This window comes from Brevibacillus sp. IT-7CA2, assembly GCF_949767855.1.
In the GTDB taxonomy this organism is placed as follows: Bacteria; Bacillota; Bacilli; order Brevibacillales; family Brevibacillaceae; genus Brevibacillus.
This window is the reverse complement of sequence record NZ_CATKQT010000011.1, coordinates 804,632-862,302: the sequence shown is the minus strand read 5'-3', so window position 1 is coordinate 862,302 and position 57,671 is coordinate 804,632. Positions and strand designations below refer to the sequence as shown.

Here is a 57,671-nt window from a genome sequence, read left to right as displayed (position 1 = left end):
GGAAGTAAACAGAGTCGGCTGAAAATGCCGTTCAGCCATGGTGTTTTTGTAAAAGGAAAGCCGCAAATGAACATCATGGATTTTGTTCCCAACGTAAACATCATGCCATTCGGAAAGTGCAGCAACTTGAAAAATCCCGTAGTCGCCTCCACCACAGCAGCCAATAACGGTGTACTTACACCGATGCCGTGTACACCACTGACGACAATGCCATGGATAGATGGGAAAGCGGACAAAATGGTCGGTGGCCATCCAGCACTACTGAATAAATCGACAAATATGTGTTTCCATTGTGGACTGATCAAGATTGAAGACGACGGGCAGGATTTGGCTGGTGTGACGGTAGGAATTCAGTCGTCAACAAATACCGGGCCGTCTGCTGCTGGTTATGGACAAGGACCAGCTTGTGAAAAGCCGCAGGAAAAGCCTAGCATGTGGGATAATTTCGTCAAAGGAATCTCGATGCTGGGTGATGTGCCTGCTGCGATGCAGAAAGCGGCAAGTGAGTTGCCAAGCGCTTTGGAGAAAGCCGCAAATAACTTGCCAAAAGGTTTGAAGAAGGCAGCAGAGGACTTACCAAAGGGTATTGAAGTGTTTGCGAGGGAAGGCTATATCGAACCAATGCAAGAAGATTTAAATACATTGCGGGATGGTAAAGTTGACCTTGCGGATGGAATTGCAATTGGTGGACTTGCCTTGGGTGTACTTACGCTGGGGAGAAGTAAAAACGTAAAAAATTTAGTGGATGCGGCAAGAAAAGGAAAGAAAACGACAGCTAATATTGATTATATTGAAGAAAATGGCCGCCTTGGTGGAAAAATCTATAGTGAAAAAGATGTTAAGCTGTTAGGGAAATATCTTGAAAAAAGAGGAGTGACTCTAAAAGTTGGAGATGAGTTTCTAGGAGCAGGAAAAGGCGGGGCTTTTGATGCAACAAATGGAGCACTTTATCTAAGAAGTAATCCAACACAATATGAAGTTTGGCATGAATTATCTCATTACATTCAATTTCGAAAGATAGGTAAGGAAGGCTATTTAAAACTGCCTCGTACTCAAGGTCAAGTACCAATGGAAGATTTATCAAAATTTAATGCCCCTGAGCAATTTGTATTTGATATGCTTTCACATCCTAAAAGGTGGAACATGTTGAATGAGGCTGAGCAAAGACATGCTAACTGGTACATCGACAATTTTGGAGGTATCCGATAAATGAGTGATTTAAGAAGAGAAGTAACAGAAAATGAAGTAAGAAAGATAGCCATGGAACATATTGCTAAAAACCCTTCTAACACATTTAAATTTACCTTGGTAAATATTAATAATAATCCAAACAGATATCCATGTTGGTCAGTTATCTTTGAGATGCGAACCAATAATGGAGATTTAGTAGATGGTCCTTTGATACTAGGTATTGATGAGTATGGAGATATTATTTTTGTAGGATAGCAATATAATTAGTCTTTGCGAACAAAATCTCTTCTACTAGTGAGAAAAACATGCTCACTATGCTTTTGAAGGGTTTACAAACCTGACACATCTGACGCTTTTGACGATTTTTGCAAGCAAGTCGATTTACGCTCTAACTAAGGCTACGCACGATGAATAAACCGCTCGGGTAAATAACCGGGCGGTTTTTGTTTTGGGTTCACTAATTTGGAAGGAGTAAGAGCGTTGAGCCAATCGGATGATTGCGTGACCTAATCTTTCACTTACCACTTAAGGATTGACACCTTCAATAAGAAGAAGCGCAGCATGATAATGTCTTAGGTATTGAAAACGTATTTTCGGAATGTCTATGGTCTCTAAAATGTCAAAATTGGTAAATTCAAGCAGGAATCTGTCGTTTTTAGTAGAATATAACCCTCAATAAGTAATTGAGGTGAAAAAGTTCCATGCTGTTTGTCCTATTTTCAACATTAGAATACCTCGCAATATTTGCTCTTATGACTACACTATTTAGGTTTGGTTTTTTGGTGCATATCAACCGGATTCTCTTTGTGAGTTTGGTACTAATGCTTTTCTCGTTTGGGCTACGACAATTTACGCCATATGAAGACTATGCAACCATAGCCCAAGTCGTCATAATCTTTGGGGCATTAATCCTGGTATGGAACGTTAATTGGGGACATGCTGCCTTAATGACTATTATCACATCAGGAATCTACTTGGGAATTCAGATGATGGAAGTGTTTTTCCTGACCGTCATAGGAACCCTAGAGACAATTGAATCGTTAGGGGATCGAAGCATCAACACAGGGTTCATATTCCAGACAATCTCCGCATTCCTTACCTTTGCAATATGCTATGGACTTAGGAAATGTAGACTGCAATTTACATTTGTCAGAGACGGAGCGCCTTTCTTTATTTACCATAGAATCAACATGGTTATTTTGTCACTGATCATTGTAACAGGTGTATTGATAACGGTCTTGTTTAAATTAGCAAGTACATATGGAATTGCTTCCTTAGTGTGGATTTTCTTTGGGATGGCAATCGGAATCACGATACTGGCATGGCTGGCTATAAAAAGGGATGGGGAATATGATTGAATCTCTCGCTGAAAGAATAGCCATACAACTAAAGTCGATCAATCCACATGAAACGAAGTCAGTCCCTACAATGAAATTTGGGTTAATCCTTATTATCAACATGCTGCTCATCATTACGATCAGCCTTACCATTTCACTCATGATAGGGACATTTCAAGGAACATTAATCACATTGGGCGGATTTCTGGTACTACGCCAATTTTCAGGAGGATTTCACTACTCATCGTCCGTCTACTGCACCATGACAAGTATAGTGGGAGCTGTATTAATCCCTCTAGTTCCCCTTCCTAATGATTTTGTCACCCCGATTATTATCATCACATTAGTCCTAGTAGCACTTTTTGCACCGCAAGAAATGGAAATGCAATCACGACTATTCAAACAAAATCAGACTTTGCTCCTCAAGACCATCTCAATTATCATCGTCAGTTTATTATTTTTCATAGAAAGCGAGACACTTGTTAAGACCTTCTTTGTGCAATCACTTACGCTAATTCCACTGAAAGGAGGTGGAAAAGATGAAAAATAAAGCGATGATGTTCGTAGCGAAACATGTTTCTGCAATTGCTTCATTTGTTGCGGTACTGGCGGTAACTACAGCATCCTTTGGTTTCGTGGGGAAACCTGAGATTCCAGAGGAATTAAAGAAATAAGGAGCAATGAACGACACAGACCATTTCTCATTCGACTTAACATCGAACGGGGAAAACTGGTTGCCCCATTGCGCTTTTGTAAATCCTACCTTTATAAACAGAACATCCGTGTATGATTGTATTGTACTTATAGACTGCTTCTTTCAGAGCGTTACAAATTATCTCAACCCCTTGGTAGACAAGGGGTTTTCTTGTTTTTTTGCGCCTGGTTCATTGGCGTCAACAACGTTAATTTTTGAATCGGTAATGAAAGGGACTGTCTTTTAGTCGGAAAATCGACTTTTTGAGACAGCCCCTTTCTCTTAACGTTTAATGAGACTTGGAAAGAGCGAATTTAGCTGAAAAATTCATTTTTTTCATATAGGAAGAATTCGCTCCGGCTTGAAATTGTACAGAAATATTGCCGTCTTTTTCTGCTTGGAAGACGCGTCCGTATGGTGAATTAGCTTGGTATGTACCAATCACTTGATTATCCGCATCAAAGACTGTATAAGAAATCGGGAATCCTGAATTGGTTACAAATATCGTAAGCTCTTCTCCCTTTTTAAGCGAAAAAGATTCTTTTTGCGTCACTTCGTATGAACTCAGAGAATAGTATTTCGTAACCTCTTGCATGTCTAAAGCCGTTGTTGCTGCGCTAGCTTTTGAGACTTCCAATCCTGGCAAAGATACACCCGAAAGTAGTGCAATTCCTAATGCCCCTGCTAAAATGGCTTTTTTCATAATCGTAATGCCTCCTTTTTTGCTCATCCATGAGCGAAAGTAAATATTTGGAAATTACAATCATTATAATCTCGTTGAAAATGGTTATCAATAAGTTTTTTTGTTAGATTTGTTAGATTACCTCGTACGGGGTGATAAACAAGGCATAAAAAAAGAGAGTGATTCAATTGAATCAACATCCCCCTAAAAACGGCACACACATCCCTGTATCCGGACAAAACCCCTCATTCGTCGCACACAACCTCTCCGTAAACCCAGGCTCCTCCTGCGCCAGAAACTTAAAATAACAAACGATTTCATGATTCCTTACAGCTAAACTATTCAACTGAAAATCCAACAAATACTTCCGATCCACATGCTGATAGTACAAGCCTTTCTTCGTAAACGGAGGCGGATACACCTTGGACGGCAAAGTCGGAATAATATCATGAACATTCACGATCCGAACACTGTTCTTTACAGTCTCATTAAACCGCGAAGCAAAAACAGGATTTCCGACACGAGGACTCCCATACGTATACACAAAAGGTCGCGTAAACTTCGTATTCACCGCAATATCCAAACCAGCAAGTGCGGCCAACCCTCCCCCTAAACTGTGCCCCGCAACAAATAGTCTTTTCGATCTTGATAGTTTGCTCAACTCCCGAATCAATTCATCTCTCGCTGATTGATAAATACAAGTAAACCCGCGATGGGTTTTTCCTGCCTTTCTGACAAAACGATAGGGGACTTGATATAAATCTTGATCAGACTCATTGTCGTTAAACGTGCGTGTTCCCCGAAAAGCAACAATGATACTGTCGGGTGACTCAGCTACAAAACCAAATATCTCCTGCTCCGGAGTCTCAACACCAGCCAATGCTCGAATAGTAGAGCGCTGACGATACCCTTTTGGCAAGACAAGTGAATCTGTTTCAAAAAGCTGATAGGCCTGATGGATCATGGAGGCAAGTAAAATCGCATCTTCGCTGTTATATATTCGATCGATCATTCATGTGTCTCCCTTTCTGAGTTTCCAGGCTGTAAAAGCTAGCATTTGCCTTGAAACGGAATACACGTAGAGGTATCGGGACAAAAGCCCGGATTTTCCACACAGAGCGTTTGGGCATAATCAGGGTCAAGCTGAGTGAGGCTATGAAAATAGCAGGCGATACTATCGTTGCGAGGCGTATTATTCAGTTGAAACGAGAGAGGAAACTTGTTTTTTACATGTTGATAACAGATACCTTCCTGGGTAAAAGGAGGCGGATACTTTTGATCCGGGAATGTAGGAAAAGAGTCGTGAACATTTACAATGCGTAGACTATTTGCGACGACTTTATTGAAGCGTGAAGCGAAGTGGGGGTCACCAATACGCGGACTGCCATAGGTATAAACGATGGGTTGCCTAAAATGCGTGTTTACCGCAATATCTAAAGCTGCCAGCACAGCTAGAGCGCCGCCATAGTTGTGTCCGGTAATAAACAGCTTTTTAGATGCTGAAAACTGATTTATTTTTCTGATTAACCGATCCCGTGTTGATTGATACAGGCATGTAAATCCACGTGAGGTTTTCCCTGCATCTGTAGCAAAAGGATAGGGGACTTGTAGGATGTCATAGGCTGCCAAAAGGTCTGCTGGATATGCTGCGTACCCTCTGAAGGCAATGATGATTTCATCTTTTGACTCTGCCACAAAACCATACATATGTTCAGTTGGATTCTCTACGTCAGCAAAAGCCCGAATAGTAAATCGAAGCTGAAAACCTTTGGGTAAGATAAGCTCCCCTTCAAAAAATAGGAGATAAGTCTGATAGCTCATGGCTGCAAGGAAAATGGCAGCCTGACTAGTAAACATGTTGTCTTCGTCCCAGAAAACCATGTAGACAAATTCCTTTCCGAACAAGAATAGATCGAACTCTTGTCTGCTTCTCCAAAATGAATGTAGGGCAATCCTATTCGAATGATACTTACCATGAGCCTATGTTGTTACGGTGGAATACGTGCTTGTTATGAAGAAAATAGAAAAGGGGCGCGTACGCAACGCTCCCCATTTACAAAGGTTTTGAGAGGATTTCAATTCCCACATCAATTGTTTTCTCTACTCCCATGAAGGTTAGAAATATTTTAGCCCTGTTTTTGTGCTTGTCCACTTTTTTGATAATACCTTCCAGTCCTTTTAGGGGACCAGATTCTACGATTACCTTTGAATTTTCCAGATAGACTTTTGAATAATCGACAACCTCACTGTTCCCCATGAGTTGGAGTATCGGGGTGATTTCTTTTTCGTCAATGCTCGAATAATAAGCGCCCTCATCTTGCGAATAGTAACTACCATTATTGACCAAACGCAAGCTTCTAGGAATTTTTTTGATTTTATGGAACATATCGTTAGTCATTTCCGTCTTAATAAGTACATATCCAGGAAAAATATTCTTCATGACATTATACACAATGCCTGACTTTTTCTCAGGAACCAATCTCTTCGGCACAAGGGACATTAAAGACTGCTCATTAAAATAGAGTTTGAGGTACTTTTGAACGACTTCTTCTTTACCAGATTCTACAAAGATGGCATACCATTTCAAGGTGAGCAATCCTTTCATTGTGAGGTGGATTCGTAAGTATCTGGAGTGCTTACTGCTTTCCAAAAAATAGGAATGATTGAGTAGATGAATTCTCAAAATTTGTGGTATTATACTAAATATATCCAATTCTTTCGTGTTATGCAATAAATGCGGTTGTTGTAACATTCTGTATAAATATAAAGAGTTAGCTATATAAGCTTTTTATTGAAAGTAAAATCCCTTAGCGAATTTAATCGATGTTTCGGCACGTTAAAGGAACGTAGGGAGGTCATACGGAGAAACGGTAGTGTGTATATTTACCCACGAACTGGGGAAGCTCTGCCCTTTGGCATAGTAGGAGAACGGAAGGCGGAGATTGGATTGCATGCGTTTCCACAGATTTCTATGAAAGAATTCGTTATAAAAGGTACGGATAGAGAGTTTCGTGCCAGTTTGTGCATGGGCTACTTTTCTGTTCCCGCTGATTTTTTAAAAATGGTAAGATTTCTTCACCCAAAAGAATTCGAGTACTATTTTCGTCTGGAGTTTGAGCGGAGAGTAAAGAGTTACCTGACAGGGAGATATGTCGCCAAAAAAGCCGTTTCGGTTTTGACTGGAGAAGACAGCTTAGATCGAATATGTATTGAACAGGGCATTTTTCATCACCCTGTCGTGAACTTACCGAATTCAACCCATGTCCAAGTGAGTATCACCCACTGTGACGATCTTGCAGCCGCCATTGCTTTTTCGGAAGAACTACCGTTGGGGATTGATATGGAGAGAATTAGCGTTGATAGAAATAAAGTTCTGGAGACGCAAATGACTGTGAAAGAGAGCAATTTATTTTCATGCTTGCCTTATTCCTATGAAACGACTCTCACTCTTTTCTGGACAGTCAAGGAAGCGTTATCCAAAATTTTGAAAACAGGCTTAACAACCTCTTTTCATATCTATGAAATAAGCCAAGTGGAGGCAAGAGACGGGGTTGTTTATAGTCTTTTTGAAAACTTTCCTCAATACCGTACGGCATCCTTTATCCTTGGTGACTATGTGTGCTCGATCACCTACCCGAAAAAGACAGAGTGGAGTGTTGCTGTCGTAAAGGATGTAATTCAGGAGATAGAACCATCCATGACAAATCGCTTATGAATTCCCCACAAGCGGTCAATTGACCAGGCTGTGGGGAGTTTTCTTTATAAAAACCTTTATGAAAACAAGGGGTGCATCATACATGGAAAAGCCTGTTGTGTTTATGTTTTCTGGACAGGGGTCTCAGTACTATCAGATGGGGAAAGACCTTTTTGATCAGAATCCGGTATTTCGCAAATGGATGCTGAGGCTAGATGAAAAGGTACATTCCCTGATCGGGGAGTCTGTCCTGGCCCAGTTATATGATGACACGAAGCGTCGAGACGACATATTTGATCGCACCCTTTATACGCATCCCGCCATTTTTATGGTGGAATACGCTCTGGCCCAGGTTCTCATGGAAAGCGGAATTAAGCCCGACTATTGTCTGGGCAGCAGTTTGGGGGAGTTTGCGGCGGCGGCTGTGTCTGGGATCATGCCCGTGGAAGAATTGCTGCAACTCGTGGTTGAACAAGCCACCCTTTACGAAACGTATTGTCAGAAAGGGAGTATGCTAGCGATTCTCCACAATCCCGATCTTTATTATCAAGAGCCGCTTTTGCATCGAAATAGTGAGTTGGTAGCGGTGAATTTTCATTCGCATTTTGTCATTGCCGGGAGCAGTCATCAGCTACAACGCATGGAGGATTATGTGAAAGGCAAGGGGATTATTTGTCAACGCCTACCCGTATCATATGCTTTTCACTCCGCTTACATCGATCCGGCAGAACCACATTATCGGGAGGTATTGAAACATAAATCGTTTGGAATTCCCCAGATTCCCTTTGTATCGTGTGTTCATGGCGAAATCATGAAGGAGCTGCCAACTGATTATTTTTGGCAAGTGGTAAGAAAACCAATGCAGCTTCCAAAAGCTGTCCAAGAGCTGGAGAAACAGCAAAGCTACATCTATTTGGATTTGGGACCAGCAGGAAATTTGAGTAATTTTACAAAGCGAAATCTGCGGCAAGATTCACAGTCAGAATGCTACTCGATCATCACTCCTTTTAAAAAGGATGGCGAAAATGTAGAGCGCATCAAGCAGCTATTCTCAAATAAAAGTTTGAATACAAACAGAAAGGAAGGCAGAAAAATGACCACATATGTTTTCCCAGGGCAGGGCTCCCAAATTAAAGGAATGGGGGGCTCTCTTTTTGATGAGTTTCCAGAAATAACGGCCAAAGCTGATCAGATATTAGGTTATTCCATCAAAGAACTATGTCTGCATGATCCAGACAAACAATTAAGTAAAACGCAATTTACCCAGCCTGCTCTGTATGTGGTAAATGCGCTTAGCTATCTAAAAAAAGTAAAGGAAATCGGGAAAAAACCTGATTATGTAGCAGGACACAGCTTGGGTGAGTACAACGCGCTTTTTGCATCAGGGGCGTTTGATTTTGAGACAGGGCTGCATTTGGTGAAAAAAAGAGGCGAGTTGATGAGTCTGGCCGTCGGTGGAGGGATGGCGGCTGTGATCGGGTTTACTTTGGAGCAAGTGGAACGGGTATTACATGAAAATAATTTGACCAGTATCGATATTGCCAATCACAATTCTCCCGCTCAATTTGTGATTGCAGGTCGGAAAGAAGATATTGACCGTGCCAACCCTGTTTTTCAGGAAGCGGGCGTAAAAGTATACATACCGCTAAAGGTCAGCGGAGCATTCCATTCTCGTTACATGAGCGATGCGAAGCAACGCTTTGAGGACTATTTGAATCAGTTTGCGTTTTCCAGTATGACCATCCCTGTGATTTCCAATGTTCAAGCAAGACCCTATAAACAGAGCGATGTGAAACGAAATTTGGTTGAACAAATTACACACCCAGTGAAATGGAATGATACCATTCGATATCTCCTGGCCTTGGGGGAAAACGAAATAGAAGAAGTCGGCCCTGGTACTGTGTTGACCAAATTAGTTACTACGATCCGAAATGAAGCAGAGCCGCTGATCATAGAAGTGGAAGAAGAGAAAGAAAACATGGAGCAAGAGGCAAAGCCGGTTGCTATCACTGTACAGGCGGAAGAGATTACGAACAGCATGGAGCAGCCAAAAGGAATTACTGCTTCTTCGCTAGGAAATCAGCAATTTAAACAGGACTACAAACTGAAATATCCCTACCTGGCAGGAGCGATGTACAAGGGGATCTCATCGGAAAAGCTAGTCATTAAAATGGGGAAAGCCGGGATGATGGGCTTTTTCGGAAGCGGTGGCTTACAGCTGGATAGAATCGAGCGTGCCATCCAACAGATCCAACGTGAACTACAGCAAGGCGAGCCGTATGGTATGAATTTGTTGCATCATCCAAGCGACCCGTCAATGGAAGAAAAAACCGTCGAGCTGTATCTTGCTTATCAAGTGAGGGTGATTGAAGCATCTGCGTTTATGGCGATTACCCCTGCGTTGATTATCTATCGAGCCAAGGGATTAAAGCGGGAGATGAACGGGCAAGTGGAGGCGGCTAACAAAATTTTTGCCAAGGTATCACAGCCTGAGGTAGCGGAAGCCTTTTTAAGTCCGGCACCTGAGTACCTGATAGAAAAATTGCTGCAAGAACAAAAGCTTACAAGGGAAGAAGCGAGTCTGTTACGAGAAGTTCCGATGGCGGATGAGTTAACGGTGGAGGCCGATTCTGGAGGAAACACCGATCACGGTGTAGCTTCTGCTTTGATGCCAGCGATGATCAGGCTACGAGATAACATGATGCATAAGTATGGATACGGTAACCCGATCAGAATCGGGGCAGCGGGCGGGATCGGAACTCCTGAAGCTGCTGCGGTCGCTTTCATGCTTGGGGCGGATTATATTGTTACAGGTTCGATTAACCAGTGCACAGTGGAGGCGGCGACCAGCGAGTCGGTGAAGGATTCGTTGCAGTTGGCCAATGTTCAAGACACAGAGTATGCTCCAGCCGGTGAAATGTTTGAAATGGGAGCCAAAATTCAGGTGTTGAAAAAAGGCTTATTCTTTCCAGCGAGAGCGAACAAATTGCACGACCTCTATCGTCAATACAACTCGCTTGATGAAATCGATGAGAAAACCAAGAAGCAGCTCCAGGAAAAGTATTTTAAACGCAGCTTTGAAGAAGTGTATGAGCAGATGAAAACCACTTGCCCACCTCAGGAACTGAAAAGAGCGGAACGAACGCCTAAATACAAGATGGCGTTACTTTTCAAATGGTATTTTAACCGCTGTTTTGACTGGGCTTTGGATGGAGCCGAAAGCTATAAAGTGGATTATCAGATTTACTGCGGTCCTGCGCTAGGTTCTTTTAATCAATGGGTGAAGGGAACGGCTCTTGAAAACTGGAGAGACCGTCATGTTGATCAAATCGGTGAAATGCTGATCAAGGAGACAGCCAGCCTTTTGAATCAGCGTATCTACGCCTTAACAGGTTCAAGCAAGTAAAGAAGGAAAGACTCTCAAATAAGAAAGGAACGGCGAAAATGAATTTGGAACTAGTAGAATACCACCCTGAAGGCGTTTCAAGCGAAGCGCCTCTTCTTTTTGTGCATGGAGCATGTCACGGAGCATGGTGTTGGGAAAAAAACTTCCTTCCTTATTTTGCTGACAAAGGCTTTTCTTCCTATGCAGTGAGCCTTCGTGGACACGGTGAAAGTGACGGCTTTGAAAACCTTCATTCCTACACACTACAAGATTACGCGGATGATGTTCTTGAAGTGATCGGGCGTCTAAAAAACAAGCCAGTGCTGATCGGACACTCCATGGGCGGAGGCATTGTGCAGAAGATTTTGCACCAGCATCCAGATATAATCTCGGGTACCGTTCTCGTTGCCTCGATTCCTCCGCATGGCGGGATGCACGACTTATTTCGACTGATGTTCAGAAATTTTAAAGAAGCTATGCAACTATTTACATATAACGAAAAAAGAGATGCCTCACTGCTTGCCAATGTCTTTTTTTCCAAGGAGCTGCCGATTGAAAAAAAGGACGAGTGGGTGAAGCTCCTGCAGCCTGAATCACTGAAAGCAAGAACCGAGATGAATGGAAAAATTGTCCCAAAAACCATCAGCGGGAAAGCGCCGATGCTGGTTCTCGGCTCCAAGCAGGATCGGATGATTTCTGAGAAAACAACTCGCCGAATTGGCAAAACATACGGAATCGAACCCGTTCTGTTCCAAAATATCAGTCATGATATGATGCTTGATCCTGAATGGGAAGCTGTTGCTGGCCACATTTTGACTTTTTTGAGCGAATCTATATCTGAATTGCGGAGGTAGGGAGTAACATGGAAGGTTCTTATCAAATCGCAAACATTGCAACGAATGTTGAGGTAGAAATAGAACGTTTGAAATCTCAGGTGGAGTTGTTTTGGGATAAAGAGCTGAAGCATTATATCGAGTTTGGTCTGACAGATGGGATGTCGGTCATAGAGCTAGGCTCGGGGCCAGGATTCGTAATGGAAAAGGTCATGCAGGCGTTTCCAAATGGCAGAATGACGGGATTGGAGATTGATCCTCTTCTCGTTGATTATTCCAGAAACTATTTGACACAAAAGCAATCTGATCGATTTGAGATTGTCGAGGGATCGATTATGGAAACTGGTTTACCTAGCGATTCCTATGATTTTGCCATTACGCGACTCGTATTGGAACATTTACCCGACCCAGTCGGTGCGGTTCGTGAAGTGGCGAGGTTATTAAAACCAGGTGGCAAAGCGGTATTTATCGACAATGATTTCGAGATGCACATCATGACCACCCCGCATGTACCAGAATTGCGAGAGCTGTATGATGCCTACTGTGCGGCACGCTATGCGGAAGGCGGCAACCCGAAAATCGGTCGTGAACTGCCAACGGTCCTCAAGCAAGGCGGACTTGGAAATATAGATTTCGAAGTCATTTGCGCTCACAGTGAGCTTCTCGGGTACGAAATGTTTCTAAAGTCGGAGGGTGTAGGCATTCCTGTGCAGTTGGTGCGTGATGGTTATTTATCCAGCAAGGCACTGGGCAAGCTATCTGTTGCATGGCGAAACATGCTGAATACGGAAGGTCATTCTATTCTCAGACAGCTATATATGGCTGTTGGTGAGAAATCGGTGTAGAAGAAAGGGGGGAGTCGAGTATGAAGGTACTTTTTCATTCATTTCATGATGTGGAAACCATAGTGAAAGAAGTAATGACCGACTTATTAAAAGATACGACGAATCCCTTGGATTTCGATAAAAGCTTTGTGGAACTAGGTATCAGCTCGGTTTTGTCTGTAGAAATGGTAGAGATGATGAATGAAAAGCTAGGCATTGACTTGGGGATTGAGGTCGTTTTTGATCATGAGAATACCAAGCAACTAGCCACGCACATTTTCGAAAAATATCAGGAAATCGCTCCAACAACAGATCGTACCCAAGCCGATAACGGTTCATCAAAGATTGCGAGCAAGATAGGTAAAATCATTGCTCAGCTATTGGATACACCTGTGGAAACCTTGAATTTCGATAAAAGTTTCATCGAGCTGGGCATTAATTCTGTGTTGGCGGTCGAATTAATAGAAGCAATCAATGCTGACTTGGGGATTCATCTTGGCGTAGAAGTGATTTTTGACTATACAGAGGTGGAGGAGCTGGCTGCATATATCTCTCTGCAATTTGCAACAGAGATGGCAGTAGAAGACAGCCAAATCCTGCCTACTGTTTTAGAAAATGAACGGAATCATTCGAATCATATTAGAAACGAAATTCGCCACTCCGATATCGCAATCATCGGAATAGCAGGCAGATTTGCTGGCTCGGATTCAGTGGAAGAGTTCTGGGGACATCTTGCGTCTGGCGATAGTTGTATCGAGGAAATATCGCGCAGTGGTTGGGCAGCGGATCAATATTACGGCGGGCTTCTCAAGGACATTGATCAATTTGATGCATCCTTTTTCAATATTTCCTCTGATGAAGCAAAAAGTATGGACCCTCAACAACGGTTGTTCCTGCAAGAATCCTATAAAGCTTTTGAAGATAGCGGATACTCTGGTGAACAGTTATCCGGGAGAAAAGTAGGTGTGTTTGTTGGGGGGCGCCATTCAGACTACAAAGAGAAATCCATGTTGGCCGAAGGTGTCTCTTCACAAACGATGCTAGGTAATGAAATGTCAATGCTAGGGGCAAGACTCTCCTATTTTTTAAATCTCAAGGGACCAAGTCTTGCTGTAGATACAGCTTGTTCCTCTGCTTTGGTAGCCATTCATTTAGCCTGCGACAGTCTTCGCAGGGGAGAAACCGAAATGGCTCTTGCAGGCGGAGTGGCGATTCACAGCTCCCCCGAATTTTTTGTGATGTCCTCCAAAATGGGAGTGGTCTCACCCAACGGGACATGCAACACTTTTGACAATGATGCAAATGGCATGGTGTTTGGAGAAGGAGTTGGAGCGGTCGTACTGAAGCCAGTTGCGCAAGCATTGGAAGATGGCGACCATATTTATGCCATCATCAAGGGCTCGACCGTGAATCAGACAGGAAAGTCAAACGGGATTACAGCACCGAGCATGCTTGCCCAAAAAGAATGGATTGTGGATGCCTACGAAATTGCAGGGGTTGATCCGGAGACGATCAGTTATATCGAAACGCATGGGACAGGAACGCAACTGGGTGACCCTATTGAAGTGAAGGCATTGATTGAAGCATTTCGTTCGTTTACGGATAAAGCACAATTTTGCGCGATTGGCTCACATAAGCCCAACATCGGTCATACCACGATGACATCGGGATTGGCAAGTTTGTTTAAAGTTGTCATGGCGATGAAACATAAGAAGATCGCGCCGACGATCAGCGTCAAGGAAGTCAATAAGCATATCAAATTGAACGGAAGTCCCTTTTTCATCAATACCGAGCTCATAGAATGGAATACCAGTGAGGCGACTCCGCGAAGAGCGGGTGTGAGCGCTTTAGGATCGAACGGAACCAATTGTCATCTGATTATGGAAGAAGCTCCGACGGTACAACCGCAATCAAGCAATCAGCAAGTAGGAGCGTATTACTTGTTCCCGTTTTCAGCCAAGAGCGAGTCAGCTCTCACGCAAAAACTGGATGAAATGTCCCAATGGTTAGCAAAAGAAGCGGGACGTTTTCACGAACAAGATATTTCCTATACCTTGTTCACAGGAAGAAGTCATTTTTCGCACCGTTGCATGTTTATTGCCAAAGACGTAAATGAATTGCGGCAAAAAATCGCGGAAGTAAAAGAAACGGGAACATCTGCTGATTATTTTGTCCAGTATGAAATCGATTCCGTGCGGCTAGAAAAGAGCTTGAAAGAGTTCGGAGAAAAATTAATTGCAGAACTAGTAGCAGAGAACAGATTGCTACCCACCCACGCAAGGAAAGAAAAGCTGTCCACGCTTGCCGATTTATTTGTAAAAGGATACAAGCTGGATTGGAGTTCCTTATATAAAAACGGTAGATACACCCGAGTGTCTCTGCCAGCCTATCCATTTAGAGGGGAACGCTATTGGCTGCCCAAAACAGAGAGACAGGGTCGCTTGCCCAATACCCACCCCGAATTGTGGAAGGAGATGGACGAGCTTCTCTGCAAGCTGTTATGGGGGCAACTGCAGTCCATCGGTTGGTTTACTGACAAGAGTGTGAATGTCGCCGACCTCAAGGTAAAAACAGGCTTCCAGCACCGTTATGAAAAATGGATGGAAGAAAGTATGGCGATGTTAACTCGTCATGGCTATCTCGATGGCTATGATGGAGAGCAATGCTTGGTGGTTGATCCGACTTTGATCGAGGTAGAAGATGTATGGGAAGAATGGGATCGACGTAAGGTGGCATGGCGTGAGGATGCCAATCTGGAAGTGCGGATAAAATTGTTGGAAGCTACGATGAAATCTCTGCCGCACATTGTAACAGGTAAGAAACTTGCTACGGATGTCATGTTTCCAGGCTCTTCTATGGAATTGGTGCAACATATTTATAAAAATAACCCGGTGGCAGATCACTACAATGAAGTGCTCGCAGAAACAGTCGCAAGCTATGTGGAAGAACGCTTGAAAAAAGATCCTTCTGCAAAAATTCGCATCATAGAGATTGGTGCGGGGACGGGCGGAACGAGCACGTTTGTCTTTGAAAAGCTGAAGCCTTATCAGCAGTTTATAGAAGAATATTGCTATACCGACATCTCCAAAGCATTTTTGATGTTCGCGAAAAAGGAATATGGATCGCACGTTCCGTATCTGACCTATCAAATTTTTAATGTGGAAGCGCCTTTTGCTGAGCAAGGAGTTCGAGAGGGCTATTACGATCTGGTGATTGCGGCTAATGTGTTGCATGCCACCAAAGATATTCGCAAGACCTTGCGCCATACCAAAGCTGTTTTGCGAGAAAACGGTTTGGTTCTTTTAAATGAGATTAGTAGTAATTCCTTGTTCCTTCATCTGACCTTTGGTCTTTTGGAGGGCTGGTGGCTGTCTGAAGATACGGATGTACGTATTCCTGGTTCTCCTGCCATAACTCCGGCATGCTGGCAAACGGTACTGGAAAATGAAGGATTCCACTCGATCTCTTTTCCAGCTCGGGAAGCTCATGATCTGGGACAGCAGATTGTCCTTGGAAAAAGCGATGGTGTCCTTCACCCTGATGTTCGCGTCGGTACGACTGTTTCACCTATCGCACGCGAGACGGTTCAGCAGGCAAAAGCAGAAGGGAAAGTATCTTCGCAGCCAGCATCCCAAAACATCCCAAGCCAGTCTGTGGTGACCGAGCAGACGGTGACGGATTATGTGAAGGATATGATTATTGAAAAGCTGGTCACTGCATTGGAAGTCGATGTCGATTCGATCGATGTAGACGAGCCTTTTAGAGATTATGGATTGGATTCGATTCTTGGCGTTAGATTGGTTCAAGAGATCAATCAAGCGTTGGTGATTGAAATTGAGACGACAATTCTTTTTGATTACAGTACAGTAAATCAACTTACAAGCTATATTTTGTCTGAGTACAAAGCGGTTATTGCTCAAGCGTTAGGGCAGAAGATCAGTCTATCCATGCAGAGGGAAGATTCCGTCTCTGCTATTCAGCCCGAGCCATTCATTCAAGCAGCTCCTAGGATTTCAGAGCAAAAAGGGAGCGTGTCAGAAAAAGCTTCGTTCCTCACTGAACCTATTGCGATTATTGGAATGAGCGGTACGTTTGCCTCATCTGGCAACGCTGACGACTTGTGGGATCACTTGGTGAACGGTTCGGATTTACTTACGAAAGTGACACGCTGGGATTTATCAGCGTACGGCTTGGACGAGGTAGAGGGTTATCAATACGGCGGGCTTGTAGAAAATATTGACTTGTTTGATCCGCTTTTTTTCAACATCTCCGGTCTGGAAGCTGACTATATGGACCCGCAGCAACGCTTCTTTTTGGAGGAATCCTGGAAGGCGTTGGAGGATGCTGGCTATGCGGGTCAAGGCGTGCAAGGAATCCAATGCGGTGTCTACGCAGGATGTGCAAAAGGTGATTACGATCGTCTCGTGGGTGAGAATCCTCCAGCCCAAGCCTTCTGGGGAAATATGGAGTCCATTGTGCCTGCTCGGGTTGCTTATCATCTGGACTTGCAGGGACCTGCTGTCACGATTGATACTGCCTGCTCCAGTTCCTTGGTGGCGATTCATATGGCGTGCCAAGCCTTGCGGACAGGTGAGGTCGACATGGCATTGGCAGGTGGTGTCTTCATTCAATCTACGCCGGGCTTTTATTTGTCTGCCAAGCGTGCAGGTATGCTGTCACCGACAGGACGCTGCCATACGTTTGATGAGCGTGCAGATGGCTTTGCGACGGGGGAAGGCGCTGGTGTCGTTGTACTGAAACGTCTCTCGGAAGCGATCGCTTGCGGTGACCATATTTATGGTGTCATTCGAGGCTCGGGAATCAATCAGGATGGGACGACGAATGGGATTACTGCGCCGAGTGCAAAATCTCAGGAGCGCTTGGAACGTAAAGTCTACGATACATTCGACATCAATCCTGAGCAAATTACGATGGTGGAGGCTCATGGAACAGGAACCAAGCTGGGAGATCCGATTGAGTATCAAGCGCTCACTCGCGCTTTTCGGGCCTATACGGATAAAAAAGAATTTTGTGCGATTGGATCGATCAAGACGAATATTGGTCATACCCAGATCGCAGCAGGCGTTGCAGGGGTCATCAAAATTCTTTTGTCATTGAAACACAAACAAATAGCGCCATCCCTGCATTTTGAAGAAGGGAACGCCAACATTAAGTTTGCAGATAGCCCTTTTTATGTCAATACAAGCTTGAAGGAATGGTCAGTGGAGCCGCGAGCCAAACGTTGTGCGGCGATCAGTTCCTTTGGAGCCAGCGGTACAAATGCGCATATGGTAATCGAAGAGGCGCCTCAGATAGAGCGGAATCATGCGAAAAAGCCGGGCTATTTGATTGTGTTGACGGCGCGCACGTTTGAACAGCTACGCCAGCAGGCTGCCCAATTGCTTTCGTTTTGTGAACAAGCACCGGAGACGGATTGTGGAAATATCAGCTATACGCTGTTAGTAGGCAGAAAGCATTTCCATCACCGCTTCTCTTGCATCGTTCAGCATACAGCTGAGCTTGTTCAGCTTTTGAAGAAGTGGCTGGAAACTGGAAAAGCATCTCAGGCTTTTGTTTCCGAGTTACATGAAAAAGATCATCGGGAACAAACCGCATTGAAACGTTACGGAAATCAAAGCATCGAGAATCTGCATATGACGAGTCAGGCGAGTGAATATTTGGAACAGTTGTCTGTGATCGCAGAATTGTTTGTGCAGGGATATGGATTAGATTATGACAAGCTGTTTGCGAACGATCAGTATTCTCGTATTTCACTTCCCACGTATCCTTTTGCCAAGGAACGCCATTGGGTACTGGAGAGTGAAACAAAAGCAAATGCAAGGGGAACGGCAAAAAACACCACAGCATCCGTGATCCATCCCATGCTGCATCAGAACACTTCTACTTTCTCCGAGCAACGGTTTAGCTCCACCTTTACGGGAGAAGAGTTTTTCTTGGCGGATCACGTAGTCAAAGGGCAGAGGGTGTTGCCGGGAGTTGCTTATCTGGAGATGGCAAGAACCGCTATGGAGCACGCTGTAGGAGAGAACGTCCACGGGGATACGGCAATTAAACTACAAAATGTCGTATGGGCTCGTCCGATCGTTGTAGGTGATCAGCCTGTTCGGGTACATACGGGTCTCGTTCTCGAAGAAGATGGTGAGGTATCCTACCAAATCTATAGCGAGGCAGAGGGCAGTGATGCCGAGATCGTGGTACACAGTCAAGGAAATGCTGTACTTACCCCGCACGCGGAGTTGAAAATGCTTGATTTGCCTGTTTTGCAAGAGCAGTGCAGCGAGCAGGTGATTTCATCCGAGGAATTCTATGAGTTCTTCAGAGCAATTCACATTGATTATGGACCCGGACATAAAGGAATAGACAAGGTATATGTCGGGCCTGGACAAGTCTTGGCAAAGCTGGTTCTACCGTTATCGGTCACCGGCTCAGAGGATCAGTATGTCTTGCATCCAAGCTTGATGGATTCCGCTTTGCAGGCCTCTGTGGAGTTGACGCTTTCTTCCCGCCGCGTGATGTCGTCGGATAGTATGGCAAAACGCAAGCCCGTGATGCCTTTTGCCCTAGAGGAGATTGAAATCATCAGCCCGTGCACCTCTGAGATGTGGGTATACGTTCGCTACAGCGACGGCAGTCAAGCAGGGGATAAGGTAGAAAGATACGATATGGATCTATGTGACGACACTGGAACGATTTGTGTACGAATGAAGGGATTCACATCTCGAGTACTGGAAAGAGAGATGCAAACAGATCGTGCAGCAACAAAAGCGGCAGTTGAGACCTCCAGTGATTCGCTGATTGGAACCATGCTGCTCAGTCCTGTATGGGAAGAGGTTGTGTTGACCCGTGGTTCGGAAATGCCACTTGCAAGTGATCAGATTCTGATTGTTTGTGCAGATGACGAGAACCGAAGCCTTGTTCAACAACGCTATCCTCGGGCAGCTGTTATGGAGATTACGCCCGCAGATAGTATGGATGAAATAGCGGTGAAGCTGGAGCAGGTTGGTTCGATTGATCATATCATCTGGATTGCGCCATGGATTGATTTAGAATACTTGGCAGAAGAGGCCCTTATCATCGAGCAGGAGCGCGGTGTATTTCATGTGTTTCGCTTGCTAAAAGCCCTGCTTAAGCTGGGCTACGATACCAAGGAGCTAGGATGGAGTCTCGTAACCTTCCAGACCCAACCGATTCATCCAATCGATGTGGTCAACCCTATTCATGCCAGTCTTTACGGATTAGTCGGTTCGATGGCAAAAGAATACACAAACTGGCGTATCCGACTTGTTGATCTGGAAGCTGGTCGTGCTTGGCCAATGGAGGAGGTTTTCACACTTCCGCCAGATGCTGAGGGGAATGCATCGGTTTACCGTGGAGGGAAATGGTATCGTCAGGAATTGATTCCATTGCGTCAACCACAATGGGAACAGGCTTCCTACAGACAGGGTGGAGTCTATGTGGTGATTGGAGGTGCTGGCGGTATTGGCGAAGTCTGGAGCGAATACATGATCAGCACGTATCAAGCGCAAGTCATCTGGATTGGCCGCCGAGAAAAGAATGCAGAGATCCAAGCCAAAGTGGACCGACTGGCTACGCTCGGACCTGCTCCTGTCTATATTGCGGCGGATGCGACGAATCGCAAGTCCTTGTATTTTGCCTATGAAGAGATCAAAAAGCGATATAAACAAGTGAACGGAGTCATTCATTCCGCGATTGTCCTGTTAGATAAAAGTCTCGCAAATATGGACGAAGAGCGCTTCCGTGCCGGACTTTCGGCAAAGGTAGATGTAAGCGTGCGGATTGCTCAAGTATTTGATCGGGAGCCATTGGATTTTGTCATGTTCTTTTCATCGATCAACTCATTTACCAAGTCGCCTGGACAAAGTAATTATGCATCAGGTTGTACGTTTAAAGATATATTCGCGCACCAGCTTTCGTTGCATAGCCTCAGTGCAGTGAAGGTGATGAATTGGGGATACTGGGCGAGCGTAGGCATTGTTGCCACCAAGGATTATCAGGAGAGGATGGCACAGGCAGGATTAGGCTCCATTGAACCTCGCGAAGCGATGGCGGCCTTGGAAAACCTGCTTGCTGGACCGATGAATCAGGTCGCGTTGGTGAAAACAACGAAATCACAGGCCATGCTTACGATAAATCCGGATAAATCAATTCACATCTATCCAGAAAAACTGGTATCGCACATCGAACGTGTAAAGAATGATATGCCCAAACTAGAGTTTTCGTCTCAACGCAGACAATCTGAAATGGAGGCTTATAAATGAATATAATGGATAAGCTTCTCAGTGAACTACTCTATGGTCAATTACAATCAATCGGGCTGTTCACGGTAAAAAACCAGACAATAGCAGAACTCAAAGCCAAATTGCATGACAGGTACGGCAAATGGCTGGAAGAAAGCATAGCCGTTCTCGTGCAAAACCAATATCTTGCGTACGATGGAGAGTCGCTCATCGCAAACGATGTCACCCCTATCAATCTCGATACAGTATGGAAAAAATGGGAGAATGAAAAAACAGCAAGGCTCAACGAACCGAATAGTAAAGCTCAGGTGATTCTGGTAGAGGCAACCATGCGTGTACTGCCAGAGATTTTACTAGGAAAGATTCCAGCTACAGAGATCATGTTCCCTAATTCTTCGATGGAATTGGTGGAAGGGATTTATAAACACAACGAGGTTGCGGACTACTTTAACGAAGTGCTCGCCAATACAATTGTTACCTATGTGAAGCAGCGTACAGAGCAAGATGCTTCTGCACGGATTCGAATTTTGGAAATCGGGGCAGGTACAGGTGGAACCAGTGCGATCGTACTGCCAAGGCTAAAACCCTTTCAGAAGCATATCGAGGAATATTGTTATACCGATATTTCGCAAGCCTTTTTACTTCACGCCGAAAAAGAATACGGAGCCGAAAACCCTTATCTCACGTATCGGATTTTTAACGTGGAAAAGCCTCTTGAGGATCAGGATATCGCTGCGGACACCTATGATCTGGTGATTGCCACAAACGTATTGCATGCTACGAAAAATATTAGCCAAACCTTACACCACGCCAAAACAACTTTACAGAAAAATGGCTTACTGATTCTAAATGAGTTGACCAGCAATACCTTGTTTGCTCACTTGACGTTTGGCTTGCTGGATGGTTGGTGGCGCTATGATGATCCAGAATGGCGTATTCCCGGCTGTCCCCTGTTAACGGTTGAAACATGGCAAAAGGTGTTGAAGAAGGTAGGATACCGATCTGTTTTCTTGCCAGCAGAAGAGCAATTGGATTTATGCCAACAGATTATTGTTGCAGAAAGTGATGGGGTTATTCGTCGCAGCAGTCAACCAAGGCAGTCGGCGGTTACAGTTGCGTATTCGCCTGCAAAAAAGCAAGCTTCAAAGTTGAAGGCGAAGCCACTCAAAAAACAAGTGCCTGTACGCACAACACCAGCGAAAAAGTCAGGCAGAGTCACTGAGGAATTGCTTCGCGAAAAAAGTACAGCTTATATCAAAAAGTTAATTGGTGAAACGCTTAGAATTCCGACCCAACAGATTAAATCATCAGCTCCATTAGAGCAATATGGGATTGATTCGATTCTGGTTGTGCAATTGACCAATTCGCTTCGCAAAGATTTTGCGAATATGAGCAGTACGATATTTTTCGAGTATCAAACGATTGATGCCTTGGTAGAGTTTCTCATAGAGACGCAAAAGGAAGCGTTGATCAGCGTAATAGGATTAGAAGCACAAGAAGCAATTGACGAAACATACCAGAACGAGATAGAGAATGAGGATATGGCCGTCTCTGCTTCAATGGCGTACACCGATCTTCCTGTGAGAAAACCGAGACGCTTTTTATCCGTTCGGGAACAAGAGAGCAAGGAATCCATTTCGCCTTCATCTGTGGTGCGGGATGTGGCGATCATCGGTCTTTCCGGGCGTTATCCGCAGGCGAAAAATGTGGATGAATTCTGGAATCGTTTAAAAGAGGGGAAAAACTGCATTTCTGAAATCCCTAATGATCGCTGGGATTGGAAGAACTATTTTGACGAAGAAAAAGGCAAAAAGGAATCTATGTATACAAAATGGGGTGGATTTATCGATGACATGGATAAATTCGATCCCTTATTTTTTCAAATCTCTCCAAAAGAAGCCGAGGAGATGGACCCGCAAGAACGGTTATTTTTACAAGAAGCCTATGCGAGTATTGAGGACGCTGGATATACGCCTACAACTCTGTGTGAAAGCAGAAAAGTAGGCGTTTTTGTCGGCGTGATGAATGGCAATTATCCGACGGGAGCCACTTATTGGTCGATCGCGAATCGACTCTCTTATCTATTAAACTTTCAAGGTCCAAGTGTGGCGGTGGATACGGCTTGCTCCGCTTCTCTCACATCGATTCATTTCGCCTTGGAAAGTTTGTACAGCGGTACTAGCGAGTGTGCAATCGCTGGGGGAGTCAATCTCATTGTCGATCCTGTCCACTATATGAAATTGTCAGCTTTGACGATGCTCTCTCCTTCGAATCAATGCAAGTCCTTCGGCGACCAAGCGGACGGCTTTGTGGATGGAGAGGGTGTGGGCGCTATCGTCTTGAAGCCTTTGGATAAGGCGATAGCCGATGGTGACCATATTTACGGAGTCATCAAAGGAAGCATGATGAATACCGGGGGGAAAACGAATGGCTATACTGTTCCGAATCCGCAGGCGCAGGCGCAGTTGGTGGCAGATGCCTTACAACGTGCCAAGGTACATGCAAGAACGGTCAGTTATCTGGAAGCACACGGAACAGGAACGGAGCTGGGCGACCCGATCGAGGTTGCTGGACTTACTCGCGCCTTTGAAAAAGACACCCAAGACAAACAGTTCTGCGCATTGGGATCGGCCAAGTCCAATATCGGACATTGTGAGAGTGCGGCAGGGATTGCTGGCGTAACGAAAATATTATTGCAGCTGAAGCACGCGCAATTAGTACCATCCTTACATTCCAGCACGCTCAATCCCAATATTGATTTCACCAAGACTCCGTTTGTGGTTCAACAAGAGTTGGCGGAATGGAAACGACCGATCGTTGAGATTAATGGCACAACCAATGAATATCCACGAATTGCAGGGATTTCCTCGTTTGGTGCAGGGGGAAGCAATGCCCATGTGATTATTGAAGAATATATTCCGGAAGAGCAACAGCGATCCAGTAGGAAGATCACCCCCGAGAACCCGGCTATTCTTGTTTTGTCAGCAAAGAATGCGGAGAGGTTGTATGAGAAAGCACAGCAGTTGTTAGCCTTTATCCAAGAACACTCCTTGTCTGATGCGAGCTTAGTCGACATGGCGTACACGCTTCAGGTTGGACGTGTAGCCATGGAAGAGCGTCTTGCTGTCCTTGCTGGCTCTGTGAAGGAGTTGCAACAAAAACTAACAGCTTATGTAGAAGGGCAAGAGCATATTGCTGATTTGTATCGTGGTCAGGTAAACCGAAATCAGGAAATGCTGGATATTTTGACGTCCGATGATGAATGGGAAGAAACGATTGCGAGATGGATGGAACGCGGTAAATACAGCAAGCTTCTCGACCTGTGGGTGAAGGGCTTACCTATCGATTGGAACAAGCTTTATCAGGAAGAGCAACCGAGTCGTATCAGTTTGCCAACGTATCCTTTTGCCAAGGAATCTTATTGGATCGAAGCCAAGCCTGTTAGCAGTAGCGCAGGGGTGGGCTCGATTCATCCTTTATTGCACCAAAATACATCTAATTTCATGGAGCAGCGGTTTAGCTCTACGTTTACGGGACAGGAGTTTTTCCTGAATGACCATGTCATCAAGGGTCAACGTGTCTTGCCAAGTGCGGCTTATCTGGAGATGGCACGGGCAGCAATACAGTTGGCGACGGGAGGTCTTGATTCGGAGCAAGAACAGGACGGACTTCGTTTCAAAAATGTGGTCTGGACTCAACCTTTGGCTGTTGGGGCAGAAACCTTTCAGGCACATATCGAACTCTATCCTGAGACGAATGGTGAGATTGTTTTTGAAATTTACAGCGATAGCAAGGAAGATCAGAATCAAACGGCGGAGATTGTACACAGTCAGGGAAGTGCCGTGTTGTGCTCGATTCCAGATATTCCATCATTCGATCTTTCCGTATTGCAGGAACAGTGCAAGATAAGCACACTCAGCGCGGAACAATGCTATGAGGCTTTCAAAAAGATGGGAGTCGACTATGGGCCTGCACATCGTGGGATCGAGCAAATTTTGATCGGTCAGGGGCAGGTGCTGGCGAAGCTGTCGCTCCCTTCTTCTGTGGTGAAGACCCAAGGGCAATTTGGTCTGCATCCGAGTTTGCTCGATGCAGCTCTACAGGCGTCGCTTGGTTTGATGATAGCAACGAGTGATTTTTCGCTCATACTTCCCTTTGCTCTTGAAGAATTGGAGATCGTAGGTGCTTGCTCCGCTTCCATGTGGGCACTCATTCGTTACAGTGAGGGCAGTAAAGCTGGAGATAAAGTGGAGAAGTTTGATATCGACTTGTGTGACGAGAACGGGAATGTCCAAGTGCGGATGAAGGGCTTTTCTACGCGCAAGATCACAAATGAATCTGTTGGATCAGGCGTAGAAGCGCCAAAAGCTTCCGTTACTTTCGAAGCGGAGAAGGCCTTGGATTCCTCCTCACTGATGGAACAGGCAACCCATTATTTTAAAAAGCTGCTTTCCTCCGTCATCAAATTGCCAGCAACTAAAATGGAAGCGGACGCCTCGTTGGAAAAATACGGTGTCGATTCCATTGTGGCTATGCAGATGACGAAGGAGTTGGAAAAGCTATTTGGTTCGTTACCAAAAACGCTATTTTTTGAATACCAAACGATTAAAGAATTAACAGGGTATTTCCTTGAAAACTACCGTGAAAATCTGATGCGCATCCTGGGGATGGGGGAAAAGGCGGAAGCCCCCCTCACGCAAGAGCCAGAAGCAACGATTGTGGACGAAAGGACAGCACAGACAGAGCGCAGGAGCAAAAAACGCAAGTCTCAGCGATTCGCGTCCCTGCGCATGGAAACCCAGCGAGAAAAAGGAGCGTTGGACATCGCCATTATTGGTGTTTCTGGACGCTATCCGCAAGCTTGGAATATACAAGACTTTTGGAAAAATCTGCGTGACGGCAAGGATTGTATTACCGAAATCCCAAAAGACCGTTGGGATCACTGTCTGTACTTTGATGAAGCGAAGGACAAGATCGGTAAGACGTATTCCAAATGGGGCGGCTTCATAGACGGTGTCGATCAATTTGATCCGTTGTTCTTCCATATCTCCCCACGGGAAGCAGAGCTGATGGACCCGCAGGAGCGATTATTTTTACAGTGCGTCTATGAAACGATAGAGGATGCAGGGTATACGCGCGATGCTCTTGGCAAGCACGAAGGCTTGGGAGGCAATGTAGGTGTTTACGTAGGCGTTATGTACGAGGAATATCAGCTCTATGCGTCCGCTGAACAGGCGTTGGGCAGAGCGCTTACGATTGCGGGAAGTCCAGCTTCTATCGCTAATCGCGTCTCCTATTTTTGCAATTTCCACGGTCCGAGCATGGCGATCGATACGATGTGTTCTTCTTCGTTGACGGGGATTCATTTAGCGTGTCACAGCTTGCAACGCGGCGAATGTGAGGTTGCAATCGCAGGTGGTGTGAATGTTTCTATTCATCCAAACAAATATCTGTATTTGTCGCAGGGCAAGTTCGCCTCCAGTAAAGGACGATGCGAAAGCTTTGGGGAAGGTGGCGACGGATATGTACCTGGCGAAGGGGTCGGAGCGGTATTGCTCAAACCTCTGGCGAGAGCAATCGCTGATGGAGACCATATCTATGGTGTGATCAAAGGAAGCGCCATTAATCATGGTGGAAAAACGAACGGTTATACGGTTCCCAATCCTCATTCTCAATCAAGAGTGATTCGTCGAGCTTTTGAAGAAGCAGGAATTCACCCGCGAACTGTCAGCTATATAGAGGCACACGGTACAGGGACTTCTTTAGGAGACCCCATTGAAATTGCCGGATTGACGAAGACCTTTCAGGAATACACGAAGGAGAATCAGTTCTGCGCGATTGGTTCGGCCAAGTCAAATATCGGGCATGGTGAGAGTGCGGCAGGGATAGCAGGGGTGACCAAGATATTGCTGCAAATGAAATACAAGAGGCTAGTCCCGTCCCTACATTCCCGCACACTTAACCCGAACATTGATTTTAGCAAGACTCCATTTGTGGTGCAGCAAGAACTGGGAGAATGGAAGCGACCCGTCATTGAAATCAATGGAGTAACCAGAGAATATGCAAGAATCGCGGGGATATCCTCCTTTGGTGCGGGAGGGGCTAATGCTCATCTCGTCATTGAAGAATACATCCAAGAGGAACACCGACCACCAATCAGCTTCTCGGCAAAACATCCAGCTGTCATCGTATTGTCAGCGAAGAATAAAGTCCGTCTCCGGGAGCAAGTGCAGCGGTTGTTGTCTGCTATTCGGGAGCAAATGCTGACGGACAACGATCTAGCAGAGATGGCCTACACGCTCCAAGTAGGACGTGAAGCGATGGAAGAGCGGTTCGCTGTGATCGTCAAGTCGATCTCCGAGCTTGAAGCGAAGTTAACGTATTATCTGAAAGATGAGGATGATAGACAAGACCTGTTCACGGGTCAGGTAAAGCGGAATAAAGAAACGATGGATGTTTTCGCCGCAGATGAAGATTTACAACAGGCAATCGATACATGGATCACCAAAGGGAAATACGCAAAGATCTTGCAGATGTGGGTACAGGGACTGATTTTTGACTGGAACAAACTCTACGGGGATACGAAGCCTCGTCGAATCAGCTTACCTGCTTATCCTTTTGCAAGAGAGCGCTATTGGCTGCCAAAGGTGGAGTCACAAGAAACTGGTCTTATCGCAGCAGGAGCGCTGGCTACCCTTCATCCCATGCTGCATCAAAATACGTCTACACTTTCGGAACAACGGCACAGTTCGACGTTTACAGGACAGGAGTTTTTCCTTAGAGATCATGTCGTGAAGGGGCAAAAGGTCTTGCCTGGGGTAGCTTATCTCGAGATGGCACGAGTAGCTGTGGATTTGGCAGCAGGTGTTCGATCTGATAACCAGTCGGCGATTCAATTGAAAAATATCGTGTGGGTGAAACCAGTTATTGTGGAAGAGGCACCGATCCAAGTACACACGGGACTATACCCGGAAGAGAATGGTGAGATCGCTTTTGAAATCTACAGCCAGTCAAGGGAAGCTCAGGAGAATCTAGTAGTACATAGCCAGGGAAGAGCAGTACTACGATCAGCTATCGAAGCGCCAACGCTCGACCTTTCTGCCATTCAAGCACAGTGTACAGAGAGTAGTTATAGCTTTAGCCAGTGCTACGAAACGTTTCATGGGATAGGACTGGCATACGGTCCATCGCACCAAGGGATTGAGACGCTGTTTGTAGGGCCAGACCAAGTGCTGGCGAAGCTGATCTTGCCTCCCTCTGTTACGGATACAGCAGGAAATTTTGTCCTCCATCCGAGTATCTTGGACGCCGCATTACAGGCATCGCTCGGTTTTATGATGGGCACTACCGACCTCCAGCCGTCCCTGCCTTTTGCCTTGGAGGAATTGAACATTTACAGTGCTTCTACAGCTGCTGCATGGGCGTTGATTCGATATAGTAACGGCAATGCAGTTACCCAAAAAGTACAGAAGCTCGACATTGATTTGTGTGATGAGCAAGGCAAGGTTTGTGTAAGTATGAAGGGATTCACAACAAGGGTGCTCGAAGGTGAAAAAACTGTCGGAGTTGCAAAAAGCAAAGGTATAGGGGAATCAGGCAAAGTCATTGGTACGCTTATGATGCAGCCTGATTGGATCGAAAAAGCCATTCCTAAGGAAGCCAAAGCTCCTGAATATGAACAGCATGTGGTGATGCTCTGCGAACCAGGGAAGATTTCCTGGGAAAGCATTTCCTCTCAGATAAACGGTGCGCGATTCCTTGTGTTGCAATCCGATCAGCAAGGCATAGCCGAACGATTCCAAGTGTATGCTGTTCAGGCGTTTGAAGAAATAAAAGCCCTTCTTCAAGCAAAGCCAAAGGGGAAGGTGCTGATTCAGATTGTTGTTCCTCTCGAAACGGAACAACGACTGTTTGCTGGAATAGCTGGTCTGTTGAAAACCGCACAGATCGAAAACCCGAAAGTAATCGGACAATTGATCGAAATCGATTCAACAGAAAATTCAGCGGAATTGGCGGAGAAGTTGAGAGCAAACAGCCTTTGTCCTACAGACAGCCAGATTCGCTATCAATTAGGGAAAAGATTTATTGCGGGATGGAGTGAAGTTGCGGCCGCACAGCATGAAGTAAGTATACCGTGGAAAGACAACGGGATTTATTTGATTACAGGCGGAGCGGGTGGTTTGGGACTTATTTTTGCCGAAGAAATGGCGGAGAAAGCCCGTGGCATCACCTTGATTCTGACGGGTCGCTCTGCGCTGACAGAGGAGAAGCAAGCAAAACTTCGTAAGCTTGCGAACAACGGGACAAGAATCGAATATCGCCAAGTGGATGTTACGCAGAAAAAGGCCGTAGAGGATTTGATCCATAGTATTCAAGCAGAGTTTGGCGATCTTCACGGGATCATTCACGGGGCGGGCGTGACTCGCGACAACTTTATCTTGAAGAAAACTAAAGAAGAAGTACAAGCAGTTCTCGCGCCAAAAGTTGCGGGACTCATTCATTTAGACGAAGCGACTCAGGGGCTGAATCTGGATTTCTTTGTGCTCTTTTCTTCAGCGGCTGGAAGCTTGGGCAATATGGGCCAAGCAGATTATGCAACGGCCAACGCCTTTATGGATAACTACTCCGCTTACCGCAACGAACAGATCGCGCTAGGCGAACGGCAGGGGCAGACTATCTCCATCAATTGGCCTCTGTGGAAAGAGGGCGGAATGCAGGTAGATGAAGAGATAGAAAAGAGCTTGTGGGACGAACTGGGCATGGTTGCTATGCAGACGGCTTCGGGTATCGACTGCTTGTATCGGGGGTTAGCTTCGGGACAAGATCAGTTGATGGTCATGGAAGGCGATCTTGTACGAATGAAGCAAAGGCTGATGGGGGTCTCTGTGACCTCATTGACGCAAAGCGAGGTTCAAGCATCTTTGCTGAAAATGGTCGCTGATTTGCTCAAGGTTGATAGAGAGGATATTGAAATCCACGCTGAGCTCCATGAGTATGGCTTTGACCAGATTAAGCTGACCGAATTTACAAACAAGCTGAACCAAGCCTATGAGCTTGAACTTACTTCAACTGTATTGGTAGAGTACCCGACGCTTTTTGCTGTCTCGCAACACTTGATGGATGCATACCAGAATCGGTTCATACAACAGTTCCAACCAGCAGAGAGCGCAAGTACCCCTGCAAAACTGGAGAAAGAACAGCCTGTTTCCGTTGGGCAACAAGATGTGCTTCGGGTAAAAGTAAGGGAGTATCTGAAAAAGGAAATTTCTGCTGTTATCAAGCTCCCAGCTTATAAAATCGATGAGGATGCTCCGTTGGAGAAATACGGGATCGACTCGGTCATGGCGATGCAATTGACCAATCAATTGGAGAAGGCATTCGGTTCGCTGTCGAAAACGTTACTCTATGAATACCAAAACATAGAGGATTTGACAGGCTATCTTTTGACACATCATGGAGACAAAATCATCGAAATCATGGGGGCTGGGAAAACCGTAGAGATAAGTACAGCAGAGAATGTCGCTACCGCGCTGGCCCCTACTGAATCCATAACAGACCATCGCCGTCGTTTCTCACGGTTTGTTACGCGTGAGCAGGAAATTAAACAAACAACAACTGACCTAGACATTGCCATTATTGGTGTTTCGGGTCGCTATCCACAGGCTTCCAATATACAAGAGTTCTGGAACAATTTGCGGGAAGGCCAGGATTGTATTACAGAGATTCCGCAAGAGCGCTGGGATCACAGCTTGTATTTTGCCGAGGATAAGAACAGACAAGGAAAAGCATACAGCAAATGGGGCGGCTTCATAGACGGCGTCGATCAATTTGATCCGCAGTTTTTCCATATTTCTCCGCGGGAAGCAGAAATGATGGACCCTCAAGAGCGCCTTTTCCTGGAAACCGTGTGGAATCTGCTCGAAGAGGCAGGACACACGCGAGAGGTATTACAACGTCAATATGATAATAGAGTCGGCGTCTATGTAGGGGCGATGTATCAGCCGTATCACGCATTTGATACGGATATGGAAAAGGGCGCTATCATTTCCCTCTCTTCCTACCATTCGATTGCCAACCGAGTCTCTTACTTCTTTAATCTGCAAGGTCCAAGCATGGCGATTGATACAGCGTGTTCTTCATCTGCTATTGCCATTTATCACGCCTGCGAAAGCTTGATGAAGGGAGAAAGCTCGCTTGCTATCGCTGGTGGCGTGAATGTTTCGATCCATCCTAAGAAATACCTAGGCTTAAGTCAGGCCCAAATGATTGGAAGCCACGCGGACAGTAGAAGCTTTGGAGATGGAGACGGATATTTACCAGCAGAAGGCGTAGGCGCTGTACTATTGAAGCCTTTAGCAAAAGCGATGGAAGATGGAGATTCCATCTTAGCCGTTATTAAATCAGCCGCGACCAATCATGGTGGACGTACCAATGGATTTTCTGTACCTAATCCCCAAGCACAAGCGCAATTGATAGAAGAAAATTTTGCTAGAGCGGGCATTGATCCACGGACGATCAGTTATGTGGAAGCCGCCGCTAATGGTTCGCTGTTGGGAGATCCGATTGAGTTGAAGGCGTTAGCAAATGCCTTTTCGAAGCAGACGGACGATGTTCAGTTTTGTGCAATTGGGTCGGTGAAATCGAATATCGGACACGCCGAAGCAGCTTCTGGTATTTCTCAGCTGACAAAGGTGATCTTGCAGCTACAGCATCAGGAGTTGGTTCCCTCTATAAAAGCGGAGCCATTGAACCCGCATGTCAATTTTGCAGAAACGCCTTTTTATTTGCAAAAAGATCGACAAAAGTGGGATCGACCCGTGGTGAGAATCAATGGAGAAGAACGAGAGGTTCCGCGCCGGGCGACGATCAGTTCGTTTGGAGCAGGTGGGTCAAATGCTCATTTGATCCTCGAAGAATATATTCCGCCGCAGACAGAGATGAAATCCATTTCTTCTGCCACTTCACCCCAGATCGTTGTTTTCTCGGCAAAAAATGCTGAGCGATTGCGTGCCGTTGCCGAGCAGATGCTTGCATTTGCCAAGCAGCAAGCGTTCTCCTTGGAGGATTTTGCCTATACGCTTCAAGTGAAACGAGAAGCCATGGAATGCAGATTGGCTATGGTGGTTCAAGATCGAGATGAACTGCTTCATGGATTACAGACATATTTGGAAGCGGTCGAACATGGCAGTGAGCCAACTGCATCGATTCCTATCTATACAGGAGATCTCGAAGAAGACCATGCAGGAATGAGAAATCTTCTTTCTGGCAAGGTAGGAGATACCGTATTGCAGGTTCTTTTAGCAGAAAATAATCTAGAAAAGCTTGCCCTTCATTGGACGCAGGGAGGTAAAATTCCTTGGGAATCCTTGCATCCACAAGAGCGTTGCATGCTCTCTCTGCCTACCTATCCTTTTGCCAGAGAACGCTATTGGCTTGGCGCTGAAACGGTCACTCCACCTATAGAAAAAGCGACGTTAGCGATTGCTATCAACCCGGACAGCCCAACAGAGGAAAACATCCAGCGGGATATGGCACAATTTCTCTCACGGGAATTGCACCTTTCGGAAGGGCAAATCAAGCTAAACAAATATTTCTTGGACTATGGCATGGATTCGATCATGGTTACCAAGCTGATTCGTCATTTAGAGCAGCGCTGGAACATCAAGATCAGAGGGCGAGAAGTGCTGGAGAACCCGACGATGAAGTCCTTGGCCCATCTACTTGCGATAAAAATAAAAGAGTGGAGTCATAAAGAGATCGCTTCCACTACAGATTTAGAAACAATGTCTCAGGATAGCGGTGAACGGACGGAGAATCCCGCAGTCGATATGTTGCAAAAATTCAAAGAAGGCCTGCTAAGCTTGGAAAAGATCGAACAGTTAATCGACAAAGGAGGGATGATATGATGCGACGGGAAATTCTCATGGCTTACAAAGAAGGTAAGCTGTCTGCTGCGGAAGTCAAAGAGAAGCTTCTGGAGCTGGAAAACCCATCGTTTACAAGTCCTCTGTCCGTCGGGCAGCAAGGATTGTGGATGTTGCAAAAAATGTCTCCTACGATGAGTGCTTATAATGTTCCGTTATGCTTTTGCATCCGTCAGAAATGGGACGTAGCCTTATTTAAACAGGCTTGCCACCTTGTACGAAAACAGCATCCGATTTTACAGCGTTCGATTGCGGAAAAGCAGGGTGTTCCGTATCTGCTTCAACGTCTGGAGCAATCGCTTGCCATTGAGCAGGAGGACATCTCACGCCTAACGTCCCAGGATGTATTGCCGTATCTCAGGCAAAAAGTAAAAGAACCCTTTTCATTGGAAAAGGGTTCTTTGCTTCGCATTCATCTATTGTCGCGTTCGGAAGAAGAGCATTTTGTCCTGATTACGATTCATCATATGATATTTGACGGACATTCCTCCTTGCTATTACTACAAGCATTGGTCCATACCTATATCGAGCTGGTCGAAGGAAAGCAGCCAAAAGTAACACTGAATTCAACCGATTACGCTGACTTTGTAAAGTGGGAACAGGACATGATGGCAAGCTCGGAAGGTGGGGAACATCGTTCTTACTGGCTGGAGCAATTGTCAGGGACGCTTCCACAACTGGAGCTTCCTGCCGATCGCCCGCGTTCTTCTGCACCAAGCTTTGAGGGACAAGTTTTTACGCACGTATTTTCACGAGATTTGAGTCAGCAGGTGAGGCAGCTCTCCAAGTATTACCGCATGAACCCTTCTGTTCTCTTGTTAGGAGTATTTAAAGCCTTATTGTATCGCTATACAGGACAAACAGATGTGATTGTCGGCATGCCGACAATGGGGCGTCCAGAAGAGAGATTCGATTCTCTAATCGGTTATTTTGTCAATATGATTCCCATTCGCAGTCAGGTAACAGGGAAAAAGTCTTTCTCCCAGTTCATTCGGGAATTGCAGCTTACGCTGATTGACGGGATGGATCACGCTGTATATCCTTTCCCAGCGATGGTTCGAGAGGCAAACATTCCTCGACTTCATGGAAATTCACCTGTATTCGATATCATCTTTACGTACCAAAATTTTCTGCAATCGCAAAGCTTGCAGCGATTTTATGATGAATGTCAAAACAAGCTTGCCATCGAATTGATTGAGGGTGTTCATCAAGAGGGCGAGTATGAATTTGAGTTAGAGGTTTTTGAGCAGGAAGCCGAGTTTGTATTGAATCTGAAATACAATCCACATGTATTTGATCAAGCGACGATACAGCGGATGGCAGAGCATTATCAGAATATCGTAAACGAAGTCATCAAAAATCCTGACCTCGCTTTGGATGAGATACCACTTATTTCTGCTGAAGAACGAAACATGCTGCTCGTTGAGTGGAATGCGACTGAAGCGGCATTTCCACAGGCTTTATGCATCCATGACTTGTTCGAGAAGCGAGTCCAACAAACGCCAGATGCTGTGGCTGTTGTTTATGAAAAGCAGTCGTTATCCTTCCGTGAACTGGATGAACAGATTACCAAGCTGGCGATCTATTTGCAGGCCATGGGAGCAGGTCCTGAAGCTACAGTAGGGATTTGTGTCGAACGCTCCTTGGAAATGGTCATCGGCATTTTAGGTATTCTAAAAGCTGGGGCAGCTTATGTTCCATTGGACCCAACCTATTCCACAGAGCGGTTGGCATACATGGTGGAAGACAGCAAGAGCATTTTGGTGCTTACCCAGACTCGCCTTTTGGACAAGGTATCTTCAGCCGCAGGAGAAAATACGAAATGCATCGTGTTAGACAGGGATTGGGAAGAAGTTGAGCAGACAGCCCAGCGACAAAAAACGCTCAACCGGGTAGTAAACCCAACCCATCTAGCTTATGTAATTTATACATCCGGAAGCACAGGGAAGCCCAAAGGGGTCATGGTGAGTCATGAGAGTATCATCAATACCCTCTTTTTCCTTGAATCTCGTTATCCGGTTATGGAGACCGACGTTTATCTGCTCAAAACCAACTATGTGTTTGATGTTTCGTTGTCCGAGCTGTTTGGTTGGTTCGTTGGTAAAGGACGTCTGGTCATTCTTCCGCCACATGGGGAGAAGTCTCCAGAAATGTTAGCGGAATCTATCGTGAAGCATCGGGTGACTCATGTCAATTTTGTTCCAGCGATGCTGAATGTCTTCGTCAACGGCGTTGTAGCGAATCAGCCATTTCTACAGCATTGTCCTCTAAAATATGTGATGGTTGCGGGCGAAGCCTTTCCAAAAGAGTTGGTGAAAAAGACGGTTGCCACTTTTCAAAAGGCGAAGATCGAAAATATTTACGGACCAACAGAAGCCTCTATTTATGCGGCATGGTTCTCCTGCTCTGAAAATGAACTGGTCAGCAGCAATACACCGATTGGTAAACCTGTTTCAAATACACAACTTTACATCGTTGATCGCCATATGAATCCTGTGCCAGTTGGTGTTCCAGGAGAGCTTTGTATTGCAGGAAAAGGCTTGGCTCGCGGGTATTTGAATCGCCCAAAGCTTACCGCAGAGAAGTTTGTTGATAACCCGTTTACACCGGGAACCGAGCTGTACAAAACAGGTGATTTAACACGTTGGCTCCCTGATGGAACGATTGAGTATTTAGGCCGAATCGATCATCAAGTAAAAATTCGAGGCTTTCGAATTGAATTGGGTGAGATCGAGAGCCAACTAATGGCTCATCCACAGATCCAAAGCGTTGTCGTGTTGGTGAAAGAAGAGGGAGATCATAAACGGTTGGTTGCTTATTATGTTCCAAAAGCAGGTGCGAACCATGAACGGCTTGAGCCGTCAAAATTACGGGATTATTTGAGAAAGAATTTGCCAGAGTATATGCTCCCGGCATTTTTTGTTTCCATGGATAAAATACCGTTAACCGCTAATGGAAAAGTGGATCGCACAGAGCTGCTGAATCAAAAGCTTGTGGTAACAAAGGAAAAGAAGCAGAGCCTCCCGCAATCTGATATTGAGCAAAGAACTTTGAAAATTTGGCAGGATGTCCTGAATGTAGAGGGGATCAGTACAGAAGATGGCTTTTTCGATGTGGGCGGAGACTCGATTCTCGCTACCATGGTTGTAGCCAAAATGACGGAAGAGTTTCAGTGCGATCTAAATGTGACCACTCTGTTTAAGTACGTCAATATTCGAGAAATTAGCGAATATATCGCGGCAAGGAAAGAGAATGAATCGGATGAGCAGATGGATTTTGTCAATCTGAACCAAGCAACGGCGTATAGCGAAGGACAAGTGGAGAAGACTTATCCTGAATACTATGAGGATAGCATCGCGATTATTGGAATCTCCTGCCACTTCCCAGGAGCGAAAAATCATAGAGAGTTTTGGGAGAATTTACGAAACGGCATAGAAAGTGTACGTTTCTTTGCTGATGAGGAAATAGATCAATTACACCTGCCTGATGAATACTTACAGAATCCGAATTTTATTCCGGTGCAGTCCACCATAGAAGGAAAGGATCACTTCGATCCAGGATTCTTTCACCTTTCAGCCAGAGACGCGGAATTTATGGACCCGCAGTTTCGACTGTTATTGTCCCATTCATGGAAAGCATTGGAGGATGCAGGGTATACACCGAAACAGGTTCCACAGACGGGTGTATTTATGTCGGCGAGCAATAGTTATTATCAAGCACTCTTGCCGCATTTCACCAAGGAATCACCGAATGTCATGAAAGACCCCAATGAATATGTCTCGTGGGTTTTAGCACAAGGTGGAACTATTCCAACGATGATTTCTCATAAAATGGGGCTGAAGGGGCCGAGCTTTGCCGTCCATTCCAATTGCTCTTCCTCGCTGGTTGGCTTGCATCTGGCTTATCGTAGCCTGCAATCGGGAGAATCGAAAGTGGCTTTAGTAGGGGGCGCAACTATTTTCCCTACGACTTATACAGGATATGTCTATCAAGCTGGTTTAAACTTTTCCAGTGATGGTCACTGCAAGACATTCGACGCGTCAGCAGACGGCATGGTCGGTGGAGAAGGAGTCAGCGTGGTTGTCCTCAAAAAAGCTTCCGATGCTATCAAGGACGGCGATCATATTTATGCCCTCATGAGGGGAATTCGCATCAACAATGATGGGGCAGATAAAGTCGGATTTTATGCGCCAAGTATAAAAGGTCAGGCTGAGGTGATTCAGCAAGTATTAGATGACACCAAGGTTCATCCTGAAACAATTAGCTATATCGAAGCGCATGGAACGGGTACTTATTTAGGCGATCCGATAGAATTTGCGGCGCTCAATGAAGTGTATACAAAATACACAACCAATAAACAGTACTGCGGACTTGGATCGGTGAAAACCAATATTGGACATCTCGATACAGCCGCAGGGTTAGCGGGTTGTATCAAAGTAGCACTAAGCTTATACCATAATGAAATTCCTCCATCACTAAACTATGAAAAGCCGAATCCGAATATCAATTTGGATCAGTCGCCGTTTTATGTGGTTGATACGCTCAAAAAATGGGAGGATGCGGCTGTTCCCCGCAGAGCGGCGTTAAGTTCATTTGGTCTTGGCGGGACGAATGCTCATGCCATTTTTGAACAATGGAAGGTCGGGGCAGAAGAAGCTAAGCGTGTTAGCGTGAGTGATGATAACAACCATCGCGTTTATTTCGTGCCGTTATCAGCCAAAAACGATGATCGTGTTCTAGCGTATGCCCAGCAACTCGTTGATTTCCTTAGAGATAATCAGGAACGAGTCCATATAGCAGATTTGGCCTATACTCTCCAAGTAGGAAGAGAAGCGATGGAGAGCAGGGCTATTTTTATTGTCAAAGGTACAGGGGAACTCATTCAAAAGCTGGATGAGTTTTTGAGTGGTGCCGAACAAACAGCGGGTAGCTTTAAAGGGAACGTAAGGCAAGCAAGCCACGAAGTTTCTCTATTGAAAAAGAATGGGTCTAATCGTGATTTATTCACCAAGCTGTTTGCAGAAGGCAATGGAGAAAAAGCAGTCGAGTTGTGGAGCAAGGGTCTAGATATCGAGTGGGAAGTCCTGTACAGCGATGCAAAACCGCGTCGTATCAGCCTGCCTACCTATCCATTTGCTGAGGAGTCCTATGGGGTTCCTGAGAATGTGTACAAGGAGTCGGTAGCGGCTTCTGTACAGATTTCACCAATCTCTTCAGCAACTCCAATGACAGAAACGCTTCTTCTCCAACCGTGCTGGAACGAACAGGAGATCAACCAAAAAGCTGGTTCACCTGCTTTTGCAGAGCATCTCGTGATCCTTTGTGAATGGACAGAGAAATTCCAAGAGCGTATCGAATCCGAAATGAATGGAGTGCGCTGCCTGGTTTTACAACCACAATCACAGCAGGAAAGTATCGCAGAACGGTTCCATGCCTACACCGTCCAGGTATTCACGGAAATCCAGCGAATCCTTGCCAATAAACCAAAGGGAAAAGTTCTGCTTCAGCTTGTTGTCCCTGACAAAGAGGAACAGCAATGCTTCTCTGCTCTCGCTGGTTTACTGAAAACGGCTCAATTGGAGAATCCCAAGCTGATTGGACAGCTCATTGAAGTGCATGCAGAGGACAATCCGGCGGGATTGGTCCATAAGCTGCAACAAAACAGCAACGATGAGAAAAGTAAGCACATTCGTTATCAGGATGGCAAACGATGGGTGAGCGGTTGGACAGAAATGAATTTTTCTGGGCAAGCGGAGCATGTATGGAAAGATGATGGGGTTTATCTGATTACTGGCGGTGCTGGCGGATTAGGCTTGATTTTTACCAAGGAAATCGCTCTGAGAACGAAGGGAGCGACAGTGATTATCACGGGTCGTTCTTCCTTGGATGAAGAAAAGACAGCCAAATGCAGCGAATTGAAAGCATTAGGAGCCAATATTCAATATCGCCAAGCTGATATCACACAAAAGCAGGCGGTAGAAGACTTATTCCAAACCATCAAGCAAGAGTTTGGCAGCCTCACAGGCATCATTCATGGTGCGGGTGTCATTCGTGACAGCTTTATCATTAGAAAAACAGCAGATGAACTGGAACAAGTGCTGGCGCCGAAAGTTTCTGGACTGGTGCATCTCGATGAGGCAAGCAAGGATATGGCGCTTGACTTCTTTATTCTCTTCTCCTCTGGGGTGGGGTGCTTCGGGAATGCAGGGCAAGCCGATTATGCTACTGCCAATGCCTTTATGGATCAATACGCCAAGTATCGCCGTGGTTTGGTGAAAGCAGGCGAACGCCAGGGCCAAACACTCTCCATCAATTGGCCGCTGTGGAAAGATGGCGGTATGCGTATTGATGAAGCGACAGAGAAGATCATGGAGGCCAGAGGCATGATCGCGATGCCGACTGCAAGCGGCATGCAGGCACTGTATCAAGGGGTGGCTTCCGGCTCTGTGCAGATGCTGGTTATCGAAGGCAATCTGCCTACACTCAAGGAACACTTGTTAGGTACTCCTACCGTGTCACAGTTCGATTCCACACCGATACAGGATGCGAAGCTATCGGTCGATGCAGGCGTGTTAAAAGAGAAAACGCTCTATCAGCTAAAAGTGATGTTCGGTCAAGAGACGAGACTTGGAGCAAGTAAAATCGCTGTCGATGAACCGTTCGAAACATACGGAATCGATTCGATTATGGTGATCCAGCTAAATAAAAAGCTAGGTGATGTCTTTAGCGAATTGTCCAAGACCATCCTGTATGAATACCAGACTCTTAACACCCTTGTAGATTATCTCGTCGCTGATTACATGTCAGAATGCATGATGTGGACGGGGCTTGATCGTCAGGGTGCGGTCAATCGCGGATCATCAACACCAGTGGCGCGTAGCGAACGTGAAACAGCCAGCCATGAACCGACTCGCAGTGTAGCCGTGCAATCAGGAAATGAGATAGCGCGGGAGCCGATTGCGATTATCGGCATGAGCGGACGCTATCCAAAAGCGCGATCGTTGAACGAGTACTGGGAGAATCTGAAGTCTGGAAAGGATTGCATTACAGAAATTCCGGAAGGACGCTGGTCACTGGATGGCTTTTTCGAACCTGATCCAGACAAGGCTGTGGCAGAAGGAAAAAGCTATGGCAAATGGGGCGGCTTTGTAGACGGATTCGCTGACTTTGATCCCCTCTTTTTCAATATGTCACCGTGGGAAGCGATGCATTTTGATCCACAGGAACGGTTGTTTATGGAGTCTTGCTGGGAAGTGTTGGAGGACGCAGGTTATACGAGACAACAGCTTGCAGAAAAGTACAATCGACGAGTCGGAGTGTTTGGAGGGATCACAAAAACCGGCTTCAGCCTGTATGGACCTGATTTATGGAAGCAGGGTGAATTGATTTACCCGCACACATCGTTTAGCTCACTGACGAATCGTGTTTCCTATTTCCTCAACCTCCAAGGTCCGAGTATGCCGATTGATACGATGTGCTCCGCTTCGCTCACAGCGATTCATGAAGCGTGCGAGCATCTATATAACGGGGATTGTGAACTGGCGATTGCCGGCGGAGTCAACCTGTATCTGCATCCATCCAGCTATGTCTTTTTGTCAGCGTTGCATATGCTTTCCGTAGATGGACAATGCAAAAGCTTTGGGCAAGGAGGAAACGGTTTTGTACCGGGGGAAGGCGTAGGTACAGTACTGCTCAAACCACTGTCAAAAGCCATTGCGGATGGCGACCATATCTATGGGTTGATTCGTGGAACCAGCGTGAATCACGGCGGAAAAACCAATGGCTATACCGTACCGAATCCAACTGCTCAAGGAGAGCTGATTCGCCAGGCACTGGATAAGGCAGGCGTTCATGCCAAAACCGTAAGCTATATAGAAGCGCACGGAACAGGCACGGAGCTCGGTGATCCGATTGAAATTACGGGTCTCATCCAGGCCTTCCGCAAGGATACGCAGGATACGGGATACTGTGCGATTGGTTCCGTTAAATCCAATATTGGTCACTTGGAAGCGGCGGCTGGAATAGCAGGAGTGGCAAAAATTTTGCTGCAAATGAAGCATCAACAGCTGGTCCCAAGTCTGCATGCGAAAGAGTTGAATCCGAATATTCCTTTTTCGAAAACGCCTTTTGTCGTTCAGCAGGATTTGGCTGAATGGAAGCGACCGTTAATGGAAGTGAATGGGGAAAGGAGAGAATTTCCGAGAATTGCCGGGATTTCTTCTTTCGGTGCAGGAGGGGCCAATGCACACGTCGTGATTGAGGAATACATTCCAGAGGTCAAGGAACGCCCGTCGATCACGGTCAGTCCGCAAAATCCGGCGATCATCGTCCTGTCGGCAAAAAATAAGGAGCGTCTCATCGAACAAGTGCAAAGACTGTTAGCGTCGATTGAGGAGCAATCATTTACAGATGTAAATCTGGCAGAGATTGCGTATACGCTTCAAGTGGGACGCGAGGCAATGGAAGAACGCCTGGCCCTGCTGACGAGCTCGCTTTCAGAACTTGTGGAGAAGCTGCGTAGCTTTCTTTCAGGTGATGACAGCATTGCCGACCTCTATCGCGGTCAGGTAAAACGCGGCAGAGAAACAGCAGACATCTTCGCAGGCGATGAGGAATTGCAAGAAGCGATTGAAAAATGGATACAGCGTAAAAAATTCTCTAAGCTTCTCGATTTCTGGGTGAAGGGCTTGAATTTTGACTGGAATAAGCTTTATGACGAAAACAAACCTCGTCGGATCAGCTTGCCTGCGTATCCTTTTGCCAGAGAGCATTACTGGCTGCCAAAAGCGAAGACACAGCCGTCAACTAACACACAAGGTACGCTTGGTCTGACTGCTTCCCTGCATCCTTTGTTGCACCAAAATACTTCGGATCTCAGTGAGCAAAGATTCAGCTCTACTTTTGATGGTCAGGAATTCTTTTTATCGGATCATGTTGTAAAAGGAAAAAGAATCCTGCCAGGGGTTGCTTATCTTGAGATGGCTCGAGCTGCTGCGGATCTAGCAGTGGGAGCGTTGGAAGACGAGCAATACGTGATGGAGCTGAAAAATGTTGTATGGGCGCAACCGATAGTGGTGGAAGACAAGCCTGTTCAGGTACACATCGGCATTTATCCTGAGGATAACGGCGACCTTCGCTATGAAATATACAGCGAATCGCAAGCAGAACAGGCTGAATCGGTAGTACACAGTCAAGGAAGTGTGGTGTTTGCAGCGATCACTGCTGCACCCACGCATAATCTCGATGCGATCAAAGCCCAATGCAGCTATCGCACGCTTCATGCAAGTCAGTGCTATGAAGCCTTTCAAACAATGGGACTTGTCTATGGTCCAGCCCATCAAGGAATGGAGCAAGTGTACGTGGGAGAAGGACAAGTATTGGCCAAGTTAGCCATGCCTTCCAAGGTTGCCGAGACGCAAGGAGAATTCGTCTTGCATCCGAGCATGCTAGATTCGGCCTTACAATCTTCTATCGGATTACTGCTTGGCGCAGGCGATACAGCGATTCTGAAGCCAATCCTGCCTTTTGCACTGGAAAAGCTGAGCATTTTTAGCCAGACTTCCTCCCAGATGTGGGTATGGATTCGACAGGCTGACGGCAATAGGATGGGAGACAAGGTACAGAAAGTAGATATTGATTTGTGTGACGGCCAAGGAACGGTTTGCGTGCGTATGCAGGGATTCTCCGCACGAGTGCTGGAAGGTGAAGTAGAGACGCTGGATTCCAAAGGAAAACTCGGAACACTGCTGGTTCATCCTGAGTGGAAGGAACAAGCGGTTGTGAGCAACGCCGAAGCACCTGACTATACACAGAGAGTCGTGATGATGGTTGAACCGTATCGCGTTTCTTGGAACAATCTCCAAGCCTACTTGAACGGAGTCCATTGCATTCCTTTGCGATCCGCACAAGAAGGCATTGCCGAGCGTTTCATTGATTATACGACGCAGATTTTAGAGGAAATTCAAGAGATTTTCAAGCAAAAAGTACGCGGCAAGATATTGGTTCAGATTGTCGTTCCCTTGCGAGCAGAACAGCCGTTTTTCACCGCTTTCTCTGGATTGCTGAAAACGGCGAAATTGGAGAATCCCAACCTGATTGGACAGGTAATAGAGATAGAATCAGGCGACGACGAATTCGAGATTGCTGAAAAAATTAACGAGAATGTACGCTGCCCATTGGACGTTCAGATTCGATATCAATCTGGAAAGAGATTTGTGGCTGAGTGGGTAGAACTGGATGCTCTACAAGAAGCGAGCATTCCGTGGAAAGACGGTGGGGTTTATCTCATCACTGGCGGGGCAGGCGGACTGGGTTATATTTTTGCCAACGAACTTGTACAAAAGGTTCAACATGCGAACCTGATTCTGACAGGACGTTCCCCATTGGATCAAGAGAAGCAAGGTAAACTCCGGCAATTGAAAGAATCGGGAGCAAGAGTTGAATACCGCCAAGTTGATGTGACGCAGAAACAAGAAATGGCAGATTTGATTCGCACGATTCAACAGGACTATGGACATCTTCATGGCATTATTCATAGTGCTGGCGTGCTTCGTGACAGTTATATCCTCAAGAAAAACAGGGAGGAAGTTCAAACGGTTCAGGGTCCAAAGGTTACGGGTCTCATCAATCTGGATGAAGCCAGCAAAGATGTAGAACTGGATTTCCTAGTACTGTTTTCTTCGGTGGCAGGCAGCTTGGGGAATATCGGACAAGCTGACTATGCTTGCGCCAACGCCTTTATGGACAGATTCGCCCACTATCGCAATGGATTGGTTGCATTAAAGCAACGACACGGACAGACATTGTCCATGAATTGGCCGTTGTGGAAAGAGGGCGGAATGCAGGCTGACGCAGAGGCTGGTGACATGTTGAAGCATAGCATGGGAGTAGTCGCTATGCAGACTTCAACGGGTATTGCAGCTATGTACCAAGGCTTAGCCTCCGGAAAAGCTCAGGTTATGGTGATGGAAGGCGATCTGGCTAAGCTCAAGCAAACACTGTTTTTGCAAACACCAGCCAACAGTTCTCAATCCAAGCATGTTCCTGTCCGATCGGAAGCTTCGGTAACGGTGGATGCCAGCAACTTGTTGCAAAAAGTGGAGCTTGCTTTGATGCAAACCGTGTCAGAGCTGCTTCAGGTTCCTACCACGGATATTGATGGCAAAGTAGAGCTGTCTGAACTCGGATTTAATCAGGTTCTCCTGACTGAATTCACGAACAAGCTTTGTCAGCAATATCACATCGGGCTGACTCCGACTGTATTCGTGGAGTGTCCGACGCTTCAGCAGCTTGCATCCTATTTACTGGAAGAATTTGAAGACATGCTGGTCAAACAGATGCAGCCAGTGGCATCGATCACACCAACCAAGGTAGAGCAAAATGAAAAACAAGCGACCATCTCTGTGGAACAAAATGTCCTCCACGAGAAAGCGACTCGTTTTGTTAAAAAGGAATTTGCCGAGGTTCTGCAACTGCCCGTGAATCGAATCGAAGAAGACGCCTCGATGGAGACATACGGAATTGATTCGATTCTATCCATGAAATTAACCAACCAATTAGAGAAAAGCTTTGGCTCACTGCCGAAAACGTTATTTTTTGAGTATCAAACGATTCAAGAATTGATTGGATATTTCTTGGACTCCTATCGAGACAAATTCATTGAGATCTTGGGTCTGAAGGAACAGCAGCGGCAGGAAACAGTTGTTTTCCAAGAAACAGCATCCGTTACAAAAGAAGAAAACACGTCGAAAAGGCAAAGGAACAGCCATCGCGGAAGAAGTCGCAAAGGCTCGCGGTTCATTTCGACACAGAAGGAAACCCAACCAGCTAAAGGAGCTTTGGATGTTGCGATCATTGGGGTTTCTGGACGTTATCCGAAAGCGCGGAATACGCAAGAGTTCTGGAACAATCTGCGCGATGGCAAGGATTGCATTACGGAGATCCCCAAAGAGCGCTGGAACCACAGTCTGTATTTTGATGAGGATAAGAACAAACGGGGGAAAACCTATAGCAAATGGGGCGGATTCATAGACGGTGTTGATCAATTCGATCCGCTGTTCTTCAACATCTCGCCTCTGGAAGCAGAAATCATGGACCCGCAGGAACGTTTATTCCTGGAGTGTGTGTATGAAACCTTAGAGGATGCAGGCTATACCCGTGAATCTCTCGGATCGTCCCAAGGCTTCGGACTTGGCGGTAATGTCGGTGTTTATGTGGGCATCATGTATGAAGAGTATCAACTGTATGGCGCACAAGAAACCATGATGGGCAGACCAATGGCCCTTGGCGGAAGCTTCTCATCTGTAGCGAACCGGGTTTCTTATTTCTTTGATTTCCATGGTCCTAGCGTAGCGGTTGACACCATGTGTTCCTCTTCTCTAACCGGCATCCATTTTGCCTGCCAAAGCTTGCAGCGCGGTGAATGCGAGGTTGCGATTGCGGGTGGTGTCAATGTTTCCATTCATCCGAATAAATATTTGATGCTCGGACAGGGAAAATTTGCTTCCAGCAAGGGACGATGCGAAAGCTTTGGGCTTGGCGGCGACGGCTATGTGCCTGGAGAGGGTGTCGGAGCGGTGCTGCTTAAACCCCTGGCGAAAGCAATCGCAGATGGAGATCAAATTTACGGTGTGATTAAAGGAAGTGCCATTAACCATGGCGGCAAAACAAATGGCTATACCGTACCTAACCCGAATGCACAAGCGAGCGTAATCGGTCGTGCCTTGAAGGAGGCAGGAATTGATCCACGGACGATTAGTTATTTGGAAGCGCACGGTACAGGTACTTCTTTAGGAGATCCCATAGAGATCGCGGGATTGACCAAAGCCTTCCAAGCGTACACAACAGACAAGCAGTTCTGTTCAATCGGATCAGCGAAGTCCAATATCGGGCATTGTGAGAGTGCAGCGGGAATTGCCGGAATTACGAAGATCCTGTTGCAGTTCAAACACGGACAACTAGCGCCATCCTTGCATGCGGAGGTGCTAAACCCGAATATTGATTTCAGCACGACTCCGTTTGTCGTACAGCAAGAGCTGGCGGAGTGGAAACGTCCTGTCATTGACGGTCAGGAATTTCCAAGACGCTCCGGTGTGAGTAGCTTTGGTGCGGGTGGCTCGAATGCTCATATCGTTTTGGAAGAGTACATTCCAGACGATGAGAAACATCCAGCTATCCAAGTAAGTCACGCGAATCCAGCGATCATTCTCCTGTCAGCGAAGAATGAAAGCCAGCTCCACGAACAGGCACATCGTTTGTTAGCTGCGATCAAGGATCAGACCATTTCTGACATGGACTTAGCAGCTATTGCTTACACGCTTCAAATTGGGCGAGAAGCCATGGAAGAGCGTCTGGCTGTGATGACCAGCTCCATTCAAGACCTTCAGGAAAAGCTGATGCAATTTGTAGATGGACAGGAAGGCGTCAGTGACGTATTCCGAGGACAGGTGAAAGGCAACAAAAAGACGATTGCGGTGTTTGAAGCGGATGAAGATTTGAAACAGGCAATCGATGCGTGGATAAGCAAAAGAAAATACGCCAAGTTGCTTGATCTGTGGGTAAGTGGAGGCGTGGTTGATTGGCAAAAGCTCTACGGGGTGAAGAAACCTCGTCGCATTAGCTTGCCTACGTATCCGTTTGCAAGGGAACGTTATTGGATTCCTCAGATGGAGACGCAATTCGCGAGAGAAGTTGCAGCCGCATCAGAAGGGACGCTCTTCCTTCACCCATTGCTCCAGAAAAACACGTCTGAATTGTTGGAACAGCGGTATAGTTCCACCTTTCGTGGACAGGAGTTTTTCTTGGCAGATCATGTTGTGAATGGACAGCAGCTCTTACCGGGTGTTGCCTATCTCGAAATGGCACGCGAAGCAATCGAGCAGTCAGCGGGAGCCTTGAAAGAAGGGCAAAATGGCATAACGCTCAAAAATATTGTGTGGGCCAAGCCAATTACTGTCGATGATCAGCCTGTCGATGTTCACATTGGTCTTCAGCTGGAAGACAGCGGAGAGATTGGCTATCGAATCTACAGTCAGCATTCAGGAAATGAAGCAGAAGAGATTGTGCATAGTCAGGGAAGTGCCGTATTCCATAAGGTTGCCGAGACGCCAACGCTTGATCTCGCTATGTTACAAGCCGCGTGTAGCCATAGTATCTTGAGTGGCAGCCAATGCTATGACGGTTATAAAGCAATGGGAATCCATTATGGTCCAGCGCTGCAAGGAATGGAGCAAGTGCATAAGGGCACCGAGCAGGTGTTGGCAAAGCTGTCCTTACCTTTCGCTGTTTTGGGGACAGAAGAACAGTTTGTGCTGCACCCAAGTATGATGGATTCTGCTTTACAGGCGGCGATTGGTTTATTTATGGGGGCAGATGACAGGAGCTTCACTCACCAGCTTGATTCGCTCAAACCAATCTTGCCTTTTGCCCTGGATGAGCTGGAAATCTTCAGTCCATGCACGCCGCAGATGTGGGCGTATATTCGCTACAGTGATGGCAGCAACGCTTCTGATCATGTGCAGAAGCTGGATATTGATTTATGTGACGGGCAAGGAAATGTTTGCGTCAGAATGAAGCGATTTTCGTCTCGTAAGCTGGATGGCAAAGTGGAAGACTTCGAAGCTACAGGGGCACACGAGATGCTGATGGTTCATCCTTGCTGGCAGGAACAGGCAGGTGCTCAGAAAACGGAGACACCTACCTATGCACAGCATATCGTGATGATAGCGGAAGGTTTTGAATCGTCGTTTGCAAGTCTATCAGTACAGATGAACGAAGTGCGCTTGATTCCTTTGCAATCCCACCAAGATGGCATTGCGGACAGGTTCGAGGCCTATGCTTCCCAAGTATTTTTGGAAATCCAAAGCATCTTTCAACAAAAGATACTTGGCAAGGTGTTATTGCAGGTCGTCGTTCCCGACAAATCGGAGCAATCATACGTAAGCGGACTTTCTGGTTTGCTGAAAACAGCTCAGCAGGAGAATCCAAATGTAATCGGCCAATTCATTGAATTAAACCCAGGTGAACATGCGGCTGAAATCGTTAACAAGCTGCAAGAAAATGCCTGCCATCCAATGGACGACCGAATTCGCTATCAAGCGGGTAAACGTTATGTACTGGGCTGGTGCGAAACCAAGCCAATGCATGATGAGGTCGCCATTCCGTGGAGAGATCAAGGAACCTATCTAATTACGGGTGGAGCAGGCGGCTTAGGATTGATTTTCGCAAGGGAAATCGCGAGTCAAGCGAAACAGGCAACCTTAATTCTTACAGGTCGTTCTCCTCTTCGTGAAGATAAACAAGCGATGCTTCATGATTTGCAAAGGTCAGGGGCAAGCGTTCTCTACCGTCAAGTTGATGTGACGGACAAGCAGGAGGTAAACCAGCTCATCCAAAGTATTCAACAGGAATTCGGAGGTCTTCACGGCATCATCCATAGCGCGGGTGTCGTTCGAGATAACTTCATCCTCAAGAAAACGACAGAAGAATGGAGCCAAGTGGTAGCACCAAAAGTTGCCGGCCTTACGAATTTGGATGAGGCAAGTAAAGATCAGCCTCTCGATTTCTTCGTCCTCTTTTCTTCGATAGCAGGAAGTATAGGAAATAGTGGTCAGGCAGACTATGCTTGCGCGAATGCCTTTATGGATGGCTATGCGAAATACCGGAATGAACGGGTGCAGGCAAAGCAACGTCAAGGTCAAACAGTCTCCATCAACTGGCCGCTCTGGAAAGAGGGCGGAATGCAAGTAGATGAAGCGGTTGAGGAGATGGTGAAACAAAGGGTAGGAATCATCGCTTTGCAGACCGCGACGGGTATTCGTGCTTTTTATGAAGCCGTAGCTTCTCGAAAAGATCAGGTGATGGTAATGGAAGGAGATTTACAACGCCTCCACGCAGCAGTGGTGGGAAGACCAAAGACCACAGAACAAGAAGTCAAAGCTTCTCCCGTCATACAACCATCAAGTCATCACTTGCCAAAGGAAAAAGCGATCTATTATTTCAAAAAGCTGGTCTCTTCCGTGATCAAGCTGCCAATAGACCGCATCGAAGCAGATGCCTTGTTGGAAAAGTACGGAATTGACTCGATTATGGTCATGCAATTAACAAATGAATTAGAAAAAACGTTTGGTTCGTTGTCGAAAACATTATTTTTCGAATATCAAACCATCGAAGAAATTGCGAAATACTTCCTGGCATCGCACCGGGATCAAATGATGAGTATCCTTGGTATGGAAGAGAAAGAAGTAACAACGGCATCCCCTGTTAAAAAGTCGAGCGTGGCACCGATCATCAACAACCGCAGGAGCAGAGGCAATGCGTTGAAGGAATCGACGAGAGAAACCAAACCAGCAAACGACGCCTTCGATATTGCAATCATTGGGGTCTCCGGTCGTTATCCGAAAGCGAGAAACATGAATGAGTTCTGGCGTAACCTGCGTGATGGCAAGGATTGTGTCACTGAAATTCCCGAGGAGCGTTGGGATCACAGCCTGTTTTTTGATCCAGATAAGAAAAAGCAAGGAAAAACCTACAGCAAGTGGGGAGGCTTCCTGGACGGTGTAGATCAATTCGACCCGTTATTTTTCAATATCACACCAAGAGAGGCTGAAATCATGGACCCGCAAGAGCGTTTGTTCTTGGAATGCGTCTATGAAACACTAGAGGATGCTGGGTATACTCGCGAATCTCTCGGCTCGACACCTGGCATGGGCCTAGGCGGTAATGTCGGGGTTTATGTCGGAGTCATGTACGAAGAATACCAGCTCTATGGAGCCCAAGAAACGATGCTCGGCAGACCGATGGCGCTGGCAGGAAGTCCAGCTTCCATTGCGAATCGGGTTTCTTATTTCTGCAACTTCCATGGACCTAGCATGGCGGTCGATACGATGTGTTCCTCTTCCCTGACAACTATTCATTTGGCTTGCCAAAGTCTACAGCAAGGCGAATGTGAGGCTGCTATTGCAGGTGGGGTCAATGTATCGATTCACCCTAATAAATACTTGATGCTTGGACAGGGCAAATTCGCATCTAGCAAAGGACGATGCGAAAGCTTTGGTATCGGCGGTGACGGGTATGTACCTGGCGAGGGAGTGGGAGCAGTCCTGCTCAAGCCTCTGGCGAAAGCGATTGCCGATGGAGATCAAATTTATGGCGTGATAAAAGGAACAGCGGTTAACCATGGAGGAAAAACGAATGGATACAATGTACCTAGCCCGAATGCCCAAGCTCGGGTTATTGGACGTGCTTTCCAAAAAGCCGGAATCGATCCGCGGACGATCAGCTATCTGGAAGCACACGGTACGGGGACCTCTTTAGGTGATCCGATTGAAATGACGGGCTTAACGAAGGCTTTCCAAGCGTATACAAATGACAAACAGTTTTGTGCCATTGGATCGGCGAAGTCCAACATCGGGCATTGTGAGAGTGCAGCAGGCATTGCTGGGGTGACGAAGGTCTTATTGCAGCTCAAGCATGGACAATTAGCACCATCCCTGCATGCTGAAGTGCTCAATCCGAATATTGACTTCAGCATGACACCGTTTGTTGTTCAGCAAGAGCTGGCGGAGTGGAAACGTCCTGTCATTGACGGACGGGAAGCTCCACGACGTGCCGGTGTGAGCAGTTTTGGTGCGGGCGGATCGAATGCTCATCTGGTGATTGAAGAATATATTCCCAAAATGCAAGAGCAGCCTACGGTAATGGCAAGTCCGCAAAATCCTGCTTTGATACTCTTATCAGCCAAGAATGAAGAACAGCTACATCAACGGGTACAACGATTGCTTGGAGCCATTGCGGAACAGGGATTGACCGATGCGGATTTAGATGAAATGGCGTATACCCTTCAAGTGGGACGAGAAGCGATGGAAGAACGTTTGGCTGTGATCGCGGGCTCGATGATTGAACTTGAAGAGAAATTGAAGCAATTCATAAGAAGGCAGAAGGACATTGAAGACCTATACCACGGACAGGTAAAACGTCATAAAGACACCATGACAATCTTTGCAGCAGATGATGATATGCCGCAAATGATTGATTCCTGGGTGAACAAAGGCAAATACGGAAAATTGCTGGACGTTTGGGTCAAAGGGCTGAACATTGATTGGAGCAGCTTGTATGGGGAGAGGAAGCCTCGCCGGATTAGTCTTCCAACCTATCCATTTAGCAGAGAAACTTATTGGGTGCCTGGTGGATATACGTCATTTACAGGTGCAGCATCCCTAGCCACATATGAGCAGCATCCCGTTCAGCCAGACATGCGTTTTGTGAAAAAGCAATGGAAGGCTTGCCCAGCGATGCCAACCAAGGAAGCTCATCGAACGATTTGTATTTTCACAACGGATGAAACGAAGCATTTGGCGATTCAACTTTCTAACCATTTTGCTAAGAGTGAAATCCTAGAGCTGAACGAGCTCGAATCACGATTCCATCAGGATGAGATGGCGTGGAAAAACTATGATGGCATCGTAGATTTGGTCGGTTGCGGACATCAGCAAACCGATTCGCTGGTTTGGATTCCATGGCTGCAACAACTTATTGAGAATGGTCATAAGGAAGGCTTGAAGCTATTGGGTGTGACAAAAGGCTTGGAGTCTTACCAGAATGACGCTGTCAATCTGTCGGGTGCCTCACGTGTTGGTTTGTACCGGATGCTACAAAGTGAATATAAACATCTGCAATCACGCCATGTGGATCTAGAGCCATTGGCTGATGGAGAAGAACTTGCGCAACAGATTGCAGCAGAGTTCCTCATTGATGATCAGGAAACAGAGGTTTGCTATCGATCGGGTGAGCGTTATAGCGCCTATCTTCAGGAAGAGATGGTAGCGGACAGTCAGGAGCCAGCGCTTGTTTTCCCTGAGAACCATGTTTTATTGATCACTGGCGGTACACGGGGGCTTGGTTATTTATGCGCCAAGCATTTTGTAGAGCGTTATGGTGTCAAAAAACTGGTGCTCACAGGGCGAGAAAGTCTGCCGCCGCGCGAGCAATGGAGAGCTTATCAGCAGCAAAGCACTTCCGTAGCAAAGAAAATTCAGGCGATACAAGCATTGGAAGCGCAAGGCGTACAGGTTCAAGTCTTATCTGTATCCTTAACCGATGAAGAGGCTTGGCAACAGCATTTGCACGAGTTGAAACAGACGATGGGTCCGATTGGCGGGGTGGTTCATTGCGCTGGTTTTAGCGATGATCAAAATCCTGCGTTTATTCGGAAATCGACGGATGGAATTCAGCGGGTATTACAACCGAAAGTGGCTGGGCTGCATACGCTATACCAAAGCTGCAAGGACGAGCCTTTACAGTTCTTCGTTCTCTTTTCATCTGTTTCGGCAATCATTCCATCCTTGGCTTCGGGCCAGAGTGATTATGCGTTAGCCAATGCCTATATGGATTATTTTGCTTCTGCACATGCTGATTCTTGCCCGATCATGAGCATTCAGTGGCCAAGTTGGAAGGAGACCGGAATCGGGGCAGTTACGACCAAAGCCTATGAACAATCAGGACTGGTACACATCACTGACGAGCAAGGACTGCGATTACTGGATCATATTCTTTTGAAAAAGATGGGTCCCGTTATTTTCCCGGCAGCAATCAACCAAGAGCTGTGGGAACCCCATCAATTGATGCGACACAAAAAGCAAGAAGTTTCTGCTGCGAACCTGTCGTCTCATCGTCCAACAGCAGGCAAGCCGAAGCAAAGCTTAGTGGATCTTGTGAAGACAGCACAAACAAGACTGATTGAGCTGTTTGCGAAGGAGTTGAAAATAGATCCTGCCAGATTGGAGATAGACAAAGAGTTTCCTGACTATGGGATCGATTCGGTGTTACTGGCTCAAGTCATGAATGAGATCAGTAAATGGTTGGGCAAGGACTTGGACCCGACGATTTTATATGAATATCCCACCATCGAAACGCTTGCAGAATGGCTGACCAGCAATCACGGCGATTCCATCGCTGACGATCTGACGCTGACTTCTCCTGAAATGAATGACGATCCGAAGAGTCAGCCCATCCGTAGTGAGACTGTGAAAAGCCGGATGGTGAGTAATCAGGCTACTCCATATAGGGAGGCAAATCCATCTGACATTGCAGTAGTGGGGCTCTCTTGCCGTTTTCCGGGTGCTCGTAACGTGGAAGAATATTGGAAGTTGTTAGCGGAGGGCCGTTCAGCTATTGGTGCTGTACCCAGGGAACGCTGGGGGTATGAAAATTCCTATCATGCAGGACTTCTGGACAACATTACTGCTTTTGATCCTTCATATTTTCTGATAGCAAAAGAAGATGCGAAGGCCATGGACCCGCAAGCCTTATTGGTATTGGAGGAAAGTCTTCATCTATGGCATCAGGCTGGATACACACCGAAGGACATCAAGGGAAAATCGGTAGGCGTCTACATCGGGGCAAGAAGTAATCACCGCCCAAGTGAAGAGCGTCTTCATCAAACACAAAACCCGATTATGACCGTGGGACAAAACTATTTGGCTACAAATATTTCCCAGTACTTCGATCTTAGAGGTCCCAGCATGGTCATCGATACCGCATGCTCTTCGGCGCTGGTCGGGATGAATATGGCGATTCATTCTCTGCGTAATGGCGAGATTGAGGCTGCTATCATCGGTGGGGTTAACGTGTTAAGTGGTGATGAAGCGCATCGGATGTTCCACCAAAGAGGAATTTTAAGCGAAGAGCCAGCCTTCCATATTTTTGACAGGCGTGCGGGCGGCCTCGTATTGGGAGAAGGCGTAGGAATGGTTCTATTAAAGACCGTGGGGCAAGCACTGGCAGATGGTGATGAAATACATGCCGTCATCAAGGGAGTAGCGGTCAACAATGATGGACGAACGGCAGGTCCTGCCACCCCGAATTTGCAAGCCCAAAAAGAGGTTATGCAGTCGGCACTGGCTAAAGCTGGCGTGAAGCCGGAACAAATCAGCTATATTGAAGCGAATGGCTCGGGTTCAGAGGTTACAGATTTACTTGAGCTCAAAGCCATTCAGTCTGTCTATCGCTCATCTCATACGGCCGCTTGCGGATTAGGATCGATCAAGCCAAACATCGGTCATCCATTATGTGCAGAAGGGATTGCCAGTTTGATAAAAGTCGTGCTGATGCTCAAAAACCAACAAGTGGTTCCGTTCCTGTCAGGGCAAGAGCCGATGACCCATTTCCATATGGAGTCAACGCCTTTTTATTTTCAGCGACAGCTTTCTGAATGGATCGATTTGCCCAGAATAGCAGCGATTAATTGTTTTGCAGATGGGGGAACCAACGCCAACGTCGTTTTACAATCCTGGGAGGAGGCAGTCTCACGTCCGAACAAACGACATTCGATTGCACCTCCGACGTTAAACCGATTTGACGTCTACCGTGAAGAGGCAGGTCGTTCAACAGTAACACTGACATATCTGAGTCAGAAACCCAACCATACGACCAGTATTTGGAAGCGACAAATAGTGGAGGGATAAAAGTGCATGATCAGTTTCTCATAACGATCAACCATCCAATCCTCAAAAATCATAAAGCGCACGGTCAGGAACTGTTGCCCGGATTAGCCCATATTGATCTGTTGTATCAAATGTTTCGAGAAAATGGTCATGATTACAGCGAGCTTGAGCTTCGTAATCTAACGATCTATCATCCGATCATGGTGGGACAAGATTATGATGTCATGCTGAGCATTCAGTGCACGCAAGGCAAAGCAGGACAGTGGCAGATTCGGATGGAGGGTCAGACACAGCGCAATGCCATTTTAGACTCGGAGAAAAAGCTGTATGTCACTGCTGAAATGCATCAAAGTGCCTCTACGCAGTTCGATGAAACGCTGGATCTTCCCATGATAGAGCGAGCGGCAAACAAAAAGGTCAATCTGCAAGACGTGTATGAACAATGCCGCCGCCAGAAATTGGTGCATACAGGTTTTATGAAGGCAGAAGGAACGATTTACGAAACAGATTCAGCGGCGGTAATGGATATTTCACTCGGTAAACATGCCCTTCCCAGTGCGGAAGGGTTCATGTTTCACCCGACATTGATCGATGGGTCCGCGATCGGCTCGATGGTAATGTTCACCTCGGTAGTCCAAGAAGAACAGCGGCTATTTTTGCCGCTTTTTTATGAATCTTTTCGGGCCTCCGCTCTTTTACAGCAACATTGCTTTGCCAGAGTACAAACTTCATCCATCCAGCGAAAAAATGAACTGATGTATATGACGATGGAGTTCTTTGATAGATCAGGTAGAAAAATAGCGCATTTGCAAAATTTTGTGGGCAAGCTAGTTCGTGATCCTGGTCTGATCAATCCCAATAAAAAAGAAGTACCTCAGCTTCGAGAGGAGATTCAACCATCGAAGCAGACGGTATCTCTGTCGAAAGGACCTGTTCATGAGGCGAATGAATCGCAATCTGCCTTCGTGAGTAAAGCACAAACTTTTTTACAACAACTGCTGGCAAATCGATTACAAGTTCCAGTCGCGTTGATTGATACGCAGATTGGTTACTATGAAATGGGGCTGAACTCACCGGGCTTGTTGGAAGTGGTGAAGGCTGTCGAAGCGAAAGTAGGAACGCCGCTGTCTCCTACTTTATTGTTTGAGTATACGAATATCGCTGAGCTGGCCGCCTATCTTGCCGAGAATCATGCTTCCGTATTCAGCGGGCTTGATTTGATGAAACAGGAAGGTAGCCAAGAGTTTCCGCAACCTGCCAGGGTAGTAGATTCATCAGCAATCTCTAAGAGTCATGCAGCGAATGCCAATGAAGAAATTGCGATCATCGGGATGGCAGGGCGTTATCCAGAGGCAAGAAATCTCCAAGAATTCTGGATGAATTTAAAAGAGGGCAAAGACTGCATCAAAGAAGTCCCGAAATCTCGCTGGGATTGGCAGCAGTTTGGGGAACTCAAATCCCCTTCAGGAAAGCAGATGTCCAAATGGGGAGGGTTTATCGAAGACCCTGATTGTTTTGATTCTCCATTTTTCAGAATATCGCCGCGGGAAGCAGAAACGATGGACCCCCAGGAGCGTTTGTTTTTGGAAACGTGCTGGGAAGCGATAGAAGATGCGGGTTATACGCCGAAGACGATTGTTCCGGCTCGGGGGAGCAGTAACAGACGGCAGGTTGGTGTCTTTGTTGGCGTGATGCACAAGGATTATGCCCTCATCGGAGCGGAAGCGATGTCTCGGGGAGAAATGTTTCCGTTATCCTTGAACTATGCACCGATTGCCAATCGCGTTTCTTATTTCTGTAATTTTCATGGTCCGAGCATGGCGATTGACACCGTATGCTCATCCTCTCTGACGGCTGTTCATTTGGCGCTGGAGAGCATCAAGCGCGGAGAATGTGAGGTTGCATTGGCGGGCGGGGTCAATTTATCCTTGCATCCTGGCAAATATTTGTCATATGGCATGATGGATATGCACGCTAGTGATGGCTATTGTCATACCTTTGGCAAGGATGGCGATGGGTATGTTTCTGGAGAAGGCGTCGGTACCGTCGTGTTAAAGCCATTGCGCAAAGCGATTGAGGATGGAGATCATATTTATGCCGTGGTAAAAGGAAGCAGTGTGAACCACGTCGGATCGGTGAGCGGGCCTTCCGTACCAAGCCCTGTTGCTCAGGCAGAGGTGATTACAGCATGCCTAGAAAAGAGCGGTGTGGACGCGAGAACGATTCGTTATGTGGAAGCGCACGGGACCGGAACTTCTTTAGGCGATCCGATTGAAATTCAAGGATTGGTGAAAGCGTTTCGTCAATATACAGAGGATCAGCAGTTTTGTTCCATAGGCTCGGTGAAATCAAATATCGGACATGCAGAATCTGCTGCGGGTATCAGCGGTCTGCAAAAAGCTGTTCTTCAGCTTCACCATAAAACGCTCGTTGCTTCCTTACATGCAAAGGAAGTGAATCCGTTTATTGATTTTTCGCAATCTCCTTTTTATGTACAGCAACGGACAGAAGAATGGAAATCGTTGATCATGGAAAACGGTCAAGAAGTCACCGTTCCGAGACGAGCAGGGGTAAGTTCGTTTGGAGCTTCGGGGTCTAATGCCCATATCATTTTGGAAGAATACATCCCAGCTGAAACAAAGCCGAAAGCGCAAGCAATTGGCCATAATACTATCCCAGTGATAATTCCGCTATCTGCCAAGAATAAGGAAAGATTGCAAGCCTATGCGCAAAAAGTAGCGGAGTTTCTAAAAGGGGCATCATCTGACAATCAGCTTCAAGAAATGCTGGAGAAGAAGCTCCGCAAGATTTTATCCAGTATTATTCATGTGGGAGAAAACAGCATTGAGATCGAACAAGAGTGGCATGAATACGGAGTAGACCTCGTTCAAATCACACAGCTAAAGCAAAAACTGCAAGAGGAGTTGCATATTCAGCTAGATATCAAGGAGTTCGATCAAAGCAGCTCCATTGCTTCCGTCATCGCTTCTCTCATGGTTAACCATCGAGACGATATAGAGGGAGAAGTTCAGTCTTTTGCTGATTTAGAAACGCAAATCGATCTGGAAAATGTGGCGTATACCTTGCAAGTTGGACGAGAAGCGATGAAAGAACGAGTAGCCTTTGTCGTCGAGGCTATACCTGAGCTGATCGGAAAATTGGAAGCTTATTCGAAAGGCGAGAATACGATCGATACTTGTTGGGAAGGGAGCTTGAAGCCGAACAACGAGTCATTCGGATTATTAAGCGATGACCAGGACTCTCAACAGCTTATCCAAAGCTGGATTGCAGAGGGCAACATCAGAAAAATCGCAGAATTATGGGTGACAGGCTATGAAATGGATTGGGAACAGCTTTACCTGAATAACAAACCTAGACGTGTTCCCTT

General features: G+C 46.2%; 17 protein-coding genes and 2 pseudogenes (2 of these 19 running past the window's edge). 14 read left to right on the top strand and 5 right to left on the bottom strand.

Annotation, left to right across the window (positions count from 1 at the left end; translation table 11 throughout):
* The 6 genes and pseudogenes from ACM6JA_RS10445 to ACM6JA_RS10420 all read left to right on the top strand — a co-directional run.
* Positions 1–327: pseudogene (locus tag ACM6JA_RS10445) on the top strand (DUF4280 domain-containing protein); its annotated part reaches 90 nt to the left of the window's first position; the annotation flags it as partial.
* Between the two features lie 105 nt (positions 328–432).
* Positions 433–1,209, top strand: coding sequence for a zincin-like metallopeptidase toxin domain-containing protein (locus tag ACM6JA_RS10440; RefSeq protein WP_414852253.1), 777 nt, complete (start codon positions 433–435; stop codon positions 1,207–1,209).
* Positions 1,210–1,446 (top strand): hypothetical protein, encoded by a 237-nt coding sequence (locus ACM6JA_RS10435; protein ID WP_414852215.1) that lies wholly within the window; start codon positions 1,210–1,212, stop codon positions 1,444–1,446.
* 446 nt (positions 1,447–1,892) lie between these two features.
* Positions 1,893–2,549: a hypothetical protein gene (locus ACM6JA_RS10430; protein ID WP_414852214.1), complete on the top strand. Its 657-nt coding sequence runs from the start codon at positions 1,893–1,895 to the stop codon at positions 2,547–2,549.
* A complete protein-coding gene (locus ACM6JA_RS10425; RefSeq protein ID WP_414852213.1) occupies positions 2,542–3,078 on the top strand; it encodes an accessory gene regulator ArgB-like protein in 537 nt (178 codons plus the stop codon). Before ACM6JA_RS10430 ends, ACM6JA_RS10425 begins: the two co-directional genes overlap by 8 nt.
* Positions 3,068–3,202: a cyclic lactone autoinducer peptide gene (locus ACM6JA_RS10420; protein WP_007716823.1), complete on the top strand. Its 135-nt coding sequence runs from the start codon at positions 3,068–3,070 to the stop codon at positions 3,200–3,202. The genes ACM6JA_RS10425 and ACM6JA_RS10420 overlap by 11 nt, the downstream gene beginning before the upstream one ends.
* Before the next feature lie 309 nt (positions 3,203–3,511).
* On the opposite strand, the gene ACM6JA_RS10415 is transcribed toward ACM6JA_RS10420, so the two are convergent.
* From ACM6JA_RS10415 to loaP, 4 genes are all read right to left on the bottom strand, one after another.
* Complete coding sequence (locus ACM6JA_RS10415) at positions 3,512–3,925, bottom strand: hypothetical protein (RefSeq protein WP_414852212.1); 414 nt, start codon at positions 3,923–3,925, stop codon at positions 3,512–3,514.
* Between the two features lie 172 nt (positions 3,926–4,097).
* Positions 4,098–4,916, bottom strand: a complete 819-nt coding sequence (locus ACM6JA_RS10410; RefSeq protein ID WP_414852211.1) for a lipase family protein — start codon at positions 4,914–4,916, stop codon at positions 4,098–4,100.
* A 38-nt stretch (positions 4,917–4,954) separates the two neighbouring features.
* The gene (locus ACM6JA_RS10405) at positions 4,955–5,785 is read right to left on the bottom strand and encodes a lipase family protein (RefSeq protein WP_414852252.1); all 831 of its coding nucleotides are present in this window, start codon (positions 5,783–5,785) and stop codon (positions 4,955–4,957) included.
* A 172-nt stretch (positions 5,786–5,957) separates the two neighbouring features.
* Positions 5,958–6,491 (bottom strand): antiterminator LoaP, encoded by a 534-nt coding sequence (gene loaP / locus ACM6JA_RS10400; RefSeq protein ID WP_414852251.1) that lies wholly within the window; start codon positions 6,489–6,491, stop codon positions 5,958–5,960.
* A gap of 384 nt (positions 6,492–6,875) precedes the next feature.
* Here loaP and ACM6JA_RS10395 point away from each other — a divergent pair, with 384 nt between their 5' ends.
* From ACM6JA_RS10395 to ACM6JA_RS10375, 5 genes are all read left to right on the top strand, one after another.
* A complete protein-coding gene (locus ACM6JA_RS10395; RefSeq protein WP_414852210.1) occupies positions 6,876–7,619 on the top strand; it encodes a 4'-phosphopantetheinyl transferase superfamily protein in 744 nt (247 codons plus the stop codon).
* 82 nt (positions 7,620–7,701) lie between these two features.
* Positions 7,702–11,004 carry an ACP S-malonyltransferase gene (gene fabD / locus ACM6JA_RS10390; protein ID WP_414852209.1) on the top strand — a complete coding sequence of 1,101 codons (3,303 nt, stop codon included), beginning with the start codon at positions 7,702–7,704 and terminating at the stop codon, positions 11,002–11,004.
* Between the two features lie 38 nt (positions 11,005–11,042).
* Positions 11,043–11,837 (top strand): alpha/beta hydrolase, encoded by a 795-nt coding sequence (locus ACM6JA_RS10385; RefSeq protein WP_414852208.1) that lies wholly within the window; start codon positions 11,043–11,045, stop codon positions 11,835–11,837.
* Positions 11,838–11,845: 8 nt separating this feature from the next.
* Complete coding sequence (locus tag ACM6JA_RS10380) at positions 11,846–12,661, top strand: methyltransferase domain-containing protein (RefSeq protein ID WP_414852207.1); 816 nt, start codon at positions 11,846–11,848, stop codon at positions 12,659–12,661.
* A 20-nt stretch (positions 12,662–12,681) separates the two neighbouring features.
* Entirely contained in the window at positions 12,682–20,940 is an 8,259-nt protein-coding gene (locus ACM6JA_RS10375; protein ID WP_414852206.1) for an SDR family NAD(P)-dependent oxidoreductase, read from the top strand.
* A gap of 332 nt (positions 20,941–21,272) precedes the next feature.
* Here ACM6JA_RS10375 and ACM6JA_RS10370 read toward each other — a convergent pair.
* Positions 21,273–21,455 (bottom strand): annotated as a pseudogene (locus ACM6JA_RS10370) (hypothetical protein); the annotation flags it as partial.
* On the opposite strand from ACM6JA_RS10370, the gene ACM6JA_RS10365 reads away from it, so the two are divergent.
* The 3 genes in view from ACM6JA_RS10365 to ACM6JA_RS10355 are tightly spaced (at most 2 nt apart) and all read left to right on the top strand, a layout consistent with a single transcriptional unit that may run on beyond the window.
* Complete coding sequence (locus ACM6JA_RS10365; RefSeq protein ID WP_414852250.1) at positions 21,375–32,825, top strand: SDR family NAD(P)-dependent oxidoreductase; 11,451 nt, start codon at positions 21,375–21,377, stop codon at positions 32,823–32,825. The pseudogene ACM6JA_RS10370 and the gene ACM6JA_RS10365 overlap by 81 nt on opposite strands.
* A complete protein-coding gene (locus ACM6JA_RS10360; RefSeq protein ID WP_414852205.1) occupies positions 32,822–54,304 on the top strand; it encodes an amino acid adenylation domain-containing protein in 21,483 nt (7,160 codons plus the stop codon). Before ACM6JA_RS10365 ends, ACM6JA_RS10360 begins: the two co-directional genes overlap by 4 nt.
* A gap of 2 nt (positions 54,305–54,306) precedes the next feature.
* Positions 54,307–57,671, top strand: the 5' portion of a protein-coding gene (locus ACM6JA_RS10355) for an SDR family NAD(P)-dependent oxidoreductase (RefSeq protein ID WP_414852204.1). It continues 7,978 nt past the right edge of the window; the window shows 3,365 of its 11,343 coding nt (coding positions 1–3,365); its start codon is at positions 54,307–54,309; the stop codon falls past the right edge of the window.

Excerpts from the sequence above, each read along its gene's own strand:
- ACM6JA_RS10440 (WP_414852253.1), top strand. The coding sequence starts at position 433 with ATGTGGGATAATTTCGTCAAAGGAATCTCGATGCTGGGTGATGTGCCT.
- ACM6JA_RS10435 (WP_414852215.1), top strand. The coding sequence starts at position 1,210 with ATGAGTGATTTAAGAAGAGAAGTAACAGAAAATGAAGTAAGAAAGATA.
- ACM6JA_RS10430 (WP_414852214.1), top strand. The coding sequence starts at position 1,893 with ATGCTGTTTGTCCTATTTTCAACATTAGAATACCTCGCAATATTTGCT.
- ACM6JA_RS10425 (WP_414852213.1), top strand. The coding sequence starts at position 2,542 with ATGATTGAATCTCTCGCTGAAAGAATAGCCATACAACTAAAGTCGATC.
- ACM6JA_RS10420 (WP_007716823.1), top strand. The coding sequence starts at position 3,068 with ATGAAAAATAAAGCGATGATGTTCGTAGCGAAACATGTTTCTGCAATT.
- ACM6JA_RS10415 (WP_414852212.1), bottom strand. The coding sequence starts at position 3,925 with ATGAAAAAAGCCATTTTAGCAGGGGCATTAGGAATTGCACTACTTTCG.
- ACM6JA_RS10410 (WP_414852211.1), bottom strand. The coding sequence starts at position 4,916 with ATGATCGATCGAATATATAACAGCGAAGATGCGATTTTACTTGCCTCC.
- ACM6JA_RS10405 (WP_414852252.1), bottom strand. The coding sequence starts at position 5,785 with ATGGTTTTCTGGGACGAAGACAACATGTTTACTAGTCAGGCTGCCATT.
- ACM6JA_RS10395 (WP_414852210.1), top strand. The coding sequence starts at position 6,876 with ATGAAAGAATTCGTTATAAAAGGTACGGATAGAGAGTTTCGTGCCAGT.
- fabD (WP_414852209.1), top strand. The coding sequence starts at position 7,702 with ATGGAAAAGCCTGTTGTGTTTATGTTTTCTGGACAGGGGTCTCAGTAC.
- ACM6JA_RS10385 (WP_414852208.1), top strand. The coding sequence starts at position 11,043 with ATGAATTTGGAACTAGTAGAATACCACCCTGAAGGCGTTTCAAGCGAA.
- ACM6JA_RS10380 (WP_414852207.1), top strand. The coding sequence starts at position 11,846 with ATGGAAGGTTCTTATCAAATCGCAAACATTGCAACGAATGTTGAGGTA.
- ACM6JA_RS10375 (WP_414852206.1), top strand. The coding sequence starts at position 12,682 with ATGAAGGTACTTTTTCATTCATTTCATGATGTGGAAACCATAGTGAAA.
- ACM6JA_RS10360 (WP_414852205.1), top strand. The coding sequence starts at position 32,822 with ATGATGCGACGGGAAATTCTCATGGCTTACAAAGAAGGTAAGCTGTCT.